Annotated in this window: 55 protein-coding genes, 3 tRNA genes and 1 other annotated feature (2 of these 59 cut by a window edge); of the genes, 27 read left to right on the forward strand and 31 right to left on the reverse strand. The window is 51.8% G+C overall.

Annotation, left to right across the window (positions count from 1 at the left end):
* Both spoIIAA and ACI1P1_RS13770 read right to left on the reverse strand, forming a co-directional pair.
* On the reverse strand, nt 1–240 hold the 5' portion of the coding sequence (gene spoIIAA / locus ACI1P1_RS13765; RefSeq protein ID WP_416216972.1) for an anti-sigma F factor antagonist. It extends 114 nt beyond the left edge of the window; the window shows 240 of its 354 coding nt (coding positions 1–240); it begins with the start codon at nt 238–240; its stop codon lies off the left edge, out of view.
* 158 nt (nt 241–398) lie between these two features.
* Nucleotides 399–1,520, reverse strand: a complete 1,122-nt coding sequence (locus ACI1P1_RS13770) for a D-alanyl-D-alanine carboxypeptidase family protein (protein WP_416217137.1) — start codon at nt 1,518–1,520, stop codon at nt 399–401.
* Between the two features lie 262 nt (nt 1,521–1,782).
* Here ACI1P1_RS13770 and namA point away from each other — a divergent pair, with 262 nt between their 5' ends.
* The 9 genes from namA (at nt 1,783) to ACI1P1_RS13815 (ending at nt 14,272) form a co-directional block, all read left to right on the forward strand.
* On the forward strand, nt 1,783–2,805 hold the full coding sequence (namA, locus tag ACI1P1_RS13775) for an NADPH dehydrogenase NamA (RefSeq protein WP_416216973.1): 1,023 nt from the start codon (nt 1,783–1,785) through the stop codon (nt 2,803–2,805).
* 182 nt (nt 2,806–2,987) lie between these two features.
* Nucleotides 2,988–6,230 (forward strand): glycosyl hydrolase, encoded by a 3,243-nt coding sequence (locus tag ACI1P1_RS13780; RefSeq protein ID WP_416216974.1) that lies wholly within the window; start codon nt 2,988–2,990, stop codon nt 6,228–6,230.
* Between the two features lie 64 nt (nt 6,231–6,294).
* Entirely contained in the window at nt 6,295–7,812 is a 1,518-nt protein-coding gene (locus ACI1P1_RS13785) for a glycoside hydrolase family 28 protein (protein ID WP_416216975.1), read from the forward strand.
* A gap of 460 nt (nt 7,813–8,272) precedes the next feature.
* Entirely contained in the window at nt 8,273–9,328 is a 1,056-nt protein-coding gene (locus ACI1P1_RS13790) for a polysaccharide deacetylase family protein (RefSeq protein WP_416216976.1), read from the forward strand.
* 179 nt (nt 9,329–9,507) lie between these two features.
* A complete protein-coding gene (locus tag ACI1P1_RS13795; protein WP_416216977.1) occupies nt 9,508–10,242 on the forward strand; it encodes an ABC transporter ATP-binding protein in 735 nt (244 codons plus the stop codon).
* The gene (locus tag ACI1P1_RS13800; RefSeq protein ID WP_416216978.1) at nt 10,239–11,279 is read left to right on the forward strand and encodes an ABC transporter permease; all 1,041 of its coding nucleotides are present in this window, start codon (nt 10,239–10,241) and stop codon (nt 11,277–11,279) included. Before ACI1P1_RS13795 ends, ACI1P1_RS13800 begins: the two co-directional genes overlap by 4 nt.
* A 53-nt stretch (nt 11,280–11,332) precedes the next feature.
* Nucleotides 11,333–11,998, forward strand: a complete 666-nt coding sequence (locus ACI1P1_RS13805; RefSeq protein WP_416216979.1) for a TetR/AcrR family transcriptional regulator — start codon at nt 11,333–11,335, stop codon at nt 11,996–11,998.
* 245 nt (nt 11,999–12,243) lie between these two features.
* Nucleotides 12,244–13,716, forward strand: a complete 1,473-nt coding sequence (locus ACI1P1_RS13810; protein WP_416216980.1) for an aminotransferase class I/II-fold pyridoxal phosphate-dependent enzyme — start codon at nt 12,244–12,246, stop codon at nt 13,714–13,716.
* A gap of 136 nt (nt 13,717–13,852) precedes the next feature.
* Complete coding sequence (locus ACI1P1_RS13815; RefSeq protein ID WP_416216981.1) at nt 13,853–14,272, forward strand: DUF1885 family protein; 420 nt, start codon at nt 13,853–13,855, stop codon at nt 14,270–14,272.
* Nucleotides 14,273–14,344: 72 nt separating this feature from the next.
* Here the strand turns inward: ACI1P1_RS13815 and ACI1P1_RS13820 are convergent, their stop codons facing one another.
* The 3 genes from ACI1P1_RS13820 to ACI1P1_RS13830 form a co-directional block, all read right to left on the reverse strand.
* Nucleotides 14,345–14,647 carry a DUF1292 domain-containing protein gene (locus ACI1P1_RS13820; RefSeq protein ID WP_416216982.1) on the reverse strand — a complete coding sequence of 101 codons (303 nt, stop codon included), beginning with the start codon at nt 14,645–14,647 and terminating at the stop codon, nt 14,345–14,347.
* Between the two features lie 80 nt (nt 14,648–14,727).
* The gene (locus tag ACI1P1_RS13825; RefSeq protein ID WP_416216983.1) at nt 14,728–15,222 is read right to left on the reverse strand and encodes a hypothetical protein; all 495 of its coding nucleotides are present in this window, start codon (nt 15,220–15,222) and stop codon (nt 14,728–14,730) included.
* A 131-nt stretch (nt 15,223–15,353) separates the two neighbouring features.
* Nucleotides 15,354–15,965 carry a stalk domain-containing protein gene (locus ACI1P1_RS13830; protein WP_416216984.1) on the reverse strand — a complete coding sequence of 204 codons (612 nt, stop codon included), beginning with the start codon at nt 15,963–15,965 and terminating at the stop codon, nt 15,354–15,356.
* Nucleotides 15,966–16,184: 219 nt separating this feature from the next.
* On the opposite strand from ACI1P1_RS13830, the gene gltX reads away from it, so the two are divergent.
* On the forward strand, nt 16,185–17,636 hold the full coding sequence (gltX, locus tag ACI1P1_RS13835; protein WP_416216985.1) for a glutamate--tRNA ligase: 1,452 nt from the start codon (nt 16,185–16,187) through the stop codon (nt 17,634–17,636).
* Nucleotides 17,637–17,718: 82 nt separating this feature from the next.
* Here the strand turns inward: gltX and ACI1P1_RS13840 are convergent, their stop codons facing one another.
* Nucleotides 17,719–18,492: an N-acetylmuramoyl-L-alanine amidase gene (locus tag ACI1P1_RS13840; RefSeq protein WP_416216986.1), complete on the reverse strand. Its 774-nt coding sequence runs from the start codon at nt 18,490–18,492 to the stop codon at nt 17,719–17,721.
* 182 nt (nt 18,493–18,674) lie between these two features.
* Between ACI1P1_RS13840 and ACI1P1_RS13845 the strand changes: the two genes are divergently transcribed.
* On the forward strand, nt 18,675–18,851 hold the full coding sequence (locus ACI1P1_RS13845) for an aspartyl-phosphate phosphatase Spo0E family protein (protein WP_416216988.1): 177 nt from the start codon (nt 18,675–18,677) through the stop codon (nt 18,849–18,851).
* A gap of 72 nt (nt 18,852–18,923) precedes the next feature.
* Here the strand turns inward: ACI1P1_RS13845 and ACI1P1_RS13850 are convergent, their stop codons facing one another.
* Together ACI1P1_RS13850 and ACI1P1_RS13855 are read right to left on the reverse strand one after the other, a co-directional pair.
* Nucleotides 18,924–19,133: a hypothetical protein gene (locus ACI1P1_RS13850; RefSeq protein ID WP_416216989.1), complete on the reverse strand. Its 210-nt coding sequence runs from the start codon at nt 19,131–19,133 to the stop codon at nt 18,924–18,926.
* A 264-nt stretch (nt 19,134–19,397) separates the two neighbouring features.
* Entirely contained in the window at nt 19,398–20,051 is a 654-nt protein-coding gene (locus tag ACI1P1_RS13855) for a stalk domain-containing protein (RefSeq protein ID WP_416216990.1), read from the reverse strand.
* 143 nt (nt 20,052–20,194) lie between these two features.
* Between ACI1P1_RS13855 and ACI1P1_RS13860 the strand changes: the two genes are divergently transcribed.
* Nucleotides 20,195–20,265 (forward strand) — tRNA-Thr (locus ACI1P1_RS13860).
* 281 nt (nt 20,266–20,546) lie between these two features.
* Nucleotides 20,547–20,760: a binding site (T-box leader), on the forward strand.
* A gap of 71 nt (nt 20,761–20,831) precedes the next feature.
* Nucleotides 20,832–22,715, forward strand: a complete 1,884-nt coding sequence (locus ACI1P1_RS13865) for an arginine--tRNA ligase (protein WP_416217139.1) — start codon at nt 20,832–20,834, stop codon at nt 22,713–22,715.
* 19 nt (nt 22,716–22,734) lie between these two features.
* Here the strand turns inward: ACI1P1_RS13865 and ACI1P1_RS13870 are convergent, their stop codons facing one another.
* Complete coding sequence (locus ACI1P1_RS13870) at nt 22,735–23,115, reverse strand: GNAT family N-acetyltransferase (protein WP_416217140.1); 381 nt, start codon at nt 23,113–23,115, stop codon at nt 22,735–22,737.
* Between the two features lie 121 nt (nt 23,116–23,236).
* A complete protein-coding gene (locus tag ACI1P1_RS13875; RefSeq protein WP_416216991.1) occupies nt 23,237–23,773 on the reverse strand; it encodes a divergent PAP2 family protein in 537 nt (178 codons plus the stop codon).
* A gap of 170 nt (nt 23,774–23,943) precedes the next feature.
* On the opposite strand from ACI1P1_RS13875, the gene ACI1P1_RS13880 reads away from it, so the two are divergent.
* Nucleotides 23,944–24,360, forward strand: coding sequence for a CBS domain-containing protein (locus ACI1P1_RS13880; protein ID WP_416216992.1), 417 nt, complete (start codon nt 23,944–23,946; stop codon nt 24,358–24,360).
* Nucleotides 24,361–24,443: 83 nt separating this feature from the next.
* Here the strand turns inward: ACI1P1_RS13880 and ACI1P1_RS13885 are convergent, their stop codons facing one another.
* From ACI1P1_RS13885 to ACI1P1_RS13910, 6 genes are all read right to left on the reverse strand, one after another.
* The gene (locus tag ACI1P1_RS13885; protein WP_416216993.1) at nt 24,444–25,685 is read right to left on the reverse strand and encodes an ArnT family glycosyltransferase; all 1,242 of its coding nucleotides are present in this window, start codon (nt 25,683–25,685) and stop codon (nt 24,444–24,446) included.
* Nucleotides 25,686–25,871: 186 nt separating this feature from the next.
* Entirely contained in the window at nt 25,872–26,216 is a 345-nt protein-coding gene (locus tag ACI1P1_RS13890) for a hypothetical protein (protein ID WP_416216994.1), read from the reverse strand.
* Nucleotides 26,217–26,313: 97 nt separating this feature from the next.
* Nucleotides 26,314–28,230 carry a DUF2264 domain-containing protein gene (locus ACI1P1_RS13895; RefSeq protein WP_416216995.1) on the reverse strand — a complete coding sequence of 639 codons (1,917 nt, stop codon included), beginning with the start codon at nt 28,228–28,230 and terminating at the stop codon, nt 26,314–26,316.
* Nucleotides 28,231–28,265: 35 nt separating this feature from the next.
* Nucleotides 28,266–28,430, reverse strand: coding sequence for a hypothetical protein (locus ACI1P1_RS13900; protein WP_416216996.1), 165 nt, complete (start codon nt 28,428–28,430; stop codon nt 28,266–28,268).
* A gap of 166 nt (nt 28,431–28,596) precedes the next feature.
* Nucleotides 28,597–28,669 (reverse strand) — tRNA-Val (locus ACI1P1_RS13905).
* 299 nt (nt 28,670–28,968) lie between these two features.
* A complete protein-coding gene (locus tag ACI1P1_RS13910) occupies nt 28,969–29,814 on the reverse strand; it encodes an alpha/beta hydrolase family protein (RefSeq protein WP_416216997.1) in 846 nt (281 codons plus the stop codon).
* Between the two features lie 199 nt (nt 29,815–30,013).
* Between ACI1P1_RS13910 and ACI1P1_RS13915 the strand changes: the two genes are divergently transcribed.
* The 3 genes from ACI1P1_RS13915 (at nt 30,014) to ACI1P1_RS13925 (ending at nt 34,620) form a co-directional block, all read left to right on the forward strand.
* Nucleotides 30,014–31,819: an ABC transporter ATP-binding protein gene (locus tag ACI1P1_RS13915; protein WP_416216998.1), complete on the forward strand. Its 1,806-nt coding sequence runs from the start codon at nt 30,014–30,016 to the stop codon at nt 31,817–31,819.
* Nucleotides 31,816–33,621 carry an ABC transporter ATP-binding protein gene (locus tag ACI1P1_RS13920; protein ID WP_416216999.1) on the forward strand — a complete coding sequence of 602 codons (1,806 nt, stop codon included), beginning with the start codon at nt 31,816–31,818 and terminating at the stop codon, nt 33,619–33,621. Before ACI1P1_RS13915 ends, ACI1P1_RS13920 begins: the two co-directional genes overlap by 4 nt.
* 219 nt (nt 33,622–33,840) lie before the next feature.
* On the forward strand, nt 33,841–34,620 hold the full coding sequence (locus ACI1P1_RS13925; RefSeq protein ID WP_416217000.1) for an alpha/beta fold hydrolase: 780 nt from the start codon (nt 33,841–33,843) through the stop codon (nt 34,618–34,620).
* A gap of 58 nt (nt 34,621–34,678) precedes the next feature.
* Here ACI1P1_RS13925 and ACI1P1_RS13930 read toward each other — a convergent pair whose 3' ends face one another.
* Nucleotides 34,679–35,044, reverse strand: coding sequence for an ArsR/SmtB family transcription factor (locus tag ACI1P1_RS13930; protein ID WP_416217141.1), 366 nt, complete (start codon nt 35,042–35,044; stop codon nt 34,679–34,681).
* A gap of 201 nt (nt 35,045–35,245) precedes the next feature.
* On the opposite strand from ACI1P1_RS13930, the gene ACI1P1_RS13935 reads away from it, so the two are divergent.
* Nucleotides 35,246–36,406: a hypothetical protein gene (locus tag ACI1P1_RS13935; protein ID WP_416217001.1), complete on the forward strand. Its 1,161-nt coding sequence runs from the start codon at nt 35,246–35,248 to the stop codon at nt 36,404–36,406.
* 93 nt (nt 36,407–36,499) lie between these two features.
* Entirely contained in the window at nt 36,500–36,877 is a 378-nt protein-coding gene (locus tag ACI1P1_RS13940; RefSeq protein ID WP_416217142.1) for a DUF2500 domain-containing protein, read from the forward strand.
* 38 nt (nt 36,878–36,915) lie between these two features.
* Here the strand turns inward: ACI1P1_RS13940 and ACI1P1_RS13945 are convergent, their stop codons facing one another.
* The 3 genes from ACI1P1_RS13945 to ACI1P1_RS13955 are packed head-to-tail and all read right to left on the reverse strand — an operon-like array spanning nt 36,916 to nt 40,945.
* Nucleotides 36,916–38,148 (reverse strand): GerAB/ArcD/ProY family transporter, encoded by a 1,233-nt coding sequence (locus tag ACI1P1_RS13945; RefSeq protein WP_416217002.1) that lies wholly within the window; start codon nt 38,146–38,148, stop codon nt 36,916–36,918.
* On the reverse strand, nt 38,145–39,347 hold the full coding sequence (locus ACI1P1_RS13950; protein ID WP_416217003.1) for a Ger(x)C family spore germination protein: 1,203 nt from the start codon (nt 39,345–39,347) through the stop codon (nt 38,145–38,147). The genes ACI1P1_RS13945 and ACI1P1_RS13950 overlap by 4 nt, the downstream gene beginning before the upstream one ends.
* Nucleotides 39,344–40,945 carry a spore germination protein gene (locus tag ACI1P1_RS13955; RefSeq protein ID WP_416217004.1) on the reverse strand — a complete coding sequence of 534 codons (1,602 nt, stop codon included), beginning with the start codon at nt 40,943–40,945 and terminating at the stop codon, nt 39,344–39,346. The genes ACI1P1_RS13950 and ACI1P1_RS13955 overlap by 4 nt, the downstream gene beginning before the upstream one ends.
* Before the next feature lie 150 nt (nt 40,946–41,095).
* On the opposite strand from ACI1P1_RS13955, the gene ACI1P1_RS13960 reads away from it, so the two are divergent.
* The gene (locus ACI1P1_RS13960) at nt 41,096–41,287 is read left to right on the forward strand and encodes a hypothetical protein (protein ID WP_416217005.1); all 192 of its coding nucleotides are present in this window, start codon (nt 41,096–41,098) and stop codon (nt 41,285–41,287) included.
* A gap of 44 nt (nt 41,288–41,331) precedes the next feature.
* Here ACI1P1_RS13960 and rnhA read toward each other — a convergent pair whose 3' ends face one another.
* Together rnhA and ACI1P1_RS13970 are read right to left on the reverse strand one after the other, a co-directional pair.
* Nucleotides 41,332–41,979, reverse strand: coding sequence for a ribonuclease H (gene rnhA, locus ACI1P1_RS13965; RefSeq protein WP_416217006.1), 648 nt, complete (start codon nt 41,977–41,979; stop codon nt 41,332–41,334).
* Between the two features lie 103 nt (nt 41,980–42,082).
* Nucleotides 42,083–42,802 carry a YebC/PmpR family DNA-binding transcriptional regulator gene (locus ACI1P1_RS13970; protein ID WP_416217007.1) on the reverse strand — a complete coding sequence of 240 codons (720 nt, stop codon included), beginning with the start codon at nt 42,800–42,802 and terminating at the stop codon, nt 42,083–42,085.
* Between the two features lie 411 nt (nt 42,803–43,213).
* Here ACI1P1_RS13970 and ACI1P1_RS13975 point away from each other — a divergent pair, with 411 nt between their 5' ends.
* From ACI1P1_RS13975 to ACI1P1_RS13990, 4 genes are all read left to right on the forward strand, one after another.
* Nucleotides 43,214–44,257, forward strand: coding sequence for a CobW family GTP-binding protein (locus ACI1P1_RS13975; RefSeq protein ID WP_416217008.1), 1,044 nt, complete (start codon nt 43,214–43,216; stop codon nt 44,255–44,257).
* Between the two features lie 104 nt (nt 44,258–44,361).
* On the forward strand, nt 44,362–45,258 hold the full coding sequence (locus tag ACI1P1_RS13980; RefSeq protein ID WP_416217009.1) for a permease: 897 nt from the start codon (nt 44,362–44,364) through the stop codon (nt 45,256–45,258).
* Between the two features lie 22 nt (nt 45,259–45,280).
* Entirely contained in the window at nt 45,281–46,309 is a 1,029-nt protein-coding gene (locus tag ACI1P1_RS13985) for a TIGR03943 family putative permease subunit (protein WP_416217010.1), read from the forward strand.
* A 527-nt stretch (nt 46,310–46,836) separates the two neighbouring features.
* Nucleotides 46,837–46,922: transfer RNA gene (locus ACI1P1_RS13990), tRNA-Leu, on the forward strand.
* Nucleotides 46,923–47,065: 143 nt separating this feature from the next.
* Here the strand turns inward: ACI1P1_RS13990 and ACI1P1_RS13995 are convergent.
* The 3 genes from ACI1P1_RS13995 to ACI1P1_RS14005 all read right to left on the reverse strand — a co-directional run bounded on the left by ACI1P1_RS13995 (nt 47,066) and on the right by ACI1P1_RS14005 (nt 48,719).
* Entirely contained in the window at nt 47,066–47,281 is a 216-nt protein-coding gene (locus tag ACI1P1_RS13995; protein ID WP_416217011.1) for a hypothetical protein, read from the reverse strand.
* The gene (locus tag ACI1P1_RS14000) at nt 47,278–48,447 is read right to left on the reverse strand and encodes a tyrosine-type recombinase/integrase (RefSeq protein ID WP_416217012.1); all 1,170 of its coding nucleotides are present in this window, start codon (nt 48,445–48,447) and stop codon (nt 47,278–47,280) included. The genes ACI1P1_RS13995 and ACI1P1_RS14000 overlap by 4 nt, the downstream gene beginning before the upstream one ends.
* An 83-nt stretch (nt 48,448–48,530) precedes the next feature.
* Nucleotides 48,531–48,719 (reverse strand): helix-turn-helix domain-containing protein, encoded by a 189-nt coding sequence (locus ACI1P1_RS14005; protein ID WP_416217013.1) that lies wholly within the window; start codon nt 48,717–48,719, stop codon nt 48,531–48,533.
* A gap of 288 nt (nt 48,720–49,007) precedes the next feature.
* Between ACI1P1_RS14005 and ACI1P1_RS14010 the strand changes: the two genes are divergently transcribed.
* Nucleotides 49,008–49,985 carry a hypothetical protein gene (locus tag ACI1P1_RS14010; protein WP_416217014.1) on the forward strand — a complete coding sequence of 326 codons (978 nt, stop codon included), beginning with the start codon at nt 49,008–49,010 and terminating at the stop codon, nt 49,983–49,985.
* A 135-nt stretch (nt 49,986–50,120) separates the two neighbouring features.
* A complete protein-coding gene (locus tag ACI1P1_RS14015; RefSeq protein ID WP_416217015.1) occupies nt 50,121–51,248 on the forward strand; it encodes a hypothetical protein in 1,128 nt (375 codons plus the stop codon).
* Nucleotides 51,249–51,301: 53 nt separating this feature from the next.
* Here ACI1P1_RS14015 and ACI1P1_RS14020 read toward each other — a convergent pair whose 3' ends face one another.
* The 6 genes from ACI1P1_RS14020 to radC form a co-directional block, all read right to left on the reverse strand.
* On the reverse strand, nt 51,302–51,439 hold the full coding sequence (locus ACI1P1_RS14020) for a hypothetical protein (RefSeq protein WP_416217016.1): 138 nt from the start codon (nt 51,437–51,439) through the stop codon (nt 51,302–51,304).
* Nucleotides 51,440–51,449: 10 nt separating this feature from the next.
* Nucleotides 51,450–51,641 (reverse strand): hypothetical protein, encoded by a 192-nt coding sequence (locus ACI1P1_RS14025; protein WP_416217017.1) that lies wholly within the window; start codon nt 51,639–51,641, stop codon nt 51,450–51,452.
* 31 nt (nt 51,642–51,672) lie between these two features.
* Nucleotides 51,673–52,500 carry a hypothetical protein gene (locus tag ACI1P1_RS14030; protein ID WP_416217018.1) on the reverse strand — a complete coding sequence of 276 codons (828 nt, stop codon included), beginning with the start codon at nt 52,498–52,500 and terminating at the stop codon, nt 51,673–51,675.
* A 91-nt stretch (nt 52,501–52,591) separates the two neighbouring features.
* Nucleotides 52,592–52,723, reverse strand: a complete 132-nt coding sequence (locus ACI1P1_RS14035) for a hypothetical protein (RefSeq protein ID WP_416217019.1) — start codon at nt 52,721–52,723, stop codon at nt 52,592–52,594.
* Nucleotides 52,720–53,091: a helix-turn-helix domain-containing protein gene (locus tag ACI1P1_RS14040; protein ID WP_416217020.1), complete on the reverse strand. Its 372-nt coding sequence runs from the start codon at nt 53,089–53,091 to the stop codon at nt 52,720–52,722. The genes ACI1P1_RS14035 and ACI1P1_RS14040 overlap by 4 nt, the downstream gene beginning before the upstream one ends.
* Nucleotides 53,092–53,464: 373 nt before the next feature.
* Nucleotides 53,465–54,073 carry a RadC family protein gene (gene radC, locus ACI1P1_RS14045; protein WP_416217021.1) on the reverse strand — a complete coding sequence of 203 codons (609 nt, stop codon included), beginning with the start codon at nt 54,071–54,073 and terminating at the stop codon, nt 53,465–53,467.
* Nucleotides 54,074–54,502: 429 nt separating this feature from the next.
* On the opposite strand from radC, the gene ACI1P1_RS14050 reads away from it, so the two are divergent.
* On the forward strand, nt 54,503–56,482 hold the 5' portion of the coding sequence (locus ACI1P1_RS14050; RefSeq protein WP_416217022.1) for an AAA family ATPase. Its footprint extends 234 nt past the window's final position; the window shows 1,980 of its 2,214 coding nt (coding positions 1–1,980); it begins with the start codon at nt 54,503–54,505; its stop codon lies off the right edge, out of view.

Below are 56,482 nucleotides of genomic sequence, written 5' to 3' on the forward strand. Positions count from 1 at the left end.
AAGCACCATCTTGCCGCCCTTCCCGGTGACCTGCTTGTAGCGTCCCAGAATCACGCCTAAGCCGGAGCTGTCCATAAACTTCAGGTCCCGGAGATTCACCACCACATGGCTGGCATTCCCCCGGTTGATGGCCTCTTCCATCCGCTGCTTGACTGCATCAGCCGTATGGTGATCCAGCTCACCCTTGAGCCGGACAATAAGCGCCTTGCTGCCCTGCTCCATTTCAACATGTAAACTCATGAATGTGCTCACTCCTCTATCTGGCTTGTGAGACACATTCTACACCCAAGAAATGGATTCCTGCCTGCCGACAAAACTAGAAGAAAACAGCCAGAAAGTGCGGGTGCCTTCTCCAAAAACAGGCAGGATTTGCGAAGGACAGCAGGCTAACGCCCTCGTTAATCCAGGAAGAACAGCCGTCCCGCCGTACGCTTCAGCATATCCCAGAAGCCGGCTTCGGGGATGTCCATGGGAGCCTCCACGGGGAACTCCGTCAGCTTCTGATCGCCCTTATATACGATAATCTTGCCGATAGGCGTTCCTGCTGCGATGGGAGCCTTCAAGCCCTCATCCAGCTGCAGCTCGTGGCGGAGATCTTGGCCGGCTTCGCCCTTCTTCAGGAGCACGCTGTATTGATGCGGAGCGGTCAGCGGGAAGGTTTCGGGCTTGCCCTTTTTCACCTTCACATCGCCTAAGGCATCACCGGTTTTCACGATCAGCTGATTGGTATATTGAGAGAACGCATAATCGAAGAGCTTAGTGACCTCGGCGTTGCGTGTTTTCGTATCCGGTTCGCCCAGAACCACCGTCACCACACGGAAATTATCCCGTTTGGCCGTAGCGGACAGACAGAATTTCGCTTCGCCGGTATAACCGGTTTTCAGGCCGTCGGCTCCCGGATAGAAACGCACCAGCTTATTGGTATTCACCAGCCAGAAGGGTTTGGCCGAATCCTTCCGCAGATAATCCTGGTATTGGCTGGTAAATTGGGTGATGCCTTCATGCTTCAGCAGCTCTCGGGACATAATGGCGATATCACGGGCTGTGGTGTAATGATTATCCGCCGGCAGACCGTTGGGGTTTACAAAGTGGGTATTGTTCATGCCCAGCTCCTTGGCCTTATCGTTCATCATCTGCACGAAGCCTTGCTCCGACCCGCCCAGCTTCTCGGCCATGGCCACAGAGGCGTCATTGCCGGAGGCCATAGCAATGCCCTTCAGCATATCCTGGACCGTCATCTCCTCCCCAACCTCCAGGAAAATCTGCGACCCGCCCATGGATGCCGCATATTCGCTGGTCCGGACCTTTTCATCCATCGCCAGCTTGCCTTGATCAATGGCCTCCATGGTCAAGAGCATGGTCATAATCTTCGTAATACTGGCCGGGGGCAGCTTCTCGTCGGGATTCTTCTCGAATATGACAGTACCCGTATCCGCATCCATCAGAATGGACGAGCGGGCATTGGGGCTAAGGTCCACAGGGGCGGCCTGCTTCTCCTCGGCCAAAGCGTAAGGCATCATGATTCCAGCCAAAAGCAGACATACTAGTGTGGTCAATCCTATCTTTCTTGGCATCGGTTCTCAATTCCCTCCTAAAAAAATGTCGCAGATCCACATCCTGCTTACCAGTATCGCCCATTTCTGTGGAAAATATTCTCATTCCGCAAAATGCAGGCGGTTCATTTGCGCATTCTCCGAGGATGAATTACGATTAGTCTTATCGATTAACCCTCTATTAAATGAATAAGAAACTATTTTTTTCTGCCCAAAAGGAGGCTTTCCTATGAACACACTGTTTTCCCCTGCCAAAATCGGCGGGGTTGAGCTGAAGAACCGGATTGTCATGTCCCCCATGTGCATGTATTCCGTCCACAAGGAGGACGGCATTGTCACCCCCTGGCACGTCACACACTACGTAAGCCGCGCTGTTGGCCAAGCGGGCCTGATCCTTCTGGAATCCACTGCCGTGCTCCCCGAGGGACGGATCAGCGTCCGGGATTTGGGGATTTGGGAGGACAGCCAGGTGCCTGCACTCACGGCACTGGTCGAGGCTATCCATGAAGCCGGCTCCAAGGCAGGCATCCAACTGGGTCATGCGGGCCGCAAAACCACCGCAGCAGACAAAGGTGTTGCCCCGTCCCCGGTGGCATTCCCGGATATGCCTGTACCGGAGGAGCTGACAGCCGAAGGGATCGCCCAGGTGATCGCCGCCTTTGCAGCCGCTGCCCGGAGAGCGGTGCTGGCAGGCTTCGACGTGGTGGAGCTGCACGCCGCACATGGCTATCTGCTGAACGAGTTTTTGTCCCCCTTGACCAATCACAGACAGGATCAATACGGCGGCTCCCGGGAAAACCGCTTTACGCTCCTCCGCCAGGTGATTGAGGCTGTGAAGAGGGAAAAGCCGAGGTCCCTGTTTGTCCGGATTTCGGCAGAGGAATATGCAACCGGCGGCAATACCAGGGAGGACATCCTCTACTTTGCCCGGGAGATGAAAGCCCTGGGCGTGGACCTGATCGATACCAGCACAGGGGGCGTAGTGCTCGCGGATATTAAGTATTACCCGGGCTACCAGGTGCCTTATGCGGCCGAAATCCGCAAGGAGGCGGGCATTGCTACCGGAGCGGTGGGTCTGATCAGCACCGGGGGCTACGCGGAGGAGGTTCTGGCTTCGGACCAGGCCGATCTGATTTTCATCGGGCGGGCGTTTCTGCGTGATCCCTATTGGCCCCGGACCGCTGCCGCAGAGCTTGGGATTTCTATAAAGGCTCCCGCTCCCTACGAACGTGGCTGGGTTACAAGGGCGTAAGATAGGAAAAGGTAAAGACCTGCTCTCGCGAGCGGGTTTTTTTGGCGTCCGGAGGGGCTATAGCAAAAAAGTGCGAATCCAGTCCAAACCGCAGCAAGAAATGAAGATTGCCGGAAAAGAGCAAAACCGCTACATTGTAAGGGTATGGACTTGGTTACAATCGAGACAGGAGGCAAACACAAGTGGAGGATGCTCTGTTTAAGAATCCCGGCAATGACTTCCGGATTATGCCCTTTTGGTTCTGGAACGGGAAGATGGAGGATGCGGAGATCGAACGGCAAATCCGCGAGATGGCGGATAAAGGGGTAGGCGGTTTTTTTATCTGCCCGCGCCAGGGATTGCAGATTCCGTACCTGTCGGAGAGTTGGTTCGCAAAGGTGCGTACGGCCATTCTTGCTGCCAAACAAGCCGGCTTGCAGGTATGGCTTTATGACGAATATCCCTATCCCAGCGGCATCGCCGGCGGGGAAGTGACACTGCTGCATCCGGACGCCAAGCACAAAACTCTCGTGGTTAAACAGGCCCGCCCCGCCGCCGGAGAGCTGGTGAAGCTGGAGCTGCCTTGGGCCAAGGTACTGTCCGCCAAGGCTGTCCCGCTAACCGAGGATGGCGGGTACATATGGGACGAAGCGGTTGATATCGCAGACTATATCGGCAATATCCAGACGGAGCCTATCTTCCAGAAAACTGGCCTGACCACATACAACCAGAAGCGTTTTTTTACATACAACACCCAATACGCTCTGGAATGGCAGTCTCCGGCTGACAGCGGTCCGTGGGAGGTTATGGTTTACCAGGAGGAGGAAATTCAGGACTTCAAGTATTACGGCACCTATGTGGACCCGTGTAACCGTGAAGCCATGGCGACCTTCATCCGGCTGACTCATGAGCGGTACGCCAAGTATTTTGGCGATGAATTTGGAGGTACGGTCAAGGGCATGTTCACCGATGAGGTGGGGCTCCTGGGGAGCATTCCCTGGTCCCCCAAGCTGGAGGAAGCCTTCCTTGCACGCAACGAGTATTCGCTTATCGCCCACCTGCCTGCTATCACCCATGAAGCGTATCCCGATGCTCCTCGCATCCGGTATGACTATTACCAGACGGTCCATGAGCTGATGACCGGCTCTTACCACAAGCAGGTATATGACTGGTGCGAAACACATGGGCTTCAATATGTAGCCGAGGTGCCCTCCTTCCGGATGACCACCCAGCGGTTCAGCCATATTCCCGGAGGCGACAGCGCCCACGAGAAACTGGGACGTCCCCTGCCGTGGGTACTCCGGCGGTATGCCGCCAGCTTCAGGGACAATCCCAAGATGGCCAGCTCCATTGCCCGCCAGTTGGGCAGAGAGCGTTGTCTGGACGAATGCTTCCACAGCGTCGGCTGGTCCATGAACCTGCAGGACGCCAAGTGGATGATTGACCGGATGGCGGCCATGGGCACCAATATGTATACGTTTCATGCTTTTTTCTATACGGTGGACGGGCTGACCCAGCATGATGCGCCTCCCTCCCAATTCTACCAAAATCCCTATTGGCCAAATTTCAAGGGGTTGGCGGATTATGCGGCACGCCTGAGCTACATCATGTCTGCAGGCAAGGCGGATATCCGGATCGCATTGCTTGATCCTACCACCTCCATGTGGACACACCGCTCCAATCCTTTGCATCATTTTGAGTACGCTGGAACCAGTGCTGTGGAGCGTCAGGCCATGGAACGGCTGAAGGAAGCCTGGACACAGCTTTCCTGTCATCTGCTGCAGACCCGGCGGGATTATGACCACATGGACCCGGAGATTTTGGCGGAAGCGACTGTGGAGGACGGCTGTTTAGTCATCGGCAAGGCAAGCTATTCGGTATTGGTGCTGCCTCCGTTAACGAATTTGGAGTCGGCGGCATGGACGAAGCTGCAGGAGTTTGCTGCGGCGGGAGGCAGGATTATCGCTATGGGCAGCCTGCCGTCGGAGCTGATTCAAGAAAGCAGTCCGGTGGCAGCGGATGCTGCGGCATTGTTCCATGAAGTGGCGCCGGGTGCGGAGGAAACCAACCAGGTGGAATTGGCACGTTGCTGCTTCATTCCTTATGCGGAAAAGACAGAGGAATTGGCGCTGCCCGTGCTGGATGCGCTGCTGGACCTTGCTCTGCCCAGAGCCGTTACCCTGGACTTCGGCAGTGAGGAGGCTCCTTTTCTCCTGCAAAGCCGGTTTATGCCGGACGGATCATATGTGGTGTTCGCTGCCAACCAGGAAGGACAAACCCACAGCTGCACTATCCGGCTGGAGCCCGCCCAGATCTGGGGAGATACCTTCGGACAGGTGCTCATACAGGCCGAGTGGCTGGATTTGGAAACCGGAGAGGTGCAGCCCTTATTTACGGAGGAAGCGGGCATGGAAATCTCCATTGCCCGTGAAGTGGCTCCCTACGGGTCCTTCCTGCTCCGGCTTCGTCCGGCGACTTCAGAAGGTACAGGGGCGAACGCAGACCTTGCGGAAGCAGTTGGCAGAGCAGCAGCCGCCTCTACCAAAACCTGGAGCCTCAGATTAGGTGCTGAAGGGCCGTGGCAGCAGACCGCCCTTCAACCTAACGCCCTGCGCCTGGAGTTTTTCCAGCTATCTGTTGGCGATTCAGATGAGTCTGCTATCGTGGCCGCCAAGACTTTTATCGACCAATGTGAGGATCTGGCTCAGGAGGAGCGGCTTCCCCTTTCCTTCTCACAGATTTTCGGCACGCCCAAGAAGCTTAAGGTGGGCTACCCGCTGCAGTGTACCTACCGGACACGGTTCAATGTATCCCGCCTACCCAGGGAATGCAGCTTGTTGATGGATGAATCGGCCATCCGCGGCGGTTGGAGCCTGGAGTTGAACGGACATCCCTTCCAACCCGGCGATTTCCGGCAGGCTTTGATTTATGACAATTCCAACCTGCTCTGCAGGGTAGAAAACGCCCTTGTAGAGGGCTGGAATGAGCTTGTTGTTCATGTGAGCGTGAGCCATGATTGGGATGGTGTCACCGATGCGCTGTATCTGTACGGAGATTTTGGGGTGACCTTCGGGGAAAATGGAGCTCCTGTGCTTGGTGAACCTCCGGCAGAGGTGGACAGCTTGGTTATGGATACGTATTACCCGGGTTATCCATATTATGCAGGTGTGTGGTCCTTCCGCAAGAGCTTCGAGCTGGACGAGCTTCCTGAGGCGGACAGGCTGGCCTTAAGCTTCAGGGATTGGGCTGCCCATGATCCGGTTGAGGTCTTGCTGAACGGTGAGCCTCTGGGAGTCCGGCTTTGGTCCCCTTACACTTGGGAGGCGAATGCCAGTCTCTTGCGACAGGGTACCAATGAGCTGGAGGTGCGGGTGACCAGCACGCTCATCGGCTTATTGGAAGGCAAATATTTCGACTATATCCAGCACAAGGTGGAGCCGGTCTGATTGATTGTCAGCTCTGCCTGTAATGGACCTGCTGTTTACTAAACCTAGGAGGCTTAAAACACATATGATTAACATCAAGGATTTCGGCGCAATCGGGGACGGCACTACCCTCTCTACTGCAAGCATACAACAGGCCATCGACGCCTGCGCAGAGCAAGGAGGCGGTACTGTCCTCATCCCTGCGGGATCGTTTCTTACCGGCACCCTGATGCTCCGCTCCTATGTGGAGCTGCATCTGGCTCCCGCCGCGCGGCTCTTAAGCAGCATGGAGGAAGCGGACTTCGTCGCGCCGGAGGGTGAAGCCGGGCAATTCTTGAGCGAAGGCCAGGGAAATAAGGCGCTCCTCTGTGCCCGTCATGCAGTGAATATTGCCGTTACCGGTCTTGGTACAATCGATGGACGGGGCGAGCAGTTCCTGGAGCCGGAGGATGAAGGTTCGGACACGGTGCTGAAGATCATCCGTGAATTCCGTCCCAAGCTTATCGATCTGGAGGGCTGTGTGAATGTAGTTTTCCGGGACGTGCCCCTCTACCACGCCTCCTCCTGGGGCATGCACATGACCGGCTGCCGCCAGGTGACGGTAACTGGTGTGAAGATTCTCGGCCAGGTTCGTGGTCCCAACAACGACGGTATTGATCCCGACAGCTGTCAGGATGTGCATATCTCCAACTGCCATATCGAAACCGGCGATGACTGCATTGTGGTCAAAGCCACCAAATACGGCGCCGAGCGTTACGGAGCCTGTGAGAACATCACGGTCACCAACTGCACCCTGCAATCCCATGACTCGGCGATCAAAATCGGCACGGAAACCCATGGGGACATCCGCAATATCACCGTATCCAACTGTGTGATCCGCAATTCCAACCGGGGTGTGGGCATCTGGGTGCGGGACGGTGCAACCATGGAAAACATGCTGTTCTCCAATCTGTTTATTGAAACCCGCCTGTTCAGCAATGAGGAAGACACCAACCGGCGCCATGGCGGATGGTGGGGCAAATCCGAACCCATCTTCATGACCGCAGAACGCCGGAATAAGCCGGATGCCCCTGCTCCCGGTAAAATCCGCAATATCCGGTTCGATCAGCTCCTGATCGAGTCCGAGGGCGGCATGTTCATTGGAGGCTCCCCGGAGAGCATCATTGAAGGAATTACCATCCGGAACGTGAAGCAGACCATGCGGGTGAAAAGTGGCTATCCCGGCGGTGTGTTCGACACCCAGCCCTCAGATCGCGGCATCTTCCCCCACCCGGTGCCGGCCATGTATCTGAATTATGCCAAGGACGTAGCTCTGAGCGACGTGGAGATTCATTGGCAGGGCGAGCCTAATCGCCATTGGACCCAAGCCTTGGCGGCTGAGGATGTAGAGGATCTGCGGGTACGCAGCTTCCGCGGCACAGCGGCGAAACCCGACGTTAGCGCGCTGGAGATGACCCGTGTCACCGGTCTGAGGCTGTCCGACAGCACAGCGCTGCCAGAGACAGAGGTGTACCTGACCCTGGAAGAAACGGAGCTCTCCCGCTTGGAACTGGAGCGCAATGATCTGTCCGCGGCAGCGGTTCCCGTCCGCAAGTTGGATTAAACGCAAGGTAAAACATCGCAGGCTCCGGTTGCTGTATCCGGGGCCTGTTTTTGTACGTTTGGTGCTGAAGTCGCGGCCGTTAACGGAACTATGCGACCGTTAAAGGCAGATTTCCGCGTGTTGTCGCGGCTAACGGAACGGAGAAGCTCTTAGCCGGCTAAAACTACTTAATCGGAAGCTTTCTCCATCTCTAAAAGCCTCTGGGTTCCGTTAGCGCTCCAGAACGCCTCATTTTGCCACCTAACGGCTTCTGAGTTCCGTTAGGCGCTAAAGTTCCGCTAAGACGCCAGAATTCCATTACGACGCCATAGCCTCGTTACAGCGCAACACACCACAACACAAACCATTCCATCAAAGTGACCCCTTCCCGTCAGAAGAAATTGCCTTCTTATCAAGGGTCATGAATCCAATCTCCCGGGGCATGCTGAATATATGACCAAAGTGAATGGGAGTGAACGGATTGAACAGATGGATTCCCTTTTGCGCGGCATTCGTGCTGCTCCTAAGCGGCTGCATGGGTCGAACCGGGGAGAGGAACGTGTCCCCGCTGTCTGAGCCCGTCCCAACCGTATCGTTGGCCCAGCCGGCCCCGGTTCTTCCCAATCCTGCAGCAGCCATAGACTCTGTGCTTTCTTCCGCATCTCCGACGGCTTCACCCAGTCCGGTTCCGTCTCCTTCGGCTACCGCCCCTGCGGAAGTACCCTCGACTCCGCCCAGCCCGCCAGCCAAACCGTCAGATGCTCCTGCCGCGGCCAAGAAGGCGTCCCCCAAAAAGGACAAGCCTGCAGGCGCCCACAAGGCGGAGCAAGCGGCAGGCCGCAGCAAAGCCCATTCCGGCAGCGCCGGAGCGGCTAAGGCACATTCGCTGACAGAGCTGCGCCAGAAATATGCTGACAGCTTTATTTTCCGCGGAAGCAGCGCCAAACAGCAGGTTGCCCTCACCTTTGATGATGCGCCGGACACCCTATACACCCCACAGGTGCTGGATATTCTTAAAAAACACAACGTGAAGGCAACCTTTTTTGTCATTGGCAAGCTGGCCGAAAAACATCCGGAAATAGTAAAAAGGATTGCCCGTGAAGGTCATGTGCTGGGCAACCACACGTATAACCATGCCCAATTGAAAAAGCTCACCATGGACAAATTTATTGAGGATATCGAGAAGTCCGAAGCCGCCCTGTCCCCGCTGGCGGGTTATACGCCCCGGCTGATCCGTCCTCCATATGGTGCAGTTACCGATGATGAGCTGGCTTGGCTTAAGGATGAAGGGTATCTCACAGTCAACTGGAACGTAGATCCCGAGGATTGGCGTGGGGTATCCGGCGAGCAGGTGCTGAAGCGGTCCATGGAGGCGGCCAAGCCGGGGGCCATTATCCTGATGCACTGCGCTACCGGCCCGGACGGGAGCTTGCAAGGGACCATTGACGCTTTGCCCGAGCTGATCTCAGGTCTCCGAGCCAAAGGGTATGAGCTGGTCACCCTTCCGCAGCTGCTGGAAACCAATAAGGGTAAATAAAAGACCTGAAGAGAGCTGGCCCATCCAATGGGATAAGGACGGCTCTTCTTTTTCACAATATAATGAGTGATTACTCACTTTACAAAAGCCATTCGCCAGACTATAATCAACTTGTGAGTGATTACTCACTATACAGCCAGTCAACAGCTTGAAGTAGGTTCTTCTAAGGAGGAAAAACAATGGAAACAGACCGGACGATCTGTCTTCGAGCCGAGGGAGTCAGCAGGCGGTTCCAGGAAAAAGAGGTGGTCCACGGCATTCATCTGCAGGTTTACCACAAGGAAATCTTTGGTCTGCTGGGCCCTTCCGGCTCCGGCAAAACCACCCTGGTAAAAATATTGGCGGGGATCGATGAAGCGACAAGCGGGACGGTAACCGTTTTGGGCACCCTCATGCCTAAACTGGAGATGCTTACGAAAATTGGGTATATGGCCCAGTCGGATGCTATGTACAGCGAGCTGTCCGCCAAGGAAAATATGGAGTTCTTCGGTTCGTTGTTCGGACTAAAAGGCTCACGGCTGGTTAAGCGGATGGCGGAGGTTTTGGAGCTGGTGAATTTGACGGAGCATATGAAAAAGCCTGTTGCCTCCTATTCCGGGGGCATGAGGCGCCGGTTATCCCTGGCCATCGCTTTGATGCACCAGCCTGAGGTGTTGATACTGGATGAGCCCACCGTCGGTATCGATCCGGTGCTTCGCAAATCCATCTGGGATGAGCTGGAGAACCTTAGCCGCGGCGGCACCACCATTCTCGTTACCACCCATGTGATGGATGAGGCGGACAAATGCCATCGGCTGGGCATGGTCCGGGACGGCAGCCTGATTGCCGTAGGTACCCCGCAAGCGCTGAAGGACGACACGGGAAGCCATACCATCGAAGAGGCATTCCTGTATTACGGAGGTATCCGCGCATGAGAATCCGGGCCTTGATTATCCGCATATTGCGGCAATTTATCCGCGACAAACGTACCATGGCATTAATGATCGCCGCTCCCCTGCTCATTTTGACACTGATGTACCTGGTTTTTAACGGAGATACCTATGTCCCCAAAATCGGTACAGTGGGTGTTCCCGCCAACCTCTCTGCGGCTGTCGCCCAAAACGGTGCATCTGTAACGGAATACAGCTCTGTAACCGAAGCCGAAGCTGCTTTAGAAAGCCGAAAAGCGGATGCTTACCTGACCTTGGACGGCCAGAAGCCGCAGGTCAAGCTGGAAGGCAGCGATCCCTCCCGGAACCGGGCGGTGATGCTGCTGCTGCAGAAGACCTTCCAGACACAAGCCGCTGCTATGGCGCCCGCTGCTGCTGCCCCGGTTCCCGTGTTCAACTACCTGCACGGATCGGCAGACATGGCCTCCTTTGACAGCTTCGGTCCGGTACTCATTGGTGTGTTCGCCTTTTTCTTCGTCTTCCTGATCTCCGGCATCTCCTTTCTGAAGGAACGGACCAGTGGTACGCTGGAAAGGCTGCTGGCCACCCCTCTGCGGCGTTGGGAGATTGTCGCCGGTTACATTGCTGGCTTCGGTATTTTCACCCTGCTGCAGGCCGTTCTGATCGCCTGGTACTGCATCCAAGTGCTAGGTATGCTCATGGTGGGCTCCTTCTGGTACGTACTGCTGATTACCCTGCTCTTATCTGTCACGGCCTTAAGCTTCGGTACCTTCCTGTCGGCCTTCGCCAATACCGAATTCCAGATGGTGCAGTTTATCCCGCTGGTAATCGTGCCCCAGGTTTTTTTCTCCGGTCTGTTCGATCTGGAGAGCATGTCCGGGTGGCTGCGCTGGCTGTCCCATCTGATGCCCCTGAAATACGGCGCGGATGCCCTGCGCAATGTGATGATACGCGGACAGGGCTGGGACGCTATCGCGGTGGATGTGTATGTGCTGTTGGGGCTGTCGCTCTTTTTTATGGCAGCCAATGTGCTCGCATTGCGCAAGCACCGGAAAATATAGTAAGGTAGTGCAAGGAAAGTGTCATTTCTTGGCGCATTTAAGGGGGAACGTCTATGGCAGAGAATACAGAGCAATGGCTGGAGGACATGCTGCTGCTTATGGAAGGCAATGACGGAAAAAAAACGGAGAAGCAATTGAAGATCATTCAAGCCGCTACCGAAATTTTTTCCGAGAAAGGCTATTCAGCCGCTTCCACCAGCGAAATTGCCCAGCGTGCGGGGGTTGCGGAGGGCACCATTTTCCGCCACTACAAAACCAAACGGGATTTGCTCTTGTCCATTGTAGGCCCCATCCTGGCGAAAACAGTCGCCCCCTTGTTTATGCGGGATTTCGCCAAGGTTCTTGATCAGCCTTATACCGAAATTGAGGATTTCTATAAAACCGTGCTCCGTGACCGGCTGAATTTTGCACGCAAGAATGCCAAGATTCTGCGGATTGTGATTCAGGAGCTGCCGTTCCAGCCTGAGCTCTTGGGCCAGGTCAAGGTATTGTTCTCCCAATACGTGTTTGAACGGATCGGCCGTCTGTACGCACACTTCCAGGAGCAGGGCCAGATTATGGAGGCTCCCAGCTTTCGCATCATCCGTTTTAGCGTCACTACCATTGTGGGGATGGTGCTGACCCATTCGATTTTGCTGCCGGAAATCCCCATTGATGATGAGGAAGAAATCAACTGGACGATAGATGTGCTGATGCACGGCATTGCCAAACGCTCCTGATTTTGTTTAAAGCCTGCTGGCTATAGCCTCAGGTTTTTTATTTTTTTGTAAATGTTTAACCCCATTTCCTTCCATATCCGCAAGAAAACCAGCCAAAAACCGAAAATTTCTGTGTCCGTCCCCCCCTTTCTGTACAAAATTCCGCCAAAATCTAAAATTCTGCTTGCATCCTAGTTGCGATTTGATATACTCATTTTGTTTGATTTTTTTAGCGGCGAATCCGCAAGAGAGGAAGGGATGTTCTGATGGACCACCTGCAAGCCCCCTTATTCTCCACATTGCTTCGACATGCGGAGAATAATCCAGTCCAATTCCATATACCCGGCCACAAAAAAGGGGTTGGCATGGATCCTGAATTCCGGAATTTTATCGGGGACAATGCGTTGTCCATCGATTTAATCAATATAGCCCCGCTGGACGATCTTCACCAGCCGACGGCGGTAATCCGGGAAGCCCAGCGGCTTGCGGCGGACGCTTATAAAGCGGACTACACCATATTTTCCGTGCAGGGCACAAGCACGGTCATCATGACCATGATCATGGCCGTGTGCAATGAAGGCGACAAAATAATCGTACCGCGGAACGCTCACAAGTCTGTGCTGTCCGCCATCATTCTGGCGGGAGCCAAGCCGATCTTTCTGAAGCCCTTCCGCGATCCCATATATGGCATTGACCACGGGGTATCCACCCGCTCCGTCCGCCGCGCCCTGGAGAAACATCCGGACGCCAAGGCGGTTCTGGTCATCAACCCGACCTACTTCGGCATCTCGGCCGATCTCCGGGAAATCGTCGAGGTGGTCCACAGCTACGATATTCCTGTTCTGGTGGACGAAGCCCACGGCGCACTAATCGGCTTCAGCGACAAGCTGCCTTTGTCTGCGATGGAAGCCGGCGCGGATATGGCTGCCACCAGTATGCACAAGCTTGGCGGCTCCATGACCCAAAGCTCCATCCTGAACATGAAGGGCAACCGCATCAACTTCAAGCGTGTGCAGACGCTGTTCAGCATGCTGACCACCACCTCCACCTCGTATATCCTGCTGGCGTCCCTTGACACCGCGCGGCGCAACCTGGCGCTACACGGGGAGGCTATGGCCGATGAGGCCATCCGGCTCAGCAATTATGCCCGGGAGCGGATCAACGAAATTCCCGGCCTGCGCTGCTTCGGGCGGGAGATTCTCGGAGAAGGCGCCACCTATGATCTGGACCCGACCAAGCTGACCATCCACGTGCGGGAGCTGGGCCTGACCGGCTTTGATGTGGAGAACTGGCTGCGGGAGCATCATAACATTGAAGTCGAGATGTCCGACCTGTATAACATTCTGTGCTTCATCACCCCCGGGGACAATGTGGGGACCGTAAAACTGCTTCTGGCAGCCCTAAGAGAGCTGTCCGAGGAGAACTACAACATCCGCCAGGCTATGGAGCTGGTGGTCCTGGAGACGCCTCCTATCCCCCAATTGACCCTGTCACCGCGGGACGCCTTCTATGGCGATACCGAGCTGATCCCCTTCCGGGAATCGGCGGACCGGATCATTGCAGAATTCATCTATGCCTATCCTCCCGGTATTCCTATTCTGCTTCCGGGAGAGGTTATCTCCCAGGAGAACATCGATTATATTGTGGACCACGTAGAGGTGGGCCTGCCGGTCAAAGGACCGGAGGACCGCACGCTGGAGTTCGTGAAGGTGATTGTGGAAACCTCCGCTATCTTCTGATGTCCGCCATGCAAGAATCAGCATCCCGAATGTCTCCTCCGAGGCATCCGGGATGTTTTTTTGAATGAATGCGTTTTTAGTGATATGATACTAGTGACGAAATTGTGAAGGTACCGCTGCTGACGGAGGGATTGTTATGAGCCAGAATGCCTATATCAAGCTGGTGGAGGGATCTGCGGTGCCATCCGTATCCCTGGAGGATCTGAGGGAGCTCCTGAACGCTTACAGGAGCCAGCTGGAGCTGACAGCACAGCAATTGGACTGGGAATACGATGACAAGGGTTTTCCGTATACGATTGAAACCGCACCCAAAGGCAAGGATACCTGGTTTTACTTAAAAGGCAACCATCAGGCTTACCGGTACATTGTGACCGGAGTAGGTACGGAGGACAGCGATGGCCAGGAACGCCATTATATCCAAGTGGTGCTGCCGGACGGCGCCACCCACGGGGATAAGTCCAAGGCCAATGAATTCTGCAAGCATCTGGCCCGTAAGCTCAAGGCCGAGCTGCATCTGTTCAATGGCCGGGTGATGTATTACAACCCCCGCAAGTAGCCTGATATATCCCACTGCGAACGCAGCAAAGCCCGCTCCTGACCGGAGCGGGCTTTGACTTACAGGCATTATTTATTGTTGTTCGCTGGCAACGATCTCGTCATAAGCGGCAACAACCTTCTGCCACTCTTCATCGTTCTCGATGTTGACCAGGTAAGCGTCCTCGCCTTCCTGTTCAATACGGAAGATGACGCCGTCGGATTCCGGATTGTTCCGGTCAAGCAGCACAGCGTATACGTTCTCGTCGCATTCGAAGGAATAAACCATTACCATTTCGCGTTCGACGCCTTCTTCATCGGCAATCAAGAAGACTTCTTCTTCGTGTTCATGGTCATGATCATGCCCGCAACCGCAATCGTGGTTGTGTTCGGTCATTTGGAAACCTCATTTCATGTGATGTACGTGCTTCTTGTATCGTAACATTTTCCCAGAAGCAGGTCAATGAAGCTCCAAAATCAGTCGCCCTGCACCATCAGCAGATTCACGATTTTTTGTAGCCGCAGATATTCATTCTTCTTCAGATCCTTGCGGAAGTATGCGTAGAGATATGTCGCCTCGGGAAAGGACAAGCCGGGGTAACAGGCGATTCCTTCATTGGTATAGGGGTTGTTCATGACAATCTGCCACTCCCCTGCCCGCTCCGGCACCGCTACTGTGGACATCGCCTCCTGCTTATAGCCGATGTACCGGTCGAAATCCTCCCATACGGTCTCCCATGACGGACTGATGGCTCCGGGATCAGGGATCAGACGCCTGCCCTTCTCCACCAGCTCCTTCAATTGAGCCATTTGCTCCTCTTCCGCCTCGGCCAATCGCCGGCGCAAGCCGTCCAGCAGGTCGCTGAAGGCAGCATAGCCGCCACGGACAAGCTCCCCGCCCACCGCTGCACAGTCACCTTCACCGGCATTGGCGAAACGGTCAAACCAAACATTGCCACTGTTATGATTCATCAGTCAGTCACCTTCTTCAATCAGCATCTGGTATTGCGGATATGATACAAGAAAAGAGTCACCTGACGGCGACTCTTCTCAATGTAACATAATCGGTTTCGTTTTGGAAGGCGACCTGCGCTTGGCAGAGGTTACTCGGATACGATCAGCTTTTCGCCTACGGTTACGAAATCTCCGTCCACCTTAAGGGCGAACCGGACGGTATAATTCCCGGCTTCGGAGAATTTGATATTGAAGGCGGCGTTGGACCACAGATAATCATAGATGGATTCGGAGGATACCCGGCTGTCCAGCTCATTGCCGTTGGGATCCAGCACACTGATTTTGAAGCCGTCCACAGTGGTCTTGAGGGAATCCATCTGGACGAAAACGAAAAACCGGATATTGTACCCCAAGCCTACTTTAAAGAAGGGTTTGGAAATGCTGGTGACGGTGCCTTTCTTCTCATCCAGCTCCTGGGACACGATCATGTTCACATTGGGCCGGTAGATATTGGCCGTCTGACTGCCGTCATCCCACTTGATAAAGGAATTCAACGCCGATGCAGTCTCCCGCAAGGGCAGCATCGTTGCGCCATTCATCATGATCGCGGGAACCGCGCTGTTAATTGTTGATCCGTTGGCATTCACCTGGACCTTGGAATATCCTTCGTAGGAGCCCCACCGGGAGCCGGCAATCGCCGCTCCTCCGGCCACCAGGAAGAAGGCCAGCGTCAAAGCCGCCACTCTTCTGAATCTCGTCATTATGTACCTCCGCATGCTGAAGAAATTTGATACCAAGTTATACTCGGACAAACGGAAAGAGTTGCGAAGCAAGTTAATTTTTTCTTGAAAAAAAGCTCTCCCTTTTCACAGCCCTCCCGACAGGCCCCCAAACTCCCGGGGCATTGGCTTTATGCCGGCTTCCTGCTACAATATGGAGTAGCTTATAAACAAGATTCAAGAAGGAGCAGCCACGTAACCATGATGAACCCCATCGTAACCAGATTCGCACCCAGCCCAACCGGCTACATGCATATCGGCAACCTGAGAACCGCTCTATACGCCTATCTGCTGGCCAAGTCCAAAGGAGGCACCTTCATACTCCGGATCGAGGATACGGACCGTGAACGGCTGGTGGATCAAGCCGTCCAGGTCATCTATGATACCCTGAACCTGGCGGGATTGCACCACGATGAAGGCCCCGATATCGGCGGCAGCCGCGGGCCTTACGTGCAAAGCGAACGCAAAGACATTTACCTGGAGCATGCCCGCAAGCTGGTGGAGAACGGCCATGCGTACTATTGCTTCTGCGATAAAGAACGCCTCTCCTCTCTCCAAGGGGAAAACGGTGCAGGCGGCTATGACCGCCACTGCCGGAGCTTGTCCCAAGCCGAGGTGGAAGCCAAGCTGGCAGCCGGCCTGCCGTATGTCATCCGCCAAAAGAATCCTTTGACCGGCACAACCTCCTATACGGACACGGTATTCGGCGAAATCTCCATTGACAATGCGGAGCTTCAGGATGCAGTCCTGATCAAAGCCGACGGTTATCCTACATACAATCTGGCCAACGTAGTGGACGACCATCTGATGGATATTACCCATGTGGTCCGCGGCTCCGAGTATGTCACCTCCACCCCTCTGTATGTGCAGCTGTACAGCATGTTCGGCTGGGAAACGCCGATCTTCGTGCATCTGCCGCTCATTATGGGCCGGAATGAGGACGGCTCGGTGTCCAAGCTGTCCAAGCGCCACGGCTCCGTCAGCTTCCAGGATCTGGTGGAGGATGGATACCTGCCCGAGGCTATCATTAACTACATTGCGCTTCTGGGCTGGAGCCCGGGGAACACCAATGAAGAGTTCTTCAACCTGGAGGATCTGTCTCGTGTATTCAGTGTGGACACCATCAACAAGTCCCCGGCTGTATTCGACTACGACAAGCTTCTTTGGTTCAACAGCGCATACATCCGCAAGCTGCCCGTTGACGCCTTCCGTACCTTGGCCGCTCCTTACCTGGAGAAGGCCATTACGAAGCCGGAAATCAACAAGGACAAGCTGCTGACCCTGATCCAGTCCCGTCTGGAGAAGTTTTCCCAGATCCCGGAGATGGTCGCCTTCTTCGAAGCCATGCCGGAGCTGGATGTGGAGCTGTTCGTCAACAAGAAGAACAAGGTCACTGCCGAGCTGGCCAAGGAACTGCTCCCCACCATCATCGATTCGCTGGAATCGGCGGATGTTTGGGAGAATGATGCTCTGTTCGAGCGTCTGAAGAACCTGAGTGAAGCTGCCGGCATCAAAGCCGGAGCCCTGATGTGGGTAGCCCGTGTGGCCGTTTCCGGCCTGATGAACACACCTGGAGGCGCCACCGACATTCTGGAGATTATCGGCAAGGCCGAAGCCCTGAGCCGTCTGAAGGCAAGCCTGGCACGGCTGTAAGGAAAACACAACACGGCACCCCCTTAGGGAAATCCTTTCCCGGGAGGTGCCGTTTTTTCGTAGCGTGATAGACTTTGTTGCATTACCCGAGCAGGCCCTTGCGGTTTAGAATGGTCAGAAAACGGTAGAAATCAAAGGAGCCTCCCTGCGGGGTATCAATCAGCCCTTGGGCGACTGCTTTGTTTACAGCCTCCTGCGCCCATTCGGGTATGCCCGGAAGATGCTCCACAGCCTCCAGCGCCGCCACTCTCGCCTCCAACTGCGCCTTTTGCGCTTCCAATGCCGTTAAACGGGCAAGCAGCTCTTCCATCTCCTCATCTCCTATCTCCGGCTCAGCCAGGGTTTGGTACAGCCGGGCCCAAGGAAATTTCGGCCCCGGACAGTCCGGCTTCTGGACCGGATTGATTTGGTAATGCCCCAACACATGGTAGGTGTCCAGCGGAAAATCCCTCTGCCAGGTATCCCGGATGATCTTCCGGATATGCCGGTGCAGCCAGACGGAGGATTGGAACTGGGCTTCCGTCAAATCCCCATTCGTTCCTTCGTGTTCGATGGAGACGGTGTATAAGTTCGGATTCATATTCATATCATGCACGACTTGGGCTGTCGCTCTGGCAAATTGCGATTGCGGAATCCCGTTAGCCCAGGCCATCCGGTCCACAGCCACATATTGATGGATCCTGCCGTCCCGGGCTACCCCGAAATGGGCGGAGGAAACCTGGTTGCCGGGGTCGATAAACCAGTTGTCCATACTGCTCATGGTGCCTGTCGAGATGTGATTGACGATGACAAAAGGAACAATCCCGTTACGCGGGCTGGAGTTGGTATGCTGATTGCCTTTCCAGACGATGTCCATGCCGATCCCCCTCTCCGGCGTTTGATACAACCAGTCTATTCGGGCGCGGCCGGATTAGTCCGGGCTTTCCAACAACAACCGCTTGATCTGGCGGATATTTATCCGTTACAATTAATTAGCAGCTTACATAATCCAACAAATTACATTTGATCCAACAACGTTTCTTTCGTGGAGGACGACGCATGCAGCCTTTGCCCAACAGACTAGATGTTGAAATCTGCGAATTGAAAAAGCTGCTGGTCCATCTCGCCGAACAGAACCAGTTTAACCTTCTGGATCCCCGGGTGCTTGCCCTGAGCCAGCGTCTGGATATTCTGATTGTACAGGAGATGAAACGGCAGCGGTTAGGCATTACATAGAATTCCATAAGGTTCCGACTCGTGTATGCCGCCTGCTAGGCGGTTTATTTTTGTCTCCAAGGGAGGGGCCGGCTACTTGTAGCCTTTACCCCGGGTCAGAATGCAGGGCACCCCGATGCCGACGGAGCCGGGCTCATTCATGTGCTCCACATACCGTAACCCGCGGGAGCAAGGGGTTTTGCAGGACCGGCAGGTATCGGAGGTGACTACCTTCATATTGAAGCGGTTCCGGTCGAGACTTGAGGGCGGGTCATTCTTTTTGACGGTTTTGTTTTTGGACATGCTTATCCACCGACCTTTCATAGGGGTGCCTTCACGAGGCGCTCGCGTAGAATACAATATGCCCGCCCGCGGCCGGTGGTTCAAAAGTGCGCCTAAAAAAATCCGCCTGCATTTCCCAAAATGGGAGACGCAGGCGGATGTGTGGCAGTGCGGAGTAGCTACGGTTTCTGGTTTTGTTAGGCTAAATCAATTTTCCATGATATCATCCGCACCGCTTAGATGTTTATAACAGAAACGTTTTTACACAGATTTTGCATGTTACGATCAGTTAAAGAGCTTTCTCATTGCTGTGAATGTTTCGGAATGCTTGTCACTAAAAACAGTACCCAATTTGACTTCATATATATAAAATATATCTTCCCTATTTCCATCAGACTGGACTAATACCATCCTCCCTGGTTTCCCGGTCTTCTCGTTTGTATAATCGATACTTTGGACTAATTTCGGCGACTTGCGAATATCGGCTTCAGTTGGAACACTCATAGCTCCTAAAGTGAATATAGACTGCATTTCAGGGTGAATGTAATCCTTCACAAACTGCTGCTTTGCCGACAGATCAGTACCGTTGATATACACATCAATATATTTCATGACCATCTCGTTCTCGCTCAGGCTGACCACCTCCGTCTTGCTCTCACCAAGAGCAACCGTTTGAGTGTCCCCCTTCCACTCCACAGGCAATCCCGCGGCTTCCGCTACAGCCCGAACCGGTAGGTAGGTGCTGCCGTTATAGGTGATCGGATAGAGTGTGCTGCCATCGCTGTCCTTAGGCGTCCACTTTTCGCCGTGCAGGGTAATGGATACTCCCTTGTTCAAATAGGCTTGAATTTCTTCCAGATTGGAGGCCGCGACAGCTCCGATGGACATGGATACAAACGAAACCGCAGTAATCATTCCTGCAAAGGCGATCTTCTTCATTTAAACCTCTCCTTGGTAGTTTGGTAGGTACATTCTACCAGTTATGAGGTTTCATAGGCAATTTAAATAACCGCCGAAATTTTTTGATAACCCCATTGAAAAATGGGATTTGTTGTACTATAATTCTTTTTGCCGTTGTTTTTGCCGAGTTAGTTAAATGGCATAACAGTGCACTCGTAATGCACAATTAGCAGTTCGATTCTGCTACTCGGCATAAAACCCTTGATTATCAAGGGTTTTTTCTATACTATGTATGATTTTTCGAGCATAATTGCCGGGGATAGGGCCAATCAAGGATGTTGTATATGATTTTTCAAGCTTAATCCGGTGTATGGGGCTGGGAGTGGGGTTTTATATATGATTTTTCATATACAATGGCCGACTTCGGGAGGCTACCGGTAATTTATAATTGGTTTTTCGAGTACGCATTCCGATAAAGTCCCACCCGGGGTCTTGCGGCGAGCGATGGCAGCTGCTATAATGGGTCCAATATTTTCAATATCTGTGAAATGGAAGAGTAGCATTCGGGCAGGTAGTCCCAGCGAGCCGGAGATGGTGGAACCCGGTACGCCTCCCTCATGCGAACGGGCCCATGAGATGGATTCCTTCAGAAGAATCCCGGTAAAACCGTTATCTTTGTCCGAGTGGCTTCCCGTAAGCGGGAGGCAATAAGAGTGGTACCGCGAATGCGTCAGCTTTCGTCTCTTTGATGAGACGGAGGCTTTTTTTGTTTTACGCAGAAACGAGAATGGAACCAATTGTGGAGGTGGCGGCATGGGCATGTTGGGTCAAAAGGTCAGAGCGTCTGTGGAAAATGGGGTAAGGGAGCTGCTGCGGGAAGCCGGAGACGGGAGCGTGGGCAGTGCTGGAGAGCTGCGGCTTACTGTAGAGCAGCCGGGACAGCTGCGGCATGGGGATTATGCAACCAACGCTCCCCTCCAGTTGGCCAAGCGGCTGCGCCTTCCCCCGATGAAGCTGGCGGAGGAGCTGGCCAGACTCCTGCGGCTGGACCCGTGGCTTGGCCGTATGATGGCCCGGATTGAAACCGCGCCTCCCGGGTTTGTCAACTTCTATGTGGATTGGCGGGAATGGGCCGGCTCCTCCTTCACCCTCCCCCCTGCCCCGTCCGGGAAAGTGATTATTGAACACACCAGTATAAACCCTAACAAAAGCGCGCACATTGGCCACCTCCGCAACTCCTGCATCGGGGATACCCTGGGCAGATTGTTAAAGCGGCTGGGTTACCAGGTGGAGATCCACAACTACATCGACGACTTGGGCAACCAGTTGGCAGATACGATGGTGGGACTTCTCCAGCTTCCCATGGAGGGTACGCAGCAGCGCTTCGGCGATTACTGCTGGGACCTGTATGCGGCGATAAACCGCAGGTATCAGGAGAAGCCAGGGCTTACGGAGGAGCGGAGCCGTGTGCTCCATGCACTGGAAGAAGGCGGGAATAATCTTGCATGGCTGGGAGCCGTAACCGCAGAGCGGATTGTGAAGGAGCATCTGGAGGAAATGGCCGGTTTTCAAATCGGTTACGATCTTCTGGTGTGGGAGAGTAATATTGTGCGGGAGGGCTTCTGGGATGCGGCAGCCCAATTGCTGGAGACGACGGGGCTTTTTGTTCGGGTGGAGGAAGGCATGCTTGCAGGCTGTTGGATTCTGAAGCAGCATGAGGGGGAAAGTGCAACAGAAGCAGAGACGGAGTTTGTGGCCGACAAGGTGCTGGTACGCTCCAACGGTATTCTGACCTATACGGCCAAGGACATTGCCTACCACCTGTGGAAGTTCGGTCTACTGGGACGGAATTTCCGGTACCAGCACTGGAACGCCCCGGTTTGGACCACGGCGGCGGAAGGTGCGGGAGACCTGCCCTTCGGAAGCGGCGAGATGGTCATTAACGTCATCGACCAGCGCCAGGAATATCCGCAGGCGGTGGTGAAGCAGGCGCTGGCCGCTCTTGGTTTTCATAAGCAGGCGGACAACCTCCACCATGTGGCTTACGGCGTGGTTTCGCTAAGCCCAGCTTCAGCGGCCGAGCTGGGGGTGGACACCAGTGCGGGGAAACCCTCCTACGCTATGTCAGGCAGACAGGGCATCGGTATCCGCAATCAGACCCTGCTCACCCGGATGGAGGAGATTATCCGCAACAAGCAAGAGGACCAAAACGGAGTCTCCAGCAAGGTGCTGGCTGCTGCCGCAATCCGTTATTACCTGCTGCGCTACAGCTTGCAGACGGAGGTCGTATTTGATCTGGATCAGGCGACGGAGGTCACTGGCAATACAGGCATCTACCTGATGTATGCTTATGCCCGCTCCTGTAAGGTTCTCCACAAAGCAAAAGAAGCCTCCGGCGTCACTGCGTTCGCAGTACCGGAAAGCTTCCCGCTGCTTGCGGAGGAGGAGCACGGGCTGCTGCGCCACCTGTCCGGCTGGCAGGAAACTCTTGCCGCGGCAGGAGCCGAGCTGGCGCCTCAGTTGATTGCCCATTATGCCCATGAACTGGCGACGCTGTTTAACCAATTTTATGCCCGCTGCCACATTCTGAAGGCTGGTGAGGAATCGCTGCTCCAATTCCGCTTGTGGCTGACGGACCGTACCAGGCAGACCCTGGGAGACAGCTTCCAGGTGCTTGGCCTGCCCGCTCCCGAGAGGATGTAAAGGGATAACCGGGACTTATTTACAGCTCCTTCTGCATCCGCACATGGAGAATACCTGCATCCAGGAAAGGCTCCGTGGAAACCGTAACATAACCCAGCTTATTATAAAAACCCTCGGCCTGGCACTGGCCGTCCAGGATGGTCCGCTTCATTCCGGCTTGGCGTGCACTGTCCTCCAGCGCCTCCATCAACAGGCGTCCCGTGCCGCCGCCGCGGTATTCCTTCATCACTGCAACCCGCTGGAGCTTGGCGGTGCCATCCTCATATACCTTCCAGCGGCCGGTGGCAGCAGGCTTGTCTCCATCATATAAAAGCACATGATGGCAAGCCTGCGGGGAAACATCATATTCGTCCAGTTCCTCATCAGCGGGAACCTGCTGCTCGTCAACGAATACCTTCATGCGGATGGCCAGGCAGGCATCCAGCTCCTGGCGGGTTGTAACTGGGATAATGGTCACGGATCATCAGGCTCCTATCTATTCTTTAAGATAGGAATCATCATAGCTTGCTTGATCCCATCCGTCAAACCCCGATCCGCTTCCGGGCCCATGAGAGCCAATCCTTCGCGGCCCCTTGGACAACCGCCGCAGGCTTAGCCCTTCCCCATTCACTGAAAAAGCTGGCAACTCCGATACCAATCCCGAGAGCAGTCCCGGCAGCCACCTCGATAGGCATATGACCCAGTCTCTCCTCCAGCTCTGCTGCAGGGCGCTTGCGGCGTATGCCTGGAGGCCGGCGACCGGATAGCACCTCTACCCGCTGTCCCAGGGCATTCACCTCTACGGCGATTTCTCCGGCATGCCGCCGCACTCCCATGGCGTCCGCCATCACGATCAGGCCATAAAGGGCGCTGATGGCGAATTCCATGGAATGGGTTCCTTTTTTGAGGGCGGTATAAGTTGCAAGCGAAGCCGCACCTGCGGAGTGGGAGCTGGGCATCCCGCCGGATTCAGTAAGCGCAGACCATTTCCATTGCCCTGTATTGGCAAACGATATGGGCACCTTCAGCAGCTGCGCGGCGCCTACGCTTAAGAGAGCCGTTCCCAAAGCACGATTCATCCGTCCGTCCACTCCTCTTTTGGTAAGCTTTTTGCCTTATTAGGATAAGCGGGCTGAGATTTTCTATGCGGTTAAGTGAACGGGACATTCCGGCAAAGTACCATCCTCCGGCAACTTCTGGTACAATGGGAGAGGGACTGATAATTGTTCTGATAAGGAGTCAGCCAAACATGAATATTGCTTTTTTTCTTTTGCCTAAGCAGGAGGTCGTCTGTTTGTCCACCCACTCCACCCTCCGCCAGACGTTGGAGAAGATGGAATTCCACCGCTATACCGCTGTGCCGATTCTCAAGGAAAACGGCGCTTATGCCGGTACAGTGACAGAGGGTGACCTGCTTTGGTTCTTCAAATCCAAGCAAGACCTGAACTTCGAAACCGCCCACCACTTCACCCTGGACGATGTGCCGCTGCGCACCAAGCATGAAACCGTGCGGATCGATTCCAATATGGAGGATCTGCTTCGCCTGGCCAAGGTCCAGAACTTCGTTCCCGTTGTGGATGACAACGGAATTTTTATCGGGATTGTGCGGCGCGGCGAGATTATTGAGTATTCAGCCAAAAGCCTTTTGAACAACAGTGTAAAATAACGATGTATGCTTGAAAAAAGCAACAAAAGCCATCCCCAGTCCTCCGGCATCCGGAGCGGGGGTGGCTTTTTATATAGGAAAAACTACTCCTGGGCGGTCCGTCTCAAGGTGGGCCATAACAGCCTGCCGCGAGCCGCAACGGCGGCAGTTAACTGGGCGGCTGCTCCAGCTACCCCCAGCATTAGGAAAGGAAGCATCCCGTACAAGTAGCGGTCCACCGGAATAAACACTTGATGCACCCCCCAAAATACCGCCAAACCGGCCAGCAGATACCCGTAAGCCCCCCTGCCCCGCGGCGCCATCACCGGCAGCACGGCCAACCCGGAATATACCAATACGAAGTGCAGCTTATTGAGCAGGTAGAAGTACCACTCCGGTACGGAGAAGGGATAGGAGCCCACCCAGAGTGTCCGGAAGAACACGTGGAACTTGCCCACTGTAAACCACCCGATCCACAGCAGCGGGTCCTGGATTAGCCCCTCCCGTATTCTCCTTAGGCCCTCCTGGAACTGCCCCTCTTCCCCGATGGTTTCCCAGTCGATGGTTCCCCGGAAGTAAGGATCCGTTCCGCCCAGGAACGGATTGCCCGCTTCTCCCTTGGCGATAGGGATAAACTCATGGAAGGTGACCCAGTTTCGCACCCACCAGGGAAGCATGAGAATGCCGAAGGAGATAGCGCCACGAAGAATCATGGCCCAGGGAAGACTCCGATTTTTGATCCACAAAAGCAGGTAAGGCACTACCGCCAAAGGCAGCACATTGGGACGGATCAGCACCGTCACAGCCAGCACCGCCCCCGCCAAAATATGGTCTATCCCCCGGTTCTCCTGGATGATCCGCACCTGCAGGAATAGCAGCACGGAAAACGACGAAAGAAAAATGACTTCCGTCAAAATTAGCGAGGCGGACCAGACGTAAGAGGGATAAATGGCTGCAAAAAGTGCGGCCAGCAGTCCCGCCCCCGGCGTAAACAGCCTGCTGCCTGTGCGGAATATGAACCAGATGGCAATCAACGCAATAAAGCATTGAAGCTCTCTAACCAGCATCAGCGTATTTTCCGGCTGCTCATACCCGAACATCCGAAACATCAGTGCGAGAAATGCAGGAAACCCCGGTGTTACCAAGGTATTGGGGACCGTATCCCGATAGGCGTAAACGCCTGTCTCCAACCATTGCAGAGCCATCTTGGTGTAATTCAGCTGATCCCACTCCAACGGCTCCAATTGACCATTTCGCAGAAAATGCAGACGCAAGTACAAGGCCAATCCCAAAACTGGGACCATCAGAATCTCCGGAATACGGCGGGAATTAGCTAACAGCTTCATGCGGTACGCTCCTTTCCGGTGTGGTTTCATGTGGGGAAACCCCGACCTTATCCACTATTCCCGCGTCCCGGAAGGGTTAAACCTGTGTGAAGGCTTAAAGGCCAGCACAAAAACACCCCGTCCCCCTTAAGATGGCTCGAAGCCTTCACAAAGGGTACAAGGGTGTAAAGGGGATTCTTGGGCCGATCAAAAAAGCGGCCTGTTGCCGTAAAGCATTCTCCGTTCATCCCCCAGCTTCCGCAGCTTCGCCTGGTAGGCGGCCGTTTCGGATGGCTCCATGGGTATGCCGATAAACTGGCATACCCGCTCCTCCTCAAAATGCTCCGAATCTATGTAGACGGCCTCCGGCTGATCATCCTCCGGATGAAACAATATCCTGATCTCCCAAGCGCCTCTCACCCGCGCCTGCTCGTACCAGTTGTACCGGAGAGCCAATCGGCAGGTATAGTATCTGTCCCTAAACAATATACCCTCCGGTGTGATCTGTGCTGTCGCCGCCTTCAATTGCTCCTGCTTTCCATTCCCGCTCATACTGCTTGCGCACTCCTTCTGCTTTCGGCCTCCTGCCGGATAAGCCGTATCCTTCACAACCATACTCATCCATTCTAGCAGGAGGTGGGGTTTGCAGTCAGCGGGAATTAGTGGAAAAGCTCCACAGAACCGTCCCGTTCTCCCGATCCAGAACCTGATAGCCATCCCCGTTTTCCCGGAAAACCGGAGGTGTGCTCCAGGAGGCTTGCCCTTCCCCTTCGTCCGGTGTACCCAGAACGGCAGCAGCTAACCAATGCTCGCCCTTCGGGTAAGTACCATGGAGAGTAGGCAGCACTGTACGCGGAAACATCAGGTTGGTATTGGCCTCACAGGGAATAATCTCCGCTGTACGCGCGCCCCGGAGATCTACAATACCGCTAACTCCCCAGCTGAAGGAAGCCACTGCATCATGAGCTTCGGTGAGCAGCTTCCGGCCTGCCTCCTCCGCCACACGGTCCTCCCACCTAATGGCAAAACCTCCCTCTGCACCAGTCAGATCCCGGCCATTCAACAGCCGGTGTACCCGGATATGCCAATTACCTGCGGGAATCAGCCAGGTTTCCACCGTCACATCGGACCACGGCTTCCAGCGGGAGTAGATCCATTTGTCCTCCACACGGACTTCCTCGCATCTTTGCCGGACCTTATACCAGTCATCCCCCTCACTTAACGCAAGCATGGAGTCATATGCACCTTGGCCTAAACCCGTATGTCCTTTGGGCACGCTGAAAGCAAAAGCATTGGAATAAGCGAACTTGGCGTATTTGGCAGAGGTATGGGCAGGCTGGAATCCGGCGTATTGGCCTGAGGTCAGAGCTGTCACATGATTGCCGGTATGGCTGACCAGCATCCGTGCGTGCTTTTGCACAGACAGAGGAGCAAGAGCGGGAAGCGGCTTTTCCTCCGCCTGCCATAACGGATGCTCTTCCCCCAGAGCCAGCGGCAAAAATGCCTTAAAGGCCCAATACGGGGACCCCGGCGCATTATAGCCCTCGGCCATAATCAGATTGGGATAAGCATACCCGATAGACAGCACGCCGTCGGAAGTAAAGATGGGCTGCTGGAACCACCAGCGCAGATTGCGCAGCAGGAGCCCCTTCACAACGCCCCAATCCAGCACGTCCACTCCCGCGTAAGCCAAGGCCCCCCAGAAGCCTGCTTGTGCGAAGCGGTAGGTCAGACTGCGGCCATACGCCAAGGCGGACCCATCCTCTGCAAACCAATAGATGAAATCCCGGGCAAACTGTGCGGCACTATCCTTATATACTTGGCACCGCTCCGGATCCTCCTTGTCCATCATGCCGGCATAGATCAGGCCATAAAAATGCATGGCAAACGGTACGTAATAATCCCGTTGATCCGTGGCCCCGTCGGAGTACCAGCCATCCCCCAAATAAAAGGTATCCAGAAGCGCAAGCGCCCCGTCTACGGATTCCTGGCTGTATTCGCCTCCCGCCCGTTTCAGGCCGAGATTCGCCAACACAATGAAGAACCGCCAGTTGTTCGGCGGCAGATCGAACCGGTTGATCTGGAGGAGCCACCGGGTGAGATTGTTCCGTTCCTTCTCCGTCAGCGGTCCCCAAATCCGGTCCGGGCACAGGCACAAGGCCAGACCGATGGCCGCCATTTCCACAAAACGCTGATCCACATGGCCGGTATCCCCCCAGTATTCCTCATGCTCCGGGTCGGTGCCATGGCGGATGCCTTCCACATATGTATGCCACAGGTCGGAATCCCCGCCGCCGACTGCCAGAGGCACAAGCCCCCACAACGGACGGGCAAATGCCTCCATCTGAGCGGTCCGTTCCTCGTATACCGCTCCCGTATTGCCGAGCCGGAGCAAGGCTCCGCCCTTGCTGTAATAGGGCTTCAGCGGCTCCGTCAGCTGCCGGACCGCCTCCTGGACATCCGCTCGGGTACGGAGCGGATTCTTCGTGATGGGCAGATCATACTTGATCATGGATTTGCTATGCTCCTTCTTGCGCGCCCCCTCCGGGCTGTCCGCGGCGCTCATACAAAAGGCAGCCCTTTCGGGCTGCCCCTTGCAACTTACGCGCTTATGTTTTCCAGCCACTGGGCTTTGGTTTGCGGCTCCTTGCCTTCCTTCTCACAATCCTTTACATACATCTGGTACAAGGTGTCCATGTAATCCTCCGGCAGCTCTACGGGAATATCGCAGGCAATGCCGTCTCCGCAACAATTATGGGTTTTCATACATATACGCCTCCTTGGATACCTCTATTTTACCCCATTCCATGCAATCCTGCATCATCTGAAGCAATTGTGAACATAATGTCACATCTTGGGTCAAATCCCAAGGAAAAAGGGTCTGATGTTTCCTCCTGTTGAGGAACCCATCAAACCCTTTCCATATCTATAGTGACCTGCAGTGGGCTCGAACCACTGACCCCCACCCTGTCAAGATGGTGCTCTCCCAGCTGAGCTAGCAAGTCATATGCAATGTTATGGTAATTGAATTTTACCAAGACTGCCTACAGCTGTCAACCGTTTTTGGAAAGGGTTTCAAGCCCCAATAACGGAAGCATTTTTCCGTTATTCCACCCGGAACCGGCTAACCAGGCGTGATAAGGGCAGACCGTTTCCGCTATTTCCTAAGGTTCTATTCTGAATCAGCGAGGAAGCAGGGAATAACGGAAACCCGATTCCGTTATTCCTTCAACAGGTGCCGGCATGAACGCAATAGCGGAAATCCGCTTCCGCTATCCTGAAACCACATGCTCCCTTCCGCACGCTATCTGCTATGCCCCTCCAGCCACTGCCGCGTGAGGCGGATTGCCTCCAGGAAAGCCTCCGTATCCCCCTCGTAGGGATGCACGGTGTTGAACCGGTGATCCCCTCCGGGGACCATCAGCCATTCCAGCTCAGGCTGCGCCTCCTTCAACCGGGCCGATCCGGCCAGCAGATGTTTGCCGTCCCGCTCACCCTGGATCAGCACCGCAGGAACACGGAGACTGCCGATCCGGCCAACCAGATCGAACCGCTCCGCATTAGCCTCCAGATCCTCCAGAATGACCAGATCCAGAGGCATCTGCTGCTTGGTCCGGGCGTTCACCGTGAAAGCCCGTCCCTCCTCCCGCATCATCCGTTTCTCCTCTTCCGAATAAAGGTCGAAGCTGGCAATCCCATTCCAGCTGATAATCCCGTCTACCAGCTCCGCATGATCGAGCCCGAATAATAGGACTCCCCCGCCGCCTTTGCTGTGGCCCAGCAAAAACAATCGTCCCGCCTCCGGCTGGCTCCCGTCATCAGCAGGCAGCACGCCCCCTCTAACAGCTTCCACCAGAGCAAGCAGATCCTCCTGCTCCAGGGAACAGGTATTACGGGCGAACTTCTCCAGCTCCGTAAACTCCGTCAGCTCCTCACCCACACCGTTATGGCTGAAATTAAACACAATCACATCATAGTCCACAGACAGAAGCTCCCCGATCCGGGGGAACATCCCGTAATTTTTGAAGCCCTTGTAGCCGTGGGCAACCAGAACAGTCCCCCGGGAAGCAGCGCCGGACGGACGGTACCAGTCCGCCCGGATGATCCGGTCCGCGGCTGGCGTTAATTGAAAGGATGTGAAATAGGGCATTGGCAAAACCTCCATATTCTAAAACCTTTTATACCGGTTTTACCACATCCGCCGTCCGCCTGCAATTTTCCCTTCTTAAGCGGACAAGCCGCCCGCGGATAATTTGGTTGGCAACAAAATTCCCCATTGATTATTTATTGGAAAATGTTCACAATAGGGAATGTATGTTCTTCTTCATTTCCAATATAAGGAGTTTGCCATGAACAAACAAAGCGGGGTTTTCCCCAATAACCTCTTTATCCTGAAGCTGGTTTTCCGCATCTGTCCGGGGCGGATCGCTGCAGAATTCCTCCTGAAGGCCATCGGCTATACCGCATGGGTGTTTTACAGTATTGTACTGGTCAAATATGTGCTCCATGCCATCGAAACCGGCCAAAGCTTCGGCGAAATTGCCCTTTTCATTACGGGAAGCGCTCTGTTCTTCGGGACCTGCAACTGGTTTGAGCAATGGGTAGAAACCAGCTATAAGCCGAAAACCGATGCTCTGCTTTTTGAGAAGCTGAATGGGCAGCTATATGACAAGGCGGCGCAGGTGGAGCTGGCCTGCTACGAGGATGCGGAGTTTTACAACCGCTATACCATGGCCGTCAAGGAGACGGAAACCCGGGCTTCCTCTGTGCTGGAGACGACTGCGGATACGGTCTGCGCCGTTATAGCCGGTATCGGAGTGATGGTCAACATGTATATGATCGACCATTGGGTCATTCTTTTTGTCCTCTCCCCGTTTGTGGGCAAATTTCTGTTCGGCAGCATGCATAACCGCCTGCTTTACGCACGGGACCAGGAAAGCGTTTCCCACCGGCGGAAGCTGGATTACGTCAACCGGGTGGTCTACCTGCAGGATTATGCCAAGGAAATCCGGATGTCCGGCATTTTTCGCGTGCTGAAGAAGACCTATGAAGAGGGATATTCCGGCATCAATACCGTTGTCCGGCGGTTTGCCCCGCGTGTGGCCGGCGTCCACTTTTGGCAGAACATCTTTACGTTCCTGGTGATCTTCCAGGGGGTGCTCTTGTACAGCCTCTACCGGACCATGGTGTCCCGTACCCTGGAGGTCAGCGAATTTGCGGTATTGACCAGCGCCATGGTCAGCGCAAGCTGGATTCTCATCGGACTGTCTGAAAGCCTGATTAAGGTGTTCCAGAACAGCCTGTATATCGAAAATTTGCGGGGCTTCCTCTCCTACGAAATCAAAATGAAGGATAATCCGGAGGGCCCTGCTCCCGCAAAGCCGGTTCAATCCTTGGAGCTTAATCGGGTCAGCTTCACCTACCCCGGTGCAAGCACCCCCGTGCTCCGTGACATCAGCATCCGCATTGAGGGCAGCGAGAAGATCGCTCTGGTCGGCCACAACGGTGCAGGCAAAACCACACTGGTCAAGCTGCTGATGCGTTTGTATGATCCTAATCACGGCCAACTGCTGCTGAACGGGAGAGATATCCGGGATTACCGCTTGGGCTCCTACCGCGCCCTGTTCGGGACGGCCTTTCAGGACTTCAGGATTTTTGCGATGACGGTGGCCGAAAATGTGCTGATGCGCCAGCCTGTAACGGCTGCGGACTACCATTGCGTGCGGGATGCGCTTGTGAAAAGCGGCGTCTACGACAAAGTGGCATCTCTGCCGAAGGGGATTGACACCGTGCTGACCCGGGAGTTTGACGAAGACGGAGCCGTTCTCTCCGGCGGGGAATACCAGAAAATCGCGGTGGCCAGAGCCTTTGCCAAGGAGTTTGAGATTGCGGTTTTCGATGAGCCCTCCAGCGCCCTGGACCCGGTAGCGGAATACGGGATTTACCAAAGTATGCTGGCAGCCTGTCAAGGCAAACCGGTGTTTTTTATCTCCCACCGCTTGTCTATGGCAACGTTAGCCGACCGGATTTATATGCTGGAGAACGGCACTGTCATAGAAACCGGCACCCACGACCAGCTGATGGCACTAAACGGGAAGTATGCGGACATGTTCCGCAAGCAGGCGGAGAAATATGCGGAGGAGGTGGGAGCATGAAGCAGAAGCCGGGACATGTGGTATCCAATCACTTGTATATGCTATGGCTGGCCTTCCGGCATACGCCGGGGTATGTCATCAATATTTGCCTGCTGGCTGTCTATTCCTCTGTGGAGGTATTCTTCGAATTTGCTTATTCCACCAAGTACATGATCGACCTGATCCAATACAACGGAGAATTTTCCGACGCCTTGCGCTATATGGCTTTTATTTCGGCGGCTATTGTGGTGAAGCTGGGATGGGTGGCGGTGAATGACGCTTATTTCGTCCCCCTGGCCAAGGAGAAGCTGTACCGGGCTTTGCAGCTGGAGCTGTTCGGGAAAGCAGCAGCGATGGACCTGGCCTGTTATGACCAGCCCCAGTTTTACAATGATTTTGTGGTCAGTGTAGGAGAAGTCAAAAAACGGATGGACGAATCCCTGGAGATTATCCGGCAGATGTGCGGAAGAGGCGCCACCATCGCCGCGGCAGGGACCTTCTTCCTGGTGCTGGACCGTGGGGGGCTGCTGTTTATTGCTGCCAGTCTTGCGGTCACGCTATCGGTGAATGCCGTGTTGGCCAAGCTGAACTTTAAAATGGAGCTGGAGCTGAAGCCCCTGGAACGGAAGCGCGCTTACATCAGCCGGATTTTTTATCTCGCGGAGTACGCCAAGGAAATCCGGCTGCATCCCGTTACAAGCAAGCTTAAATCCGATTTGCATCACGCCACACGGGGCATGCAGCGGACGATCCAGGCAGACTCGCGCAAACGGATCATCCTCGGATTTATCGGCAGCTTTGGGGCCCACAGCCTGCTTTTGGACGCCCTGTATCTGATCTATCTGCTGTACCGGACCCTTGTCCTGCAGGCTCTCAGCTACGGAAGCATGCTCTCCCTGTTTAACTCGGCCGGGTCGCTGAAGAACAGCCTAAGGGATATTGCCGCCCTTCTTCCCCGCGCCCAGCAGAACAGCCTCTATATAGACAAGATCCGGTCGTTTGCGGATTATGCTCCGGCTATCGGCAGCTCTGCAGATGCTCTTCCGGTTCCGGCTCATCCCAAGGTATTGGAGCTCCGCAACGTTTCATTTGCATACAATGAAAGCGCCGGCCCAATTCTGAAGGACATTAACCTGACCATCCGCCAAGGGGAAAAAATCGCCTTCGTCGGTTACAACGGTGCCGGTAAAACCACCTTGACCAAGCTGTTTATGCGGCTATATGATGTTTCCGAAGGGGCTATTCTGCTGGATGGGATCAATATCCGGGAATACGAGCTTACTTCGTACCGCAGCTGCTTCGGCAGCGTCTTTCAGGATTACCGCTTGTATGCAGCCAGCATTGCGGATAATGTGATGATGGACCGGACGGATGATCACACCATTCCGGTGGTCAGTGAGGCTCTTGGCCAAAGTGGGCTGTTGGACCGGGTGAACCGGATGGACCAAGGCACCGGCACGATGGTGACCCGGGAATTCAGCGCCTCAGGCACCGAGCTGTCCGGAGGCGAAGCGCAGAAGCTGGCCATCGCCCGTGTATTTGCCCGCCCGTATTCCTTTATTATTCTTGATGAACCCTCCAGTGCGCTTGACCCTATCAGCGAATATCAATTTAATCAGACTGTCCTGGAGGCGTCGCGGAACAAAACAGTGATTTTCATTTCCCACCGACTGTCCAGCACACGGATGGCCGACCGGATCTTCATGCTGGAGCATGGCCGAATCATTGAACAAGGCTCCCATAACGAGCTGATGGCCCAAAACGGCAAATACGCAGAAATGTTCCACATGCAGGCCCATATGTATCAAGCCACGCCTGCATAACCGATACCTCAACCCCAGGAGGAATTTATCTGAGCTTACTTTCCCGCTTATTCGGTAAGAAGTGTTACTTTTGCGGCAAAAAAACCGCCGTTGTGAAACGCTATAAGGACTATAAAGGCCAAACCATCCACGTCTGCAACCCTTGCCTTCCCTACGCCCATAAACGCGGCATCATACGAAAAGGCTGATATTTCACTGAAGCATAGGGAGGTGAGGACTTTGGCGCTGCACTTTTTGGAATGCGGAAATAAGGATGCATTCCTCCTGATGCAGTTTATACACGGCGGTGGAGTGAGCGGCTGGATGTGGGATCAGCAGATCCGGTATTTCGGCCATTATCATTGCATCGTCCCGGATTTGCATGGGCGTGGGCGAAGCAAGGACGGCGAATTTTCCATCCGAGGCAGTGCAGAGGCATTATTACGGCTGCTCGATGAAAAAGCGACGGGGAAAAAAGTGGTGGTGACCGGCTTTTCCTTAGGCTCGCAAATCCTCATTCAAATGCTGAGCTTAAAACCTGATGCCATTCATTTTGCCATCATAAACAGTGCCCTGGCCAGACCCTTCCCATCCGCCAAATACTGGATTCGTCCTGCCATTCAACTCTCCTATCCGCTGATTAAATACAGATGGTTTTCCAAGCTTCAAGCAAGGTCACTATACATAAACGGGGAAAACTTCGAAGCGTATTATGAGGAAAGCCGCCAGGTGCAAGTCAACACTCTGGTCCGTGTACTCAATGAAAATATGTCATTTGAACTACCCGGGGACTTTAGAATGGCAACAGGCAAGATATTGGTTACAGTAGGCGAAAAGGAAAAAGCCATAATGAAAAAATCTGCAAGGGATATTGTAGAAGCGAACCGGGCTTGTACCGGCGTCCTTTTGCCCCAAATCGGACATGGCGCTCCTCTGGCTAAACCCGGACTCTTTAATGAAATGGTGGACAACTGGATACATGAGCGGGAGCTTCCGGAGATATGCCTGAAGCTGAATTGACAAAACAAAAAGGACTCCATCACCGAGTCCTTCCTCTCCCTGCCTATTTATGTCATACCTACTTATGCGAAATATGATGCAGCGCCTGCAGGAACAGTCCTTCCACGTGCTGGTCGTCAATGGAATAATACATCATTTTGCCTTCCTTGCGGCGTTTGACAATACGTAGATTACGAAGCACCCGCAGCTGGTGGGATACGGCGGACTGCTGCATCCCCAGCACGTCGCACATGTCGCAGACGCACAGCTCCCGGTTCAACAGGGAGTGGATAATCCGCAGACGGGTTTGATCGGCCAGCGCCTTGAACAGCTCCGCCAGGTCATTCACCCGGTCAAGCTCCACCGCCTCGCGTTTCACCTGCTCTACTACATCGGCATGGGCACAATCCGTCTCGCAGCGGTCGGTGCCGTCCGCATTGTCCATCCGACCATTGGTCTCTTCCTCTTCCACACTCGCTAGTTCCATCATACCCCGTCCCCCTGCCTGACTCATCAATCATGCCTCTATTGTATCGGACGCCATTGTATTTGTCACTTTCTCACCAGCCAGACATTTCCTTGGTATAAGTAAGGAATGATGGAGCACACTTCTAGGAAAAGCATTCTTACAGGGAGTGTATCCAACGTGAAGAGCAAGCAACTGCTCATCCTTGCCGGTTTATGGTTCATGCTTCTGCCTGGAAGCATGATCCAAGCCGATCCCCTTCCCGCCGGAGCAGATGACCGGATTGAGCTGTCCCTGCGCTCCTCCTCTGCTGCGGAGTACAAAACGACCGTGTCCATTTCTTCACGAAAGTGGAAAAAATGGCTGAGCTCTATGGAGCAGGCCGGAAATCTGCCCCAACCGGCACCGGCTTACTCCGTTTTGGAGCTGGCAGCACCTGCAAGCAACGGCACCCGGCAGCTTTACAGGGTATACAGTGTTGAATCCGGAGCCTACCTGCTGGAGCTTGACAGCCGGACGGTTTACCGGACGCCGGAGGAGATGAAGACGGATATAGACAGACTCCGGCAGGAACTGGCTGCCCGTCACTTCGGAAAGCTATTAACCTGGACCGAGGTGGATAAGCTGATGCCGAAAGGCACTGTCCTCTCCATTACCGATCTGGAAACCGGACTCACTTTCCAGGGACAGCGCAGGGCCGGCTCCGCCCATATGGATGTGCAGCCTCTGACGAAGGAGGACACCGCCATTATGAAAACTATCTACGGAGGCCAGTGGAGTTGGCAGCGGAAAGCGGTGCTGGTGAAAACCCCAAGCGGTGTGGTTGGCGCTTCCATGCACGGCATGCCCCACGGCGGGGATGGAATTCCCGGCAATAATTTTAACGGCCATTTTTGCATCCACTTCGCAGGCTCCATTACCCATGGCTCCGCCCATTCCGATCCGGCTCATCAAGCTATGGCCCAGAAAGCGGCAGGACAGCTGGAGGATTATCACAAAAGCCTCAGTCCGCTGGATACCGTGAAGCTGTTTTTGGTGGCCGTCAATCAGAAGGACCGCCATCTGCTGGAGCTGCTGCTGAATACCGGAGCTGAGACCGGTCTGGCCGCGGAATGGCTGGATGATCGTGTCCTCAATGCCCGTCCTATCGGGGAGCCCCCTGCTCCATTTCGTATCCCTGAAGATGCACTCGAGGCCCAGTTTAAGACGCGGGTGGGCATCTCTCGGAAAGGCGCCCGACCACAGGGTATATGGTTCCGATGGAGCCTGTCCCGGACAACACCCGCAGGAGCATGGTTTATTACGGACATCCAGCCGGAGGCCGTCATCCGCGGAAATTGATTTTCCCTAGAGATGCTTCCCAGGAACTGTCATTCCTTGTAGAATAGACTCATGATCGGCTTTTTGCCAGAAAAGAGGTTATGAGTCTTGGGTGTGAACGGTTTTAGTGGTGACGCCGGCATTTCCAACGGACCCCCGGCTATTTTTATGATTTTTTTCGTTGGCATTGCCGCGGTGGTGATCGGGGGTATTGTATTTAGTGTGGCCAAGGGGGTGGGGACCTGGTCCCAGAACAACGCATCGCCCATCCTGACACGTCCGGCCCGGATCGTGGCCAAGCGGACGAATGTTTGGGGAGGCTCAGGGGAATCCTCCGCTTCCACCGACTATTATGTCACGTTCCAGTTTGAGGATAACAGCCGGGAGGAGTTCCAGATCAAGGATGCCCAATTCGGTTTAATGGCGGAAGGAGACCAGGGTGAGCTGGAGAGCCAGGGTACCCGGTTTCTCGACTTCCGGCGCAGAATCTGAGGCGATCCAAACGGCAGAGCATCAGCCCGCAAGCAGCCTCATACGCCGCCCTCCCCATTTGGAATGCCAGTCCGCCTGAGCTTACGCTTGGGCTTTTTGCTGTTGCCCTCAGCAGTCCCTTGAACTGTTTCCGTTTCCGGTTCCTCCCCCACTGCATTAGCTCCGTCTGCCTCGGATTTTTGTCCGGCTGCAAGCTTTCCCTTAACTGTTCCCCCCAGCAGCAGCACGGCAGGCAGCAGTACGGCTACTCCCAGTGCCAGGGGAGGCCAATAATATTGGGCGAAGGTCATGGCCCGGGTATGGTCCGCCACCACCCAATAGCTTGACGCTCCCAGCAGCAGGCAGGCAGGAACCAGCATAGGCCGGTAATCCTTCAACCCGACGACTTTGGACAGGGAATGGCTGGCGCAGAACAGACAAAGCATAATCTGCACCAGACTGGAGGTAGCAAAAAAGGCGATCATAATCATTTCGTACCGCTGGATAAAAAAGCCCAGATGGGCGCTCCTGGCCAGCTGCATACAAGAGACCACATATTGGCCTGTAACCTCGGCAGACAGCACACCGGTTTCCAGAATCGGCCACATCAATACCAAAAGCCCGCCCATCAAAACACTGACAACACTGGTCCGGGACCAGGAATCCCTCTTGCTGACCAAGGGGATCACAATCCCCGCGGCCATGGTGCCCATAGCCCAGTCCGTATCGAAATTCCGGCTGGCCCAAACGGATTTCCAGATTCCGTATTCAAAGAGTGGCGCCAGATTGCGGATGTCAAATTCGGTGAGCGAGCCGGTTAATAACGAAATATTGAGCAGAAGGATGGTGAATACCCCGACAAAGGCCGTTCTTGCCATCACCTCCAGTCCATGGAATGCCCCCAATCCTCCCACCCACAGCGCCACCAGGATAAATGAATAGGTAGGAAATTGAGGCAGGAAATAATCCATGAGATGGTAAACGAAGGTCAGCATAATCGTGGCGAAGGCTCCGGTAAAGAACACGAAGCTCAACAGCGCGGCGGCTTTGCCCGCCCATTTGCCCATCACAAAGCCTGCTCCGTCAATCAGCTCCCTGTCCCCGCATTTGACCACAGCTGCGGCAGTCAGCCAAGCGGCGCCTGCTCCCTGAATGATGGCAAACAAGGTGGACACCCAAATTTCCGAGCCTGCTTCTCTGGCCGCGATTCCTTGGGTCACTCCGATGCCCTTGGCATACATCATGTTGATAATCAACGCCATGAGCATACCCGCGGTAATCCGGATTTTCATGATTCATCACCTTCAGTTCCTTTTCCGTCTACCTTCAATTCCTGGCTGGTGATTTTGATATCCAGCGCAATGTCCACCTCACTATCGGCTAGAACCTCCTCCCATCTGCCTTCGAATTCCCTCCATTGCTTCGGGTACTTATTATTGAACACCTCTCCCAGCTTCAGAAAATCCACCCGGTATTTATGCTGGGCCTTGTCCAGCACCGCTTCCAGCTGGGATTTGACCTTCTTTTGGAGCTCAGCCTGCAACTCGTCCTTCATGGCGGAAAAACCTACAGAGCATCCCGTTTCCACAAGACTGGCCGTGGCTTTCACATGGATGTCAAACCGGGGCTTCCCGTCCTTCAAACCGGGAATCACCCGGACCTGCTGCTTGTTCACCTCCAGGGTGGCCCGTTCCGCAGGATTGCGGGGGCAGCTGACACTGACGATGCTGGAATCCACACTTTCGATGAACATCAGAAGACCCTTGGTCTCCTCGGAGTTAAGCCAGCCTACCATTTTATCCCTGCGGAAAACAGCGGCGCCGGACAGCTCCACCTGCTTCAGGGAGCCGAACTCCATGGGCTTTTTGTTGGAGATGCCCCTGTTCTTGAGTTCAACCCGGGCCAGAACGGGATGGCTGGTTTTGCTCATGTACACCTCGAACAGCCGCATCATATTCGTGGAAGGAGCCTCGCCCACAATCCGGTTATACCGGAACAGCTTGTCGATGGCCTGTCCGGGCACCACCTCCAGACCGGTAACCGTGGACACTACCTCTCCGGCAGAATTGGAGGTCACCACTACCCAGGTATTCATCCGGAGCTCCGGATTGCGTGTGAAAAAATCAACAATGTCGCCGATCCCTCTTTTGGCCAGCTTGTCGTTGATGACAATCACGAAGTTATGGGCCCAGTAGACCCGTCTGGAGGAGAAGCGGGCAAGATTGCGGATCGCTTCAAAAATGGTTTTCCCTTCCGCCGCAATGGAGTAGATGGGCTCTCCGGTACCCCCGGAGGGAGCCCCGGTTTGACCCCGGGCATCCGCCGACCGGACAATTTGTGCCGAAATCCGGTAGCTGCCTTCCTCTTCTCCGATGTCCAGCCCCACTGCAGTGACTATGGCAAGCTCATTGATTTGCACCGGCCCGCATCCTGCCGAGACCGCCATCATCAGGCAAAGGGCCGCCAATAGAAGCGCCTTGCCCTGTCTCATGCCCCGTCCTCCTTTCCGCCGCTGTCCCCACTGTTGTCTCCGGCTTGATCATGCGGCCGGTGTTCCGCGGTGGCATCGGGTTGAGGTCTTTGTCCTTTGGCCATACGATCAGGTTCTCCTTCAGCCATCCATGGGCGCTTGATCATACTCCACCAGGGAAATCGCAGCAGCAGATCCTGCTGATCGGAAGGCCGGAACGGACTGGCCGGCGCCAGATAAGGCTCTCCGAAGGAGCGCAGCGAGATGGCATGAACCACCATTGTGAAAAAAACGCCGACAAATCCCAATAGCCCCATTGTGCCGGAGGCCAGCAGCAGGGGAAACCGGATCAGCCGGATGGAGAAGGACGCAGCGTAATTGGGAATGGCAAAGGATGAGATGCCCGTAATCGCCACAATAATGACCATAAACGGGGATACTAGCCCCGCCTGCACCGCCGCCTGGCCAATAATCAGAGAACCGACAATGCTCACCGCCTGCCCAACAGGCTTCGGCATCCGCAGCCCCGCCTCCCGCATCAGCTCGAAGGCGAACTCCATGAATAAAGCCTCCAGCAAAACAGGGAAGGGCACCACCTCCCGGCCGGATGCAATGGTGAAGGCCAGACCAGTCGGAATCATCTCCTGATGAAAGGAAACCAGCATCACATATACCGATGGCAGGGCCAGACTGATCATAAAAGCCAGGTAACGGACCAGCCGCAGAAAGGACCCTACCCAATACCGGGAATAATAGTCATCCGACGCCTGAAAGGACTGCCAGAAATAGGTGGGGACGATCAGACAGAACGGTGTGTTGTCCACCAGGATGACCGCTCTTCCCTCCAGCAGCGCCGAAGCCGCTTTGTCCGGGCGCTCCGTGCTCTGGATGGTGGTGAAGGGAGACAGCGGGGCATCCTCAATAAATTCCTCGATATAGCCGCTTTCCAAAATTCCGTCCACTTTGATGGATCTTAGCCGCTTGGTGACCTCCTCCACCAGTCCCTTTTTTACCAGACCCTTTATATAAAGAACATTGATGTCCGTTTTGGTGCGTGTACCCACCTGGAGGGCATCCACCCGCAGCATGGGATCTCTGATCCGTCTGCGGATATGGGCGGAATTGGACCGGATGCTCTCTACGAATCCGTCCCGGGGCCCCCGGACCACACTTTCGGTAGCGGGTTCATCCACACTCCGGCCTTCCCAGCCCCGGGTGGAAATCACAATTCCTTTGGCTATACCTTCTATCAAAATGACCGTATCTCCCGCCAGAACCGCATCGATGCAGCTTCCCAGCCGCTCCACAATACTGACACCGCCATTCACCAGAAGGCGTTCCTGGAGCTGCTGTGCAGCTTCCTCCTCATTCAAGCCGAAGGAAATTTCTGCCGCGTACACAATCAATGCTCGTAAGATGTCATTCACATATTCCGCCTTCACCAATCCGTCCGTATATATGCATTGCCCCGGGCGCCCTTCTCCCGCTGCATCGGCCAGCCGGAAGTTCCGCCGGATAATATCCGCCGATTCCCCCAGAAGGGTATCAATGTCCGCCAAATTATCGTGCAGCCGGGATCTGATCCCGCTTTCAAGCATATGCTGCTCTTCTGTTGACATGGATGCTCCTCCCGTCCGCCGGATAGTAGGCGAGCCGCCTTTCCTTACTTTTCCTTTCAAGCGGCAAATTTATGCAGACGGATACAGGGCGCATGAAGCAGCTGCAGGCTGGAGAATATAATTCCAGAATTGGATGAGGAGTGTGCCCAAATGATGGATAGCTGGTTTTACCGGTACATTCTGAACAGCACCTGGTTCCTGTGGACCGTTACAGTGCTGATCATCGCTCTGAATTTCTTGTCCCCTATTCTTGTTTGGCTTGTGATGGCAGGCAAGATGGATAAGCTCAAGCTGCGCAAAAAAAGCAAAACCACCGCTTCCGGCAGCCGGGGAGGCGGATAACGCTTCCCGGCGCCAGGCGGTGGCAGGTATAAGGATAGGGATACTTATTTCCGGCCAAAATCCGCCCGGATTTCCCCCCACTCCTCCGTATTCCACTTGACCACTTTGTTCTCGTAAGTATTTGTATTGACCCATTGGAGAGCTCTGTCGGCCATCTCCCAGATCTTCGCCGTCGCCGGGCCGCGCACCAGGGTGGAGGCGATTTTCCGGTTTTTCAGCCAGCTTAAGGCAGTACGCGAATCTGTATAAATGGTTTTGGTGCTGCCCAGCTGCTTGAGATAAGCCAAGCCGTGGACAATGGCGATAAATTCTCCCAGGTTGTTGGTGCCGTTTTCGATAGGACCCACGTAGAACAAAATTTCCCCTGTCCGTGTGTCCACCCCCTTATATTCCACCGGACCCGGATTGCCCCGGGTGCCCACATCCACAGAGATGCTGTCATAATCGATTTCTCCGGCTCCCGCGCCGGCTGTCTTTGGAGCTCCTTTGGCTCCAGATTTTGCCGCAGCTTTGCCCTTGCCCCAGCTTTTGTTGGCGCCCGCCTTCAGAGCCGTCTCGGCCTCCTGGAGGGATTCAAAGGACTTGTAGCGGGCATTGGCCACGCCGTCCACCTGGGCCTTGCATTCGTTCCAGGTATTGTAGATGCCCGGCGTTTTACCTTCCCACACCACATAATATTTTTGCTTTGCCATTCTGTTTCGCCGCCACCTTTGACTCCTAAAGTTGCCATTCTTCGAAAAAAGCACCCCTTCGGGTGCTTTTTTGATTAACCGGTTCCTAGTTCTTCCTGTATCCTTATTCGCCCAAGTCCACGTTATGGTAGACCTGCTGCACATCCTCCAGGTCCTCCAGCACATCGATGAGCTTCTCGAACTGGGCTTGGACATCCCCATCCAGAGTGATGTCGTTCTGGGCTAGCATGGTCAGCTCGGCAACAGTAAATTCGGTGACACCTGCAGCACGGAGGGCATCCTGTACGGCGCTGAATTGATCCGGTGCGGCGTAGATGATGACGGATTCTTCTTCCTGGACGATGTCCCGGGCATCCACATCCGCTTCCATCAGAATCTCCAGCACCTCTTCCTCGGTTTTATCGGCTACCCCTATAACTGCTGCGGCATCGAACATATAGCTGACGGAGCCGCTGACGCCAAGGTTGCCCGCATTCTTGGTGAACGCCGAACGGACCTCTGCAGCGGTGCGGTTTACATTGTTGGTCAAGGCATCGACAATGACCATGGACCCGTTAGGGCCGAAGCCCTCATAACGCAGCTCCTCATAGGTTTCATCGGAGTTGCCCCGCGCCTTTTCCAGGGCACGGTCAATGATGGCCTTGGGCACGTTGTAGATCTTGGCCCGCTCCAGCACCACCTTCAATGCGCGGTTGGATTCCGGATCAGGCTCCCCCTGCTTGGCCACCACATAAATTTCACGGCCGAATTTGGCGTAGACCCGGCTGGTGTTTTTGTCCTTGGAGGCTTTCTTTTCCTTGATATTATTCCACTTACGACCCATATGGTTTAATCGCTCTCTTTCGTGGCTGGTCTTATGTAAGCCAATTGCTTACAAACTAACAATCCTGTCTATTATATCCCGGAAAGCGGATTGGAGTAAACCTTCCTAACCCGTTTTTTGGAAGATACGCGAGATTTGATCACTCATGCTGCAGTTCCGGCCACAATTTTAGAAGGTGAAATGTCGGAGAAGACCCTCAAATGAGCTTTGCCGATTTTCGAGGCTTCCATAACACATCCAGCCTGCGGCGGGGACCATGTTATTTCAGGGGAGCGGCATAAAAGCCCCTGCCCGGCCAATATCAATAGGTAAGGAAGACCTTAAATTGGCTTTGTACTATCCCAAACCGGCAATCAGTAGTAAGATAAAGCTTGTAGTCATTTTTTGCATCGGCAAAAAAGGAGTGAGACCATGAGCATTCCCGTTCTGATCCTGAGCGGTTTTCTGGGCAGCGGCAAAACCACTCTCCTGCTGGAGCTTCTGGCTGAAGCGCGTTCCCGGGGCCTCAAGCCCGGCATCCTGATGAATGAGCTGGGCAAGATGGATGTGGATGGCGAAATCATCGGCGGAGCCTCCCAGGTGTCCGTAGCCAAGCTGCTGGACGGCTGTGTCTGCTGCAGCAAAAAAAGCGAGCTCTCCGCCAGCCTCCAGGAGCTGCTGAGCCAAAAGCCGGACGTGCTGTTCGTAGAGCTTACCGGAGTCGCCAATCCCGAGGAAGTGGTGGATGCGCTTACGGAGCCTGCGCTTCTTGGCCGTGTGCTCCTCAAGCAGATTGTCACCGTGCTGGACGCGGAATATACGCTGGAGTACAACAGCATTTTTTCCTCGGACAAGGATTTGGTGCGTACGCTGCGCCGGCAGATGGAAGTGGCCGATCTGATTCTGGTCAACAAAACCGACCTGGTGGATGCCCACATCCTTCAGAAGATTGAGAAAACCGTGCGCAAGCATAATCCCCTTGCTCCCTTGCTGTATACCCAGCGGAGCAAGCTGGATCTGGATATCCTGCTCCGCGGGATTGAACCTATCCCCGAGGGGACAGCCCCGGCGCGCCAGCCTTTCCGGGTAGTCAAGGGGATGGCTTCCGGAGCCCGAATGAAGGAACCGGAGGCTTCCGAGCATGCCGCCCACCGGCATCAGGCATCCTTCTCCCGCATCCGGACGTTTACCCTCCAGCCCCCGGCGGATTATGCGATCTCTCCGGCCAAGCTGGAGCAGTTCCTGGGCCAATGGGGCAACCGGCTTCTCCGGGCGAAGGGGTATCTGGCCCAACCGGGCCATGCCGCAAGAAGGCTCTTGCAGTTTGCCGGTAAACGGGTCACCTATTCGTCCAGCACCTACCAGGGTGAGCCCTATCTGGTCCTGATCGGCATGGACTTGGACGAAAGCGAGCTCTTGATGGAATGGGAGGAGCTGCTCCCCGGCACCGAGCTTCCCACAGGCAGGAAGAGATAGCCACATACCGATTTGGATACGCCCGGCAAGGGGTTTGACAATCCCTTGCCGGGCGTTTTATACTTCACATAATAGTAAAATTTACTGGAAGATGGTCATCATTTATGAATGCTCTGCAGTCGGTTGATATTCAATCCTTTAAGACGATTTTTCTCTCCATTGTGCTGGAGGCATCCCCGTTTCTGATTGCCGGGGTGCTGGTGTCGTCCCTGCTCCAGGTTTGGCTTTCGGAGCGGATGCTGCAGCGGATCATTCCGCGCAATCCTCTGGTTGGGCTGTTGTCCGTCTCCCTCCTGGGGGTGATCTTCCCGGTGTGCGAGTGCGGTATTGTCCCTGTAGTCCGCCGCCTCATCAAAAAAGGAATGCCCGCCTACCTGGGCATTGCCTTCATGCTTGCTGCGCCTGTGGTCAATCCCATTGTGTACGCCGCCACCTTCGCCGCTTTCCGGTCCAAGCCGGAAATGGCCTGGGAGCGTATGGGGCTAGCGTATGGGGTAGCTGTTCTTGCGGGATTGTTCATCTATCTCCTGGCTAACGGCAATCCGCTGAAACGCAGCCGGGAGGATCTGTTGGGCGACGTTGCCCCCGCCGCAGAGACCAGAACCACCTGGTCGGGCTGGGCGGAGCATCTGCTCAACGAGTTCTTCGACATGTCCAAATATCTGCTGTTCGGCGCTTTCCTGGCCGCTTCCCTGCAGGTGCTGGTCTCCCGCAGCGTGCTGGTGGATATCGGCTCGGATTCTCTTACGGCTTATCCGTTTATGATGGGATTGGCCTATGTAATGTCCCTTTGTTCCACTTCTGATGCCTTTGTGGCCGCTTCCTTCAGCAATGTATTCGCCAAAGGCCCACTACTGGCGTTTCTGGTCCTGGGTCCCATGCTGGATTTCAAGTCTACCTTGATGCTGCTCTCCTCCTTCCGGACCCGGTTTGTCCTTTTGCTGGTGGCGCTCCTGGTAGTGTTGGTCTGGTTGGGCGCTGCTGTTGTCGGAACATTTTAACGCTGAGGAGGAGGGATATACCATGAGCCCGCGCAAGCTGGGAATCCACTATTTTTTACGGACAGGCATTCTGGCATTTTTCGCCTATTATATCCTCCGCCTTGTGAAGCATGACCAATTGGTCATCTATATCGGCCCCCGGATGCAATTTTATGTGAAGCTGGCGGCCATCGGCTTCTACCTGTTTGCCGTGCTGCAGCTGGTGCTCGCTTTCCGGTCCTGGTGGGGTGCGCGGGAGCAGGACCCCTCCTGCGATTGCGGCAGCTGCTCCCCCGCTTCCATGTCGGCGGTAAGCCACAGCTTCTTTTACGCGCTGTTTGCCGTACCGCTGCTATTGGTTATGCTTTTGCCGGATCAAGCTCTAGGGAGCAGCCTGGTGGACAAAAAGGGCATCACGCTTACCGGCGCCATAGCCGGTAATGCTGCAGCTGCCTCCGCCGCTGCCGCAGGTAAACCTCCGGCTGCTGCAGCGGGTGCAGGCAGCGCCACGGGGAGCCCGGCCGGGCAAGGTGGGGCCATAGGCTCTCCCGCCCCGGGGGGAGGATCAGCGGGAACCTCACCTGCTGCGGTTTCACCGCCGCCGTCAGGCGATCCGCTGGACGTCCTGTTTCCCCATGATGAGTATTCCGAGGATTTGGCCATTCTGGCCAAGAAGCTGTACAAGAAGGACAGCATCTCCATCAAGGACAAGGGTTTTATGGAGACGGTCACCTCCATTGATTTCTATATGAACAATTTTATCGGCAAAAAGGTGGAGATTAGCGGGTTCGTCTACCGGGAGGACGGGATGGAGGAGAACCAGTTTGTGGTTTCCCGGTTTGCGGTGCAATGCTGCTCCGCCGACTCCGCCCCCTTCGGGTTTATGGTGGAGAGCTCCATGGGCAAAACCTTGAACAAGGACACCTGGGTGAACGTTACCGGCACCTTGGGCACCACCCAATACGGCGGCAATGAAATCCTCAAAATTGACGCTACCCGCATCCAGCGCATCGAAGCGCCGGCATCGCCGTATGTGTTCCCGGACATGGATTATTTCAAGATGGATCCATGAGGTGAGACGCACAGGACTTATTGAGCTGTGGATGTTACAGGGGGGGATGTGCGGGGAGTGTGGTGGATGGGATTTTGCGGGGGACGAGGGTTAGTCTGACTCCTGTAACGGAACTTTACTGCTCGTAGCGCAGTGTTTGGTCTATGCGAGGGGAAGGGTTTGCTGTAACGGAACTATGCGGCTCTTAGACGGGATAATGTAGCCTTTTCCCGTTTTAACGGAACTGAGACGACCTTACAGCCATCCCATCGCCCCAACAACGCTCAAAATTCCCGCTAAGCGCCTCTCAGTTCCGTAAGAATGGGAAACACTCCTTTTCCGCTCCTAAGAGCCTCTCAGTTCCCTTATGCGCGCTCCCTCATCACCAGGTTAGCGGCCGACGGATAAATTCGGAAAATTCAAGCGTTGACATACCGCGGATATTCATGGTACTATAGCTTTCGTTGGCGCCAAAGCAAGGAAATGCAGCAATTGCAGGAATTGGGCAATTTCACTGGTTTTTCTCCGCTTGACAGCCTAATGGCCATGCCGGGATGGCGGAATCGGCAGACGCACAGGACTTAAAATCCTGGGGTGGGTGACCACCGTGCGGGTTCAAGTCCCGCTCTCGGCACTACAAAATCAAGGGTTTCAGCTCACGCGGCTGAAGCCCTTGATTTGTTTTAAGAACGATTTGCTAACATTTTGCTAACGCCGCTTCTTTTTTTCGATCCATACGGCTTTTCCAACACGCTTATTCTCATGTTTGTGCTTGCTTTAAGAAGATTGATTGCTGGCTTGGGAGCTACGTTCGAGAATACCGTCACGCTCCATTCTCAGACGCTGGATTTCCGCTCTAATGGCTTCCTTGCGGCAAGGTAAAGTGTTTGTGTCACTATACTCTAAAGTTAGTTTTACATGGGCTTTGGCAATGTCCAGCAGCGCAGATGCTGTTCCTTCATCGTTTAATGCTCGCCACACAGCATAATTCATTGAGCCACTCCCTTTGCTTCTTTGGAAAATAGATCATTAATTCTTTGAGCCGTATCCTTTTTTGTCTCCATATCAAGGTGCGAGTAAGTATCAGCTGTAAGTGTTATCGTGGAATGGCCCAACCATACTTGGATTTCTTTGAGACTTACGCCATGTTTTATTAAATAGCTGGCAGTAGAGTGTCTGAGATCATGAAATCTGATATGCGGTAACTTGTTCTTTTCAAGTATTTCCTTGAACTTATGGTTCAGGTATTCTGACTTTATAGGACTTCCATTCGGCCAACAGCAAACAAGACCGCTATCGTCATAATCTTCTCCGAATAATAGCTTGTCTCTCTTTCGTTGCTTCTTTAGATTTTTTAAGTAGCGTTCAATATTGTCCATCAAAGGTAAAGTCCGCTGGCTGCTTTCACTCTTGGGCTTCTTCACAACAACCTTTTTGCCGATTTTCACACGGACTTCTTTAATTGAGATTGTCTTCTCTTCAAAATTGATGCAGTCCCATTTTAATCCGAGCACCTCGGAACGGCGAAGACCATAATGAGCCGCGATAAACACAGCCGATTCTATTGCTGTGCCTGAGCAAGCCTCAAATAGCTCCTCAAGTCGGTCAACTGGGTAATAGCTTGCATTATACTTCTCTTGCTTCGGAAGCACGATTCGATCAGCAGGGTTGAATGGAATCAGGTTCATTCGAACAGCGAAATCCAAAGCACTCTTTATATTGGCATGATGCCTTCGCAATGTTTTAGCGGACAATCCTTCTTTGCCTGATGCTTGGTCGCCCTGATGTTTAGTATCGTAATATTTTTGCAGGTGTATGGGCTGAATTTCTTGCAAGAGTAAATTATTCTTACTTTTGAAATAGGGAATGATATGCTTGGTTACAATCATCTCATACCCTTCCCACGTAGTCTCTTCGACGTTGCTTTTAATGACATTATGAAGCCAATCCAGCATAAAGTCAGTGAATGCAAGCTTCCGCTGTGGTTGAACGAAGCTATTATTATCTATCTTCGTAAGCGTTTCTCGTAAAATCTTCTCAGCATCAGGTTTCTTTTCGCACTTGGTATTAATCCATTTTTGTTTCCTCTTGCCTGATTCGTCTTTTGTTTCGACGATGATGTACCAGTAATTTCCACGTTTAAGCAAGCTACCCTTCATGTGCTTCGACCTCCAAATTATGTTGTTGAAAATGAAATAGACAGGAGCGCAATTGCCCCTGTCTGCAAAATAACTTTCTCAAATTACTTCACTTTAGATAGTACATATTCTTCAATACAGGTCTTCGGAATCCGATACGCTTTTCCGATTTTAAATGATTTAATTTGCCCGGAACGCAGCAAATCATAAGCTTTATTTCGACCGATTGCCAGTATTTCCATCATGTCTGAAATGGTTATAACATCATCGTAGTCTATAAACATAGCACACATCCTTTCTATGGTTCTCTAAGATATAATATATACTTGAATCTGTCTTAATTTCGTTTTATGGTGTATGTAACATTACTTTTCCCATATTCCCGCATTCCCCCGTTCCCAAAACTGTTTGTTATCTTTTGATTTAGGTAGACTGAGTATGTAATTAATTGATTTTGGGCATTTTTTAACTCTCCTTTCCGTGACATTGATTTTGATTATTACACTTTTGTTTGGCTCAAAATTAATTATTATTCGTTAAATTGTACCTGCTTAAAATTGAATGGAACAGGTGGTGCGAATATGGAGGAGTATCAGTCAGAGGATTTTATTGAAAAATATGTTGAGAAAGTGAAGAAGGATTTCTTAATTGAGATCAGGCTAAATGACTTAAGGACAAAAATAAACAGAATTCTTCAAAAAGAGAATCTTTATTTTGATGATGAAACGTATCTTGTTTTGCAGTCTGAGACCAAAGAAACCGAGACTAGAATATGTAATTTCTTTGTCTTGCCTACTCATAGCTTGTACTTCGATGATGGTGAGAAGATTCATGAAGCAGGGATTGCAGTGGAACTATATTCACAATTAAGCGATGAAAAATATAAACGTATTCTTGTTAATCTGAGTGATGAGGCAATTGAGAAAGGCAATTGGTTGACCGCGGCATTCATTGATCGTGACTTTTTTGTTTATAAGCCTGATTTGTATAGGCACCTTAGGATCGCAATAAAATTGTCGTCACGCATCATTAAAAAAGAAGCCAAGAAAGTTTTTTATAACGAGGAGTGGCTTGAAGACGATGATGCTGTGGAGCATATTTCAGAATATAAACGCAGCCAAGAAATGCTATCACTAAAGAGATCCAATAACCAAAATGAAAAAGAAACTCATGGTAATGAAGACATAGATGCAGTACAATTTTTAGCGGCTCAAAAGCAGTATATCTCTGAGATCACATTGCTTTCCTTCCCAGAGAAACCTTCCGACGAAACTAATGAATGGGGCTGGGAGGATAATGACTACTACTACCTTGTCTACTCCAAAACATGGAGTTGGATTCGTGCTCATTTCAATCGCAATGGGTTTAAGCTCATATTAGATGAAAAGGATTTAGATCATTATCTGATTGAAGCAGGTGTGTTTGAAAGCAATGAAGTAAGAGCAAAGAGTAAGTTAAAGCGCGCTGATCGCAAGACTCCTCCGCTAAGCAAGCGGGTATTTATGATAAATAAAGCTAGATTTAATGAGTTTCTATCTGAAAAGCGTAGTGGAATCTAATTGTAATATATATGTATATTATTTACATCAATTTCATTTATATTGAACATATCTACACTCGACAATTCTGCATTGTTGCTTCATTCTGTAAGAAAATAAAACTGCGCAAACACATCTTTGAAGGGATGTGTTTGCGTGAAAATTGGATATCATACAGTGTTGTTGTCTATCCCAATTGATTTTTATACCGCTAAAGCATTATTTGAAGCGTTAAAAATATGCTCAAAACAATACCATGCCAAACATTTCAAGCAAGAGTGGAAGCATATATCATGGACGGAATTCGAGCTATTCAAGGATAAAGGATTGCGAATCTTTTTGAAGGATTATCATTACGAGAGGGATAACCAAAAATTCGTTTATAAAACGTTTGAAATAAGAATGAATCCCAAGCGTCTATGTGAGAATAATCAGTATGTTGAGGTCAGCCAATATGAGGATTACCAGGCGATTTCAGCGGCTTTCAAAAAGTTGCTAAGACCCGCTCGGCAGGAATATAAACAGTTCTGCTTAAATCATTATGATCCACTTGCTCCTAAGTTCATTTTTGATGATATTTCGCAATATAGAGTTGATCGTATTGACTATTGTATTAACATCCGAATACAGCATATGAAACAATACATGGAACTTATCCGCCGCGCCGATAAGCCGAAAACATTTGAAATGAGTCTTGAGGATAACCAGCGTACAAAACGGAAAGAACCATATAAAAATGCCTTCCGAATCGAAAACCATTCAGTTGTGGTGAATTTTTATAATAAGCACCATCAGATGACTCAAGTATTCGGCAATGAATTTCCACGTGGACAAGAGTCGGAGCAAATTATCCGTCTGGAAGTGCAATGTATGAAAAGAAAGGTGAACAACCTAAAACACTATTATGGGGTTGCTGATAGGTCTTTGCTGGAGTTTTCCAATGAAGAATTATCGGAGAAGGTACTTCTGTCGTACTATGAGAAAACTGTAGGATATGAGGATTATTACACCCTTCAAGAGGCAAGAAGGTTTATACACCAATCTGATTATAAGCGAAAAGACCAGGAACGAATGATTGAGGTTCTGGAGCTTATCAATCTTAAACGTTCAGTCTGGAAGGCTAGAGAAGAATATGAAGATGAAAAGAAAAAGTTCAATGAGGCACTTAAGCGCATAAAAAAAATGGGCATAAACCCTGTCACTATTCCTATAGGATGGGGACTTCATGAGCTTCCCAACCTATTGGGAGAATTGACAGTTGTTTATGACCCGAGTAATGGTTAACTATTTGTTGTGGAATCCACTTCCCGCATGAAGTAAATGGCTATTGAGAAGAATTAATCATCAGAATCAGAATCATTACCATATTTTTCATTCAACTCTTGAGCCGTCTTAATCACATCAAAGCCGTTTTCAAGCGATTTACTAACAGCATCAATTGCCGCATCTTTCATATCATCCCATCTGTTACCCATTTTGTTCCTCCTATTTAAACCAATTTTTTGTGAGTTGATATCCACTTGCTCCTCCTGCCCCTGTGCCGAGAAGGTAGCCTACTGCCGTTCCTATTCCCGGAAAAACCAATGTTCCAATTGCTGCCCCAGCACCTCCTCCAACCAGAGCAGAACCGCCTGTCGTAGCTGTTTTCGCAGCGGTTTCAATCAGTTTCTCGCTCATCTTTATCACCTCCCTTCAATGAAGAAATGAATTAGTTTAGCTTGTTGGTTACCACGATTAAATGAGTGAACTTACCGCCGATTTTATTTCCGACTTCTGTTCGGCCAATAGGGTATCCGGTAATTGTTATCGTTTGGCCTACCTTTATGCTACCACTTGCGACCATGCTGAAGAATTCCACAATAGTTCCATCGTCCGTTTCCATGACTACATCTGAGCCCAGCCCCGCCTTTCCGGCATCACTCCCCGGTGGATAATCCTCAACGACACCAACTTGACCTGTAAAGGAAATGGCTTTGCCGTAATAATTCCAAGGAGTTTTCAGAACCTCCTCAGGTGAGGCTTGCTCCCCTGATGGTATGTCCTTAATTACCTTTAACATGTCCATGGCTCGTTGCAGATTGCCATTCTCTATGGCATCAACTTCATTTTTGTTCCAAGCAGGATTTCTCAGCTTGTCTTCCTTCTCCTTTGTCTTCGCCTCTTCTTTAGCCTTGGCTTCTGCTTCTTTAGAGGTTTTGGCAGCAGCCTCATTCTTTACTTTTTCTTCGGCTTTTGCCTTTTCCTCTGCTTCCTTTTTAGCCTTGTCTTCTACCTTGGTCTGATTTCCTGCATCCGTGCTTGGACTTACAGTTTGTTCAGCCTTGGCTACTGTAGCCTTAGATTCGTTTTCTATTTCCGGGGCGGTGGCAATGGTCACAATGAACAGCACAATTAGAGTAAGTCCGTAGTAAAGAAAAACCTTTCCACGTGTTCTTTTTTCTAGCTGCCCCCACTTAAAAACAATACTTGGCTTGATTAAGCCGATAATAAGGGTGATAAAGCAAACGAATAACAATAATCCAAACAGCGCCGACAAATGATTCACTCCCTTAGATGATGAATTTGTAAATTATTGGTATGCCTCAGTTTAAGCCTTTCTCAAAAGAATTTCGCACAATCACCTCAATCTAATTTTGTTCTTGTCCAATCTGCTCTGTTCTTCTCGCAACGAGAAGTTTCTTTTTTCTGCTATCCAAATCCCTTGTCAATACAGGAATTCCAGCCTGTCCGAGACGACGTAAGTCAATCAGCTTCATCATCTTTTTTCTTCCTCATCATTGTGCGTGTTTGTTGTGTCCGTTTCAGAACGTGATTTCATGGTGCTAGTCTTAATTGCGTCAATCATAAGCTGTTTCAAATCGTCGGGATTAAAGACTGCCAATACAGTCTTTTTGTTTTTCTCGACGCAATCAGTTAGCTCGGAGTCACCTATTAGACTGCCGATAGGTACTTCAAGACCGTTTGCAATTTTCTCTAGCGTATGGATGGTAGGGTTATTTTCTCCTCGTTCAACCTGACCAAGATAAGAGGTATTAACCCCAGAATGTAGAGCTAATTGCTCTTGACTTAGTTCTTTCTTCAACCGCAATAGCCGGATGTTTTCACCAATCTTTTTGACAGTATTCAAACTCTTCACCTCTATAAAAAGGATATGCTTTTCTGTTCTGTGTCTCAATATGGTATAAGCGGTAAATTAACGTATATAAATATGATTTCTTGAATATGTCATTTAATAAAATGATTAGATGCATCACACCCTTATTTTGAAAATAAAAAAGATGCCTACAACGAGGCAACAGAAAAAATGCATGAGAAAAAGGCTTCATCTCATGAATCTCTACTGTTGTCTTGTGTCTGCATCTCAAATGTCGATTATTATTTATTATTGAGTAGATTAAGAAAGAAAACGAACTATGCAACAATGGAATTACTAGATATCATACATCATTTTGGTTCGTTAGTATACTAGCAAATTGCAGAATGTAAGTTTTGAGTTCGGTTCACATCAGCCCCTGTTCTTTAAGAGATACAAAATTGCCTGATCCAATTATGATGTGATCCAATACTTCTATGCCAATGAGTTCGCCAACGCTCACAAGCCGCTTGGTTAGCGCAACGTCTTCTGGAGACGGGGTAGAGTCCCCGCTCGGATGATTATGGGCACAAATGATCGATGCGCTACATCGTTGAATCGCGGCGCGAAATACTTCACGGGGATGTACGATTGTGGCGTTCAGAGAGCCGATGGAGATGATTTGCTTAGTGATTAAATGATTTTTAGTGTTTAAAAACAAGCATACAAAATGTTCTTTTGTCAGATGGCTAAGTTCCGGCGCGAGGAGGGTGAACGCATCTTTAGGGCTTCCGAATGTGTGAATTTCTCCGCTTGGTACTGTGAGCGCTCTTGCCAGTTTGAGCATTGCTGTAATTTGACGTGCTTTGCTTATGCCAATGCCTTTGATTGTCGTTAACTGTTGTTCAGTAACGTCCAATAGTTCTGTTGTCGTGGGGAATTGTTCAAAAAGTTGCTGGATCGTGTAGCTATTCTGCTGTTCTTTGAGTGATTGAGATAAAAGCGACTTTAAGTCTTCACTGTGTGGAACGTTCATTTAGACTCCTCCTGATAAATGTTATTGGGAAAGAGAAAGAGCCGAACATATTTGGATTGTGTCGGCTCCCGCATGAATAGTCTCTTGCGAAGACTACCTATCATGCATAGGTATCATGGGTATAATATATATTTTAATTTTTTAAGTTTTCATTTTAGTTTGGTGCTCATCAAGGAACTAATCCCTTTGCTTTGATGTAATAGCTTTGATTATTATTCTATCGTATAAAATCCCCAAATAACGAAGGGAGAAAAAAGGGAAATGAAGGAATATGTCGAATTAACATATATCCATCAATTTGAAAATTTCCCACTAACTACGCAGAGGCATAATCAATTACATACAAGTTAGATTTAAAACCCTTTACAATTGTCGTGATACTAAAATTTTAGTCATTAATGCTTATTTCAAAAAATGGGGGTTGAAGGAATGAAAATTAGCAGATTAAAGGTGGATAATTATAGGTTATTGAAGAAATTTGAAGTGGATTTAGAAAAAGAGTTGTCAGTTGTTATAGGTAAAAATAATTGTGGCAAAACTTCTTTGCTTTCAATCCTAGATAAATTTATTGGAAAAAGAGCAACTACAAATGCATTTACCTATGATGATTTTAATATCGATTTTCAAAAAGAAATTCAACAACTGGTTGAAAATGATATTGATGATGTAGCTGAAAATCTGAGTCTCGGAATATCACTTACTATTTTTATAGAATATGATGAATCTGACAACTTAGCAAATATCAGTAAGTTAATGATGGATCTCGATCCTGACAATAATACAATTGTAATTAAGTTTGAGTATGTATTGCTGAAAGAGGATCTATTAAAAGTAAGAGTTGAGTATAAACAATATAAGAATGAACTAGAGAAAGGTAATAAACGCAGGAAGACTATTAATGAGTTTTTAAAGGATAACCACAAGAAATATTTTAAAATATTCAAAAAAGCTTTAAGCTATGATCGGACTACTTTTGTTGAAGATCAGAACGACTTTGTTAATCTAGGAAAGGAGAATGTTCTTCTCGAAAAAATAATTAGTTTTAAGTTAATAAGTGCTAGAAGGAATGTTACAAATAACGACTCGGATAAAACTTTATCAGTTTTATCTTCGAAATATTATGAGAAGAAAGAAGATAAGGACAATAAATCAGAAAAAATTCAAGATTTCAAAGAAACTTTACGTAATACAGACTCTGATTTAAACGAAATTTATGATGGACTATTCGCTGATGTTATTGATAAAGTTAAAAGATTTGGTGGAATAAATAAAGGCGACTCAGTAATAAAGATTGCATCTACATTGCAACATAGGGAGCTTTTAAAAGGTAATACAACAGTTATGTACGATCATAATACTGAACATTCTCTGCCTGAAAATTATAATGGTCTGGGTTATTTAAATCTAATAACTATGATATTTGAGATTGAGATATTACTTAGCGAGTTTAGGATGGAATCAAGTGAAAATCAAACGCCTGCTGATATTAATCTACTCTTTATTGAAGAGCCAGAAGCTCATACTCATCCCCAAATGCAATATGTGTTTATAAATAACATTAAAGAAATTCTAAGGCAATCAAGTAGTGGTGGGGATGGTAAATCTTTTAACTTGCAAACAATCATCACTACTCACTCATGTCAAATAACATCAGAAAGTAATTTTAATGATATAAAATATTTTTACAAGTCAAGTAGTAGTCAGGTGAATTCAAAAAATTTAAGAGATCTTCAGAAACAATATGAGCAAGATGGAGAAATACAATCTTTTAAATTTTTAAAACAATATCTGACGTTGAACCGAGCGGAACTATTTTTTGTAGATAAGGCAATATTTATTGAAGGTGATACTGAAAGAATCTTACTTCCAGCTATGATGAAGAAAATAGATCAAGAATATAAGGATAATCCTTTACTCTCTCAGAATATATCTATTGTAGAGGTAGGTGCCTACTCACAAGTATTCGAAAAGTTTATTAATTTTATTGGAATGAAATCTTTAATAATTACTGATATTGATTCAGCCAAAAAAAATTACGAAATTGATAGCGATGGAAACAAAAAAGAAAAGAACACAGAAAAATGTAGCGTTTCTGATAAAGATGCAAATGCTACAACAAATTCTTCTTTAAAATATTTTTTTGCTGCTACTTATGATTATTTTAATAAGTTTGAAAATTCGGAAGTGGCTGCGACTGCAGAACCAGAAGCGCCTGTTTCAAATAAAGTAAACGAACTTGGATTTTATTTGAAGTTAGATTTGACTAATAAGCTTCTCCGTAAAGATGTTGAATTAAAGCAGTGGGTGCCAGATGAAAACGGAATTATGCTTGTAATCTATCAAGTGACTGAATCTGATTCTAAGGGAGACCTCTATTCTGCCAGAAGCTTTGAAGATTCATTTTTTCAT

Origin of the sequence: Paenibacillus mesotrionivorans (assembly GCF_046098205.1) — a bacterium.
Taxonomy (GTDB): Bacteria; Bacillota; Bacilli; order Paenibacillales; family NBRC-103111; genus Paenibacillus_AR; species Paenibacillus_AR mesotrionivorans.

Coding starts and splice junctions, on each gene's coding strand:
- ACI1P1_RS13770 (WP_416217137.1), bottom strand. CDS start 1,520: ATGATGCCTTACGCTTTGGCCGAGGAGAAGCAGGCCGCCCCTGTGGAC.
- namA (WP_416216973.1), top strand. CDS start 1,783: ATGAACACACTGTTTTCCCCTGCCAAAATCGGCGGGGTTGAGCTGAAG.
- ACI1P1_RS13785 (WP_416216975.1), top strand. CDS start 6,295: ATGATTAACATCAAGGATTTCGGCGCAATCGGGGACGGCACTACCCTC.
- ACI1P1_RS13795 (WP_416216977.1), top strand. CDS start 9,508: ATGGAAACAGACCGGACGATCTGTCTTCGAGCCGAGGGAGTCAGCAGG.
- ACI1P1_RS13800 (WP_416216978.1), top strand. CDS start 10,239: ATGAGAATCCGGGCCTTGATTATCCGCATATTGCGGCAATTTATCCGC.
- ACI1P1_RS13805 (WP_416216979.1), top strand. CDS start 11,333: ATGGCAGAGAATACAGAGCAATGGCTGGAGGACATGCTGCTGCTTATG.
- ACI1P1_RS13810 (WP_416216980.1), top strand. CDS start 12,244: ATGGACCACCTGCAAGCCCCCTTATTCTCCACATTGCTTCGACATGCG.
- ACI1P1_RS13815 (WP_416216981.1), top strand. CDS start 13,853: ATGAGCCAGAATGCCTATATCAAGCTGGTGGAGGGATCTGCGGTGCCA.
- ACI1P1_RS13820 (WP_416216982.1), bottom strand. CDS start 14,647: ATGACCGAACACAACCACGATTGCGGTTGCGGGCATGATCATGACCAT.
- ACI1P1_RS13825 (WP_416216983.1), bottom strand. CDS start 15,222: ATGAATCATAACAGTGGCAATGTTTGGTTTGACCGTTTCGCCAATGCC.
- ACI1P1_RS13830 (WP_416216984.1), bottom strand. CDS start 15,965: ATGACGAGATTCAGAAGAGTGGCGGCTTTGACGCTGGCCTTCTTCCTG.
- gltX (WP_416216985.1), top strand. CDS start 16,185: ATGATGAACCCCATCGTAACCAGATTCGCACCCAGCCCAACCGGCTAC.
- ACI1P1_RS13840 (WP_416216986.1), bottom strand. CDS start 18,492: ATGGACATCGTCTGGAAAGGCAATCAGCATACCAACTCCAGCCCGCGT.
- ACI1P1_RS13845 (WP_416216988.1), top strand. CDS start 18,675: ATGCAGCCTTTGCCCAACAGACTAGATGTTGAAATCTGCGAATTGAAA.
- ACI1P1_RS13850 (WP_416216989.1), bottom strand. CDS start 19,133: ATGTCCAAAAACAAAACCGTCAAAAAGAATGACCCGCCCTCAAGTCTC.
- ACI1P1_RS13855 (WP_416216990.1), bottom strand. CDS start 20,051: ATGAAGAAGATCGCCTTTGCAGGAATGATTACTGCGGTTTCGTTTGTA.
- ACI1P1_RS13865 (WP_416217139.1), top strand. CDS start 20,832: ATGTTGGGTCAAAAGGTCAGAGCGTCTGTGGAAAATGGGGTAAGGGAG.
- ACI1P1_RS13870 (WP_416217140.1), bottom strand. CDS start 23,115: ATGAAGGTATTCGTTGACGAGCAGCAGGTTCCCGCTGATGAGGAACTG.
- ACI1P1_RS13875 (WP_416216991.1), bottom strand. CDS start 23,773: ATGAATCGTGCTTTGGGAACGGCTCTCTTAAGCGTAGGCGCCGCGCAG.
- ACI1P1_RS13880 (WP_416216992.1), top strand. CDS start 23,944: ATGAATATTGCTTTTTTTCTTTTGCCTAAGCAGGAGGTCGTCTGTTTG.
- ACI1P1_RS13885 (WP_416216993.1), bottom strand. CDS start 25,685: ATGAAGCTGTTAGCTAATTCCCGCCGTATTCCGGAGATTCTGATGGTC.
- ACI1P1_RS13890 (WP_416216994.1), bottom strand. CDS start 26,216: ATGAGCGGGAATGGAAAGCAGGAGCAATTGAAGGCGGCGACAGCACAG.
- ACI1P1_RS13895 (WP_416216995.1), bottom strand. CDS start 28,230: ATGAGCGCCGCGGACAGCCCGGAGGGGGCGCGCAAGAAGGAGCATAGC.
- ACI1P1_RS13900 (WP_416216996.1), bottom strand. CDS start 28,430: ATGAAAACCCATAATTGTTGCGGAGACGGCATTGCCTGCGATATTCCC.
- ACI1P1_RS13910 (WP_416216997.1), bottom strand. CDS start 29,814: ATGCCCTATTTCACATCCTTTCAATTAACGCCAGCCGCGGACCGGATC.
- ACI1P1_RS13915 (WP_416216998.1), top strand. CDS start 30,014: ATGAACAAACAAAGCGGGGTTTTCCCCAATAACCTCTTTATCCTGAAG.
- ACI1P1_RS13920 (WP_416216999.1), top strand. CDS start 31,816: ATGAAGCAGAAGCCGGGACATGTGGTATCCAATCACTTGTATATGCTA.
- ACI1P1_RS13930 (WP_416217141.1), bottom strand. CDS start 35,044: ATGGACAATGCGGACGGCACCGACCGCTGCGAGACGGATTGTGCCCAT.
- ACI1P1_RS13945 (WP_416217002.1), bottom strand. CDS start 38,148: ATGAAAATCCGGATTACCGCGGGTATGCTCATGGCGTTGATTATCAAC.
- ACI1P1_RS13950 (WP_416217003.1), bottom strand. CDS start 39,347: ATGAGACAGGGCAAGGCGCTTCTATTGGCGGCCCTTTGCCTGATGATG.
- ACI1P1_RS13955 (WP_416217004.1), bottom strand. CDS start 40,945: ATGTCAACAGAAGAGCAGCATATGCTTGAAAGCGGGATCAGATCCCGG.
- ACI1P1_RS13960 (WP_416217005.1), top strand. CDS start 41,096: ATGATGGATAGCTGGTTTTACCGGTACATTCTGAACAGCACCTGGTTC.
- rnhA (WP_416217006.1), bottom strand. CDS start 41,979: ATGGCAAAGCAAAAATATTATGTGGTGTGGGAAGGTAAAACGCCGGGC.
- ACI1P1_RS13970 (WP_416217007.1), bottom strand. CDS start 42,802: ATGGGTCGTAAGTGGAATAATATCAAGGAAAAGAAAGCCTCCAAGGAC.
- ACI1P1_RS13975 (WP_416217008.1), top strand. CDS start 43,214: ATGAGCATTCCCGTTCTGATCCTGAGCGGTTTTCTGGGCAGCGGCAAA.
- ACI1P1_RS13980 (WP_416217009.1), top strand. CDS start 44,362: ATGAATGCTCTGCAGTCGGTTGATATTCAATCCTTTAAGACGATTTTT.
- ACI1P1_RS13985 (WP_416217010.1), top strand. CDS start 45,281: ATGAGCCCGCGCAAGCTGGGAATCCACTATTTTTTACGGACAGGCATT.
- ACI1P1_RS13995 (WP_416217011.1), bottom strand. CDS start 47,281: ATGAATTATGCTGTGTGGCGAGCATTAAACGATGAAGGAACAGCATCT.
- ACI1P1_RS14000 (WP_416217012.1), bottom strand. CDS start 48,447: ATGAAGGGTAGCTTGCTTAAACGTGGAAATTACTGGTACATCATCGTC.
- ACI1P1_RS14005 (WP_416217013.1), bottom strand. CDS start 48,719: ATGTGTGCTATGTTTATAGACTACGATGATGTTATAACCATTTCAGAC.
- ACI1P1_RS14010 (WP_416217014.1), top strand. CDS start 49,008: ATGGAGGAGTATCAGTCAGAGGATTTTATTGAAAAATATGTTGAGAAA.
- ACI1P1_RS14020 (WP_416217016.1), bottom strand. CDS start 51,439: ATGGGTAACAGATGGGATGATATGAAAGATGCGGCAATTGATGCTGTT.
- ACI1P1_RS14025 (WP_416217017.1), bottom strand. CDS start 51,641: ATGAGCGAGAAACTGATTGAAACCGCTGCGAAAACAGCTACGACAGGC.
- ACI1P1_RS14035 (WP_416217019.1), bottom strand. CDS start 52,723: ATGATGAAGCTGATTGACTTACGTCGTCTCGGACAGGCTGGAATTCCT.
- radC (WP_416217021.1), bottom strand. CDS start 54,073: ATGAACGTTCCACACAGTGAAGACTTAAAGTCGCTTTTATCTCAATCA.